The 57,671-nt window shown below is 58.1% G+C and carries 51 protein-coding genes (1 of these 51 running past the window's edge); 28 read left to right on the top strand and 23 right to left on the bottom strand.

Annotated elements, in window-relative coordinates; genetic code table 11:
- Positions 1-863, bottom strand: the 5' portion of a protein-coding gene (gene lptG / locus ALQ04_RS16165) for an LPS export ABC transporter permease LptG (protein ID WP_122316758.1). 199 nt of this gene lie to the left of the window's left edge; the window shows 863 of its 1,062 coding nt (coding positions 1-863); it begins with the start codon at positions 861-863; its stop codon lies beyond the left edge, outside the window.
- Entirely contained in the window at positions 856-1,977 is a 1,122-nt protein-coding gene (lptF, locus tag ALQ04_RS16160; protein ID WP_122316757.1) for an LPS export ABC transporter permease LptF, read from the bottom strand. The genes lptG and lptF overlap by 8 nt, the downstream gene beginning before the upstream one ends.
- Positions 1,978-2,329: 352 nt before the next feature.
- Here lptF and ALQ04_RS16155 point away from each other — a divergent pair, with 352 nt between their 5' ends.
- From ALQ04_RS16155 to rlmF, 5 genes are all read left to right on the top strand, one after another.
- Positions 2,330-3,820, top strand: coding sequence for a leucyl aminopeptidase (locus ALQ04_RS16155; protein WP_122316756.1), 1,491 nt, complete (start codon positions 2,330-2,332; stop codon positions 3,818-3,820).
- 56 nt (positions 3,821-3,876) lie between these two features.
- A complete protein-coding gene (locus tag ALQ04_RS16150) occupies positions 3,877-4,305 on the top strand; it encodes a DNA polymerase III subunit chi (protein ID WP_122316755.1) in 429 nt (142 codons plus the stop codon).
- Positions 4,306-4,312: 7 nt separating this feature from the next.
- Entirely contained in the window at positions 4,313-4,759 is a 447-nt protein-coding gene (locus ALQ04_RS16145) for a DNA polymerase III subunit chi (protein WP_122316754.1), read from the top strand.
- A gap of 108 nt (positions 4,760-4,867) precedes the next feature.
- Complete coding sequence (locus tag ALQ04_RS16140; RefSeq protein ID WP_122316753.1) at positions 4,868-7,714, top strand: valine--tRNA ligase; 2,847 nt, start codon at positions 4,868-4,870, stop codon at positions 7,712-7,714.
- A gap of 136 nt (positions 7,715-7,850) precedes the next feature.
- Complete coding sequence (gene rlmF / locus ALQ04_RS16135) at positions 7,851-8,816, top strand: 23S rRNA (adenine(1618)-N(6))-methyltransferase RlmF (protein WP_122316752.1); 966 nt, start codon at positions 7,851-7,853, stop codon at positions 8,814-8,816.
- Positions 8,817-8,978: 162 nt separating this feature from the next.
- On the opposite strand, the gene ALQ04_RS16130 is transcribed toward rlmF, so the two are convergent.
- On the bottom strand, positions 8,979-9,260 hold the full coding sequence (locus ALQ04_RS16130) for an HU family DNA-binding protein (RefSeq protein WP_020304671.1): 282 nt from the start codon (positions 9,258-9,260) through the stop codon (positions 8,979-8,981).
- 391 nt (positions 9,261-9,651) lie between these two features.
- On the opposite strand from ALQ04_RS16130, the gene yejK reads away from it, so the two are divergent.
- Both yejK and ALQ04_RS16120 read left to right on the top strand, forming a co-directional pair.
- Positions 9,652-10,653 (top strand): nucleoid-associated protein YejK, encoded by a 1,002-nt coding sequence (gene yejK / locus ALQ04_RS16125; RefSeq protein ID WP_122316751.1) that lies wholly within the window; start codon positions 9,652-9,654, stop codon positions 10,651-10,653.
- Positions 10,654-10,658: 5 nt separating this feature from the next.
- Complete coding sequence (locus ALQ04_RS16120) at positions 10,659-11,009, top strand: glutaredoxin family protein (RefSeq protein WP_122316750.1); 351 nt, start codon at positions 10,659-10,661, stop codon at positions 11,007-11,009.
- An 84-nt stretch (positions 11,010-11,093) separates the two neighbouring features.
- On the opposite strand, the gene ALQ04_RS16115 is transcribed toward ALQ04_RS16120, so the two are convergent.
- The 8 genes from ALQ04_RS16115 to ALQ04_RS16080 form a co-directional block, all read right to left on the bottom strand.
- Positions 11,094-12,032 carry a glutathione S-transferase family protein gene (locus ALQ04_RS16115; protein WP_122316749.1) on the bottom strand — a complete coding sequence of 313 codons (939 nt, stop codon included), beginning with the start codon at positions 12,030-12,032 and terminating at the stop codon, positions 11,094-11,096.
- A 66-nt stretch (positions 12,033-12,098) separates the two neighbouring features.
- Positions 12,099-12,443 carry a GIY-YIG nuclease family protein gene (locus ALQ04_RS16110; protein ID WP_122316748.1) on the bottom strand — a complete coding sequence of 115 codons (345 nt, stop codon included), beginning with the start codon at positions 12,441-12,443 and terminating at the stop codon, positions 12,099-12,101.
- On the bottom strand, positions 12,436-12,909 hold the full coding sequence (locus ALQ04_RS16105) for a nuclear transport factor 2 family protein (RefSeq protein WP_409077266.1): 474 nt from the start codon (positions 12,907-12,909) through the stop codon (positions 12,436-12,438). The genes ALQ04_RS16110 and ALQ04_RS16105 overlap by 8 nt, the downstream gene beginning before the upstream one ends.
- A 171-nt stretch (positions 12,910-13,080) precedes the next feature.
- Positions 13,081-14,307, bottom strand: a complete 1,227-nt coding sequence (locus tag ALQ04_RS16100) for a CynX/NimT family MFS transporter (RefSeq protein WP_122316746.1) — start codon at positions 14,305-14,307, stop codon at positions 13,081-13,083.
- A gap of 148 nt (positions 14,308-14,455) precedes the next feature.
- Complete coding sequence (locus ALQ04_RS16095; RefSeq protein ID WP_122316745.1) at positions 14,456-15,220, bottom strand: amino acid ABC transporter ATP-binding protein; 765 nt, start codon at positions 15,218-15,220, stop codon at positions 14,456-14,458.
- 10 nt (positions 15,221-15,230) lie between these two features.
- The gene (locus ALQ04_RS16090) at positions 15,231-16,328 is read right to left on the bottom strand and encodes an amino acid ABC transporter permease (protein WP_122316744.1); all 1,098 of its coding nucleotides are present in this window, start codon (positions 16,326-16,328) and stop codon (positions 15,231-15,233) included.
- 10 nt (positions 16,329-16,338) lie between these two features.
- Complete coding sequence (locus ALQ04_RS16085) at positions 16,339-17,520, bottom strand: amino acid ABC transporter permease (RefSeq protein ID WP_122316743.1); 1,182 nt, start codon at positions 17,518-17,520, stop codon at positions 16,339-16,341.
- 70 nt (positions 17,521-17,590) lie between these two features.
- Positions 17,591-18,619, bottom strand: coding sequence for an amino acid ABC transporter substrate-binding protein (locus ALQ04_RS16080; protein WP_122316742.1), 1,029 nt, complete (start codon positions 18,617-18,619; stop codon positions 17,591-17,593).
- A gap of 480 nt (positions 18,620-19,099) precedes the next feature.
- Here ALQ04_RS16080 and ALQ04_RS16075 point away from each other — a divergent pair, with 480 nt between their 5' ends.
- Together ALQ04_RS16075 and rhlB are read left to right on the top strand one after the other, a co-directional pair.
- Positions 19,100-19,759, top strand: a complete 660-nt coding sequence (locus tag ALQ04_RS16075) for an alpha/beta hydrolase (protein ID WP_122316741.1) — start codon at positions 19,100-19,102, stop codon at positions 19,757-19,759.
- A gap of 125 nt (positions 19,760-19,884) precedes the next feature.
- Positions 19,885-21,342: an ATP-dependent RNA helicase RhlB gene (gene rhlB / locus ALQ04_RS16070; RefSeq protein ID WP_183142197.1), complete on the top strand. Its 1,458-nt coding sequence runs from the start codon at positions 19,885-19,887 to the stop codon at positions 21,340-21,342.
- A 72-nt stretch (positions 21,343-21,414) separates the two neighbouring features.
- On the opposite strand, the gene ALQ04_RS16065 is transcribed toward rhlB, so the two are convergent.
- The 8 genes from ALQ04_RS16065 to ALQ04_RS16030 form a co-directional block, all read right to left on the bottom strand.
- Positions 21,415-22,074 carry a DUF799 domain-containing protein gene (locus ALQ04_RS16065; RefSeq protein ID WP_122316740.1) on the bottom strand — a complete coding sequence of 220 codons (660 nt, stop codon included), beginning with the start codon at positions 22,072-22,074 and terminating at the stop codon, positions 21,415-21,417.
- Entirely contained in the window at positions 22,071-22,439 is a 369-nt protein-coding gene (locus ALQ04_RS16060; RefSeq protein WP_183142196.1) for a DUF4810 domain-containing protein, read from the bottom strand. The genes ALQ04_RS16065 and ALQ04_RS16060 overlap by 4 nt, the downstream gene beginning before the upstream one ends.
- A 20-nt stretch (positions 22,440-22,459) precedes the next feature.
- Positions 22,460-23,143 (bottom strand): CsgG/HfaB family protein, encoded by a 684-nt coding sequence (locus ALQ04_RS16055; protein WP_122316738.1) that lies wholly within the window; start codon positions 23,141-23,143, stop codon positions 22,460-22,462.
- Between the two features lie 174 nt (positions 23,144-23,317).
- Positions 23,318-23,767 carry a molybdopterin synthase catalytic subunit MoaE gene (moaE, locus tag ALQ04_RS16050; protein ID WP_122316737.1) on the bottom strand — a complete coding sequence of 150 codons (450 nt, stop codon included), beginning with the start codon at positions 23,765-23,767 and terminating at the stop codon, positions 23,318-23,320.
- 2 nt (positions 23,768-23,769) lie between these two features.
- A complete protein-coding gene (locus tag ALQ04_RS16045; protein WP_122316736.1) occupies positions 23,770-24,015 on the bottom strand; it encodes a MoaD/ThiS family protein in 246 nt (81 codons plus the stop codon).
- Positions 24,012-24,497: a cyclic pyranopterin monophosphate synthase MoaC gene (gene moaC / locus ALQ04_RS16040; RefSeq protein WP_122316735.1), complete on the bottom strand. Its 486-nt coding sequence runs from the start codon at positions 24,495-24,497 to the stop codon at positions 24,012-24,014. The genes ALQ04_RS16045 and moaC overlap by 4 nt, the downstream gene beginning before the upstream one ends.
- Positions 24,498-24,608: 111 nt before the next feature.
- On the bottom strand, positions 24,609-26,003 hold the full coding sequence (locus ALQ04_RS16035; protein WP_122316734.1) for a PhoH family protein: 1,395 nt from the start codon (positions 26,001-26,003) through the stop codon (positions 24,609-24,611).
- 334 nt (positions 26,004-26,337) lie between these two features.
- Positions 26,338-27,474 (bottom strand): polysaccharide deacetylase family protein, encoded by a 1,137-nt coding sequence (locus tag ALQ04_RS16030; protein ID WP_122316817.1) that lies wholly within the window; start codon positions 27,472-27,474, stop codon positions 26,338-26,340.
- Between the two features lie 184 nt (positions 27,475-27,658).
- Here ALQ04_RS16030 and yaaA point away from each other — a divergent pair, with 184 nt between their 5' ends.
- The 13 genes from yaaA (at position 27,659) to ALQ04_RS15965 (ending at position 45,718) form a co-directional block, all read left to right on the top strand.
- On the top strand, positions 27,659-28,438 hold the full coding sequence (yaaA, locus tag ALQ04_RS16025) for a peroxide stress protein YaaA (protein WP_122316733.1): 780 nt from the start codon (positions 27,659-27,661) through the stop codon (positions 28,436-28,438).
- A gap of 809 nt (positions 28,439-29,247) precedes the next feature.
- A complete protein-coding gene (locus tag ALQ04_RS16020) occupies positions 29,248-30,564 on the top strand; it encodes a nucleotide sugar dehydrogenase (RefSeq protein ID WP_122316732.1) in 1,317 nt (438 codons plus the stop codon).
- 130 nt (positions 30,565-30,694) lie between these two features.
- On the top strand, positions 30,695-32,176 hold the full coding sequence (gene alg8, locus ALQ04_RS16015; protein ID WP_122316731.1) for a mannuronan synthase: 1,482 nt from the start codon (positions 30,695-30,697) through the stop codon (positions 32,174-32,176).
- A 42-nt stretch (positions 32,177-32,218) separates the two neighbouring features.
- The gene (locus ALQ04_RS16010) at positions 32,219-33,391 is read left to right on the top strand and encodes an alginate biosynthesis protein Alg44 (protein ID WP_122316730.1); all 1,173 of its coding nucleotides are present in this window, start codon (positions 32,219-32,221) and stop codon (positions 33,389-33,391) included.
- A gap of 2 nt (positions 33,392-33,393) precedes the next feature.
- On the top strand, positions 33,394-34,803 hold the full coding sequence (gene algK / locus ALQ04_RS16005) for an alginate biosynthesis TPR repeat lipoprotein AlgK (RefSeq protein ID WP_122316729.1): 1,410 nt from the start codon (positions 33,394-33,396) through the stop codon (positions 34,801-34,803).
- Complete coding sequence (locus ALQ04_RS16000) at positions 34,800-36,308, top strand: alginate export family protein (RefSeq protein WP_122316728.1); 1,509 nt, start codon at positions 34,800-34,802, stop codon at positions 36,306-36,308. The genes algK and ALQ04_RS16000 overlap by 4 nt, the downstream gene beginning before the upstream one ends.
- Positions 36,309-36,334: 26 nt before the next feature.
- Positions 36,335-37,942 carry a mannuronan 5-epimerase AlgG gene (gene algG, locus ALQ04_RS15995; protein ID WP_122316727.1) on the top strand — a complete coding sequence of 536 codons (1,608 nt, stop codon included), beginning with the start codon at positions 36,335-36,337 and terminating at the stop codon, positions 37,940-37,942.
- A 14-nt stretch (positions 37,943-37,956) separates the two neighbouring features.
- Positions 37,957-39,396 (top strand): alginate O-acetyltransferase AlgX-related protein, encoded by a 1,440-nt coding sequence (locus ALQ04_RS15990; protein WP_122316726.1) that lies wholly within the window; start codon positions 37,957-37,959, stop codon positions 39,394-39,396.
- An 8-nt stretch (positions 39,397-39,404) separates the two neighbouring features.
- The gene (locus tag ALQ04_RS15985) at positions 39,405-40,538 is read left to right on the top strand and encodes a mannuronate-specific alginate lyase (protein ID WP_122316725.1); all 1,134 of its coding nucleotides are present in this window, start codon (positions 39,405-39,407) and stop codon (positions 40,536-40,538) included.
- A 185-nt stretch (positions 40,539-40,723) separates the two neighbouring features.
- Complete coding sequence (locus ALQ04_RS15980; RefSeq protein ID WP_122316724.1) at positions 40,724-42,274, top strand: MBOAT family protein; 1,551 nt, start codon at positions 40,724-40,726, stop codon at positions 42,272-42,274.
- Positions 42,275-42,284: 10 nt separating this feature from the next.
- Complete coding sequence (locus ALQ04_RS15975; protein ID WP_122316723.1) at positions 42,285-43,460, top strand: alginate O-acetyltransferase; 1,176 nt, start codon at positions 42,285-42,287, stop codon at positions 43,458-43,460.
- A 13-nt stretch (positions 43,461-43,473) separates the two neighbouring features.
- The gene (locus ALQ04_RS15970) at positions 43,474-44,142 is read left to right on the top strand and encodes an alginate O-acetyltransferase AlgF (protein ID WP_122316722.1); all 669 of its coding nucleotides are present in this window, start codon (positions 43,474-43,476) and stop codon (positions 44,140-44,142) included.
- Between the two features lie 124 nt (positions 44,143-44,266).
- Positions 44,267-45,718, top strand: coding sequence for a mannose-1-phosphate guanylyltransferase/mannose-6-phosphate isomerase (locus ALQ04_RS15965; RefSeq protein ID WP_122316721.1), 1,452 nt, complete (start codon positions 44,267-44,269; stop codon positions 45,716-45,718).
- A gap of 152 nt (positions 45,719-45,870) precedes the next feature.
- Here the strand turns inward: ALQ04_RS15965 and ALQ04_RS15960 are convergent, their stop codons facing one another.
- The gene (locus tag ALQ04_RS15960) at positions 45,871-48,681 is read right to left on the bottom strand and encodes an RHS repeat domain-containing protein (RefSeq protein ID WP_122316720.1); all 2,811 of its coding nucleotides are present in this window, start codon (positions 48,679-48,681) and stop codon (positions 45,871-45,873) included.
- 384 nt (positions 48,682-49,065) lie between these two features.
- On the opposite strand from ALQ04_RS15960, the gene ALQ04_RS15955 reads away from it, so the two are divergent.
- From ALQ04_RS15955 to ALQ04_RS15945, 3 genes are all read left to right on the top strand, one after another.
- On the top strand, positions 49,066-49,512 hold the full coding sequence (locus ALQ04_RS15955; protein ID WP_147466605.1) for a hypothetical protein: 447 nt from the start codon (positions 49,066-49,068) through the stop codon (positions 49,510-49,512).
- Positions 49,513-49,634: 122 nt separating this feature from the next.
- Positions 49,635-50,099, top strand: coding sequence for a multidrug transporter (locus ALQ04_RS15950; protein WP_122316816.1), 465 nt, complete (start codon positions 49,635-49,637; stop codon positions 50,097-50,099).
- Between the two features lie 10 nt (positions 50,100-50,109).
- Complete coding sequence (locus ALQ04_RS15945; protein WP_122316718.1) at positions 50,110-50,934, top strand: SDR family oxidoreductase; 825 nt, start codon at positions 50,110-50,112, stop codon at positions 50,932-50,934.
- A 19-nt stretch (positions 50,935-50,953) separates the two neighbouring features.
- Here the strand turns inward: ALQ04_RS15945 and ALQ04_RS15940 are convergent, their stop codons facing one another.
- Positions 50,954-51,397, bottom strand: coding sequence for a hypothetical protein (locus tag ALQ04_RS15940; RefSeq protein WP_122316717.1), 444 nt, complete (start codon positions 51,395-51,397; stop codon positions 50,954-50,956).
- The gene (locus ALQ04_RS15935; RefSeq protein WP_183142195.1) at positions 51,384-52,691 is read right to left on the bottom strand and encodes an ATP/GTP-binding protein; all 1,308 of its coding nucleotides are present in this window, start codon (positions 52,689-52,691) and stop codon (positions 51,384-51,386) included. The genes ALQ04_RS15940 and ALQ04_RS15935 overlap by 14 nt, the downstream gene beginning before the upstream one ends.
- Positions 52,692-53,084: 393 nt before the next feature.
- On the opposite strand from ALQ04_RS15935, the gene ALQ04_RS15930 reads away from it, so the two are divergent.
- From ALQ04_RS15930 to ALQ04_RS15920, 3 genes are all read left to right on the top strand, one after another.
- Entirely contained in the window at positions 53,085-55,046 is a 1,962-nt protein-coding gene (locus tag ALQ04_RS15930; protein ID WP_122316715.1) for a methyl-accepting chemotaxis protein, read from the top strand.
- A gap of 253 nt (positions 55,047-55,299) precedes the next feature.
- Positions 55,300-55,665, top strand: coding sequence for a hypothetical protein (locus ALQ04_RS15925; RefSeq protein WP_122316714.1), 366 nt, complete (start codon positions 55,300-55,302; stop codon positions 55,663-55,665).
- A 2-nt stretch (positions 55,666-55,667) separates the two neighbouring features.
- A complete protein-coding gene (locus ALQ04_RS15920; protein ID WP_259645021.1) occupies positions 55,668-56,774 on the top strand; it encodes a hypothetical protein in 1,107 nt (368 codons plus the stop codon).
- Between the two features lie 67 nt (positions 56,775-56,841).
- On the opposite strand, the gene ALQ04_RS15915 is transcribed toward ALQ04_RS15920, so the two are convergent.
- On the bottom strand, positions 56,842-57,054 hold the full coding sequence (locus tag ALQ04_RS15915; protein ID WP_122316713.1) for a DUF6124 family protein: 213 nt from the start codon (positions 57,052-57,054) through the stop codon (positions 56,842-56,844).
- Between the last annotated feature and the right edge of the window lie 617 nt (positions 57,055-57,671).

The raw sequence follows: 57,671 nt of genomic DNA, 5'->3' as shown, positions 1-57,671 counted from the left end.
AACGAAATCGCCATCAGCACCAATGCCACGGTAACCAGCGGCTGCAGGACCTTGGTCCAGAAAGCCAGCCAGTAACGGCCGTTGCTCAGGCCCTGATCTGCCAGATAGTGGGCATAGCTCCACAGGCCGGAAATCGACAGCGACTCGGGCGGCATGATGACCGTGCTCAGCAGTTGCGGGCTGAGGGAAACATCCCAACGCTCGACCGGGGTCTTGATGACTTCAGTGCTGCCATCGCGGAAATGCGTGGTGCTGACGTCCTTGAGCTCCCAGTAGTCGGTCATGTAATTGGCCTGTCTGGCGAAGCTCGAAGTCAGGATGCGGCGCTGGTCATCGAAACGATAACGGGTCACGCCATACATCAGCCCGTTGGGCTGGACCGTGTTGATGTGGATGAACTCATCACCCTGACGGTGCCACAGACCGTGCTTGGCACTCTGCGAGTCGCCACTGCCCTGAGCCAGCGAGCGACTGGCCTGAGCCTGGTTTTCAGCGTAGGGCGCAACATACTCACCCACCAGCACACCGGCGGCCATCAGGAACAGCATGGGTTTCATGACCGCCCAGACGATGCGCGCAATCGATACGCCAGCAGCGCGCATGATGGTCAGTTCACTGCTGCTGGCCAGCGTGCCGAGGCCGATCAGGCAGCCGATCAGCGCCGCCATCGGCAGCATGTCGTAGACCCGCCGCGGCGCGGTCATCAACACGAAGCTGCCGGCATCCATCAGCGTGTAGCTGTCACTGATATCGCCCATTTCGTCGATGAAGGCGAACAGCGAAGCCAGGCCCAGGATGATCCCCAGAACCGCGAGGATCGCCATGAATACGCTTTTACCAATGTATCGATCGAGCTTAACCACGAGCCACCTCCGCTACGCTACGGCGACTCGCCATTTTCAACCGCATGGGCTCCCAGTACATCAGTGCCAGACCTATCAACAGGAACAATCCGTGAACCCACCACATGCCAAGACCGATCGGCAGCTTGCCTTTCTCCAGCGCGCCGCGCACGGCAATCAGGATGGTCAGGTAGGACATGTAAAGCAGGATCGCCGGTAGCAGCTTCAGGTAACGGCCCTGGCGAGGATTGACCCGCGCCAGCGGCACCGCCATCAGGGTCACGATGAAGACCAGGATCGGCAGCGAGATACGCCACTGCAGTTCGGCCCTGTAGCGCGGCGTGTCATTGCCCAGCAGTTCGCTGGTCGGGATCGCCTCGCGGTCGGTGACGTCTTCGCTGATTTCCGGCTTGGGCAGCATCGCGCCATAGGTGTCGTACTTGATCGCACGATAATCGGCTTCGCCCGGGTTACCGTCGTAGCGATAGCCGTTCTCCAGGATCAGGAAGCGGCTGCCGTCGGGCCTGACTTCCTGATGGCCCTTTTCGGCCACCAGCACGGTAATGCCGCGATCCTTGCTCTTGTCGGTGGACATGCGCCGTTCGGAGATGAAGACGCCGGTCAGATCGGTGCGGTTTTCGGACAGCTCCTGGGTGTAGGTAACCCGGGTGCCATCACGTAACGCCTGGAAACGCCCCGGCACCAGCGTGTCGAACTCGGTCAGCGCATCCTGCTTGTTGATCAGCAGCGAGAACTGCGTGGCGCCCTGCGGAGCCAGGCTGAAACTCAGCCAGGCAACCAGCAGCCCCACGACAGTGGCCGGCGCCATGGTGTAGGCAAGCAGACGCTGCTGGCTCATGCCGGTGGCAGCCAGCACGGTCATTTCACTTTCCAGATACAAGCGTCCGTATGCCAGCAGAATACCGAGGAACAGACCCAGCGGCAGGATCAGTTGCAGGAAGCCCGGCAGGCGGAAGCCCATGATCATGAACAGCACGCCCGGATCAAGTGCGCCCGAAGCAGCCTGGGCCAGATACTTGATGAAGCGCCCGCTCATGATGATCACCAGCAATACGGCACTTACCGCACTCAGGGTGACCAGCACTTCTCGGGACAGATAACGAAAGACAATCAAACCAGACACTCCAGAGTTGTCAGGCACAGGCAGCCAAACAGGAAAAAAATGAGCCATGGCAGCAGACACTCACACCCGGCAAAGGTGCGAGCCGCCAAAAAATATGCGGCATTATCCTGTGATTGGGTGTTCCTGTCACTGCGCGGTCGGGGGGATAGATCTCACAACAACTTCCTACACGGACTGTAAGAGGGGTTGTTCGGGGTTGTCAGCGGCTGCACAGCGGGGTCAAACTGCAAGACCTCGCGCTGGCATCGTCCTTTAAAAGGTTTTCAAAAGCCTCTAAAAGACCCTGACCTGCCGCACACGTCATTCATTTTGCGAAAGCTCGCAATCTATTCGGGGACCCGACATGGAATTGGTTGTTAAAAGCGTAAGCCCAGAAACCTTGAAGACCGCCACTCTGGTGGTTGCCGTAGGCGAAAACCGTGTTCTGGGCAGCGCTGCCCAAACCCTGGATACGCTCAGTGGCGGCGCCATTACCGCCGTTCTCAAGCGCGGCGACCTGGCTGGCAAGGTTGGTCAGAGCCTGCTGCTGCACAACCTGCCCAACCTCAAGGCCGAGCGCGTCCTGCTGGTAGGCACCGGCAAGGAAGCCGAGCTGTCGGACCGTCAATTCAAGAAACTCGTCGCCGGTGCCCTGGCGACGCTCAAGGGCCTGGGTGGCAGCGATGCAGCCATCGCCCTGGATCAGGTGGTCGTGAAAAATCGCGACACCTACGGCAAGGCTCGTCTGCTGGTCGAAACCCTGGCTGACGGCGAATACGTGTTCGACCGCTTCAAGACCCAGAAAGCCGAACCTCGCGCCCTGAAGAAAATCACCCTGCTGACCGCCAAGGCCAGTGTGGCAGATGTCGAGCGCGCCGCCACTCACGCCCAGGCCATCGCCAAAGGCATGGCGTTTACCCGCGACCTGGGCAACCTGCCGCCGAACATCTGCCACCCGACTTACCTGGGCGAAGAAGCCAAGGCACTGGGCAAGGCGCACAAGAACCTGAAAGTCGAAGTGCATGACGAGAAGAAACTTGCCGAACTGGGCATGGGTTCTTTCCTCGCCGTGGCCCAGGGCAGTGCTCAGCCACCGCGCCTGATCGTGATGAACTATCAGGGCGGCAAGAAAAGCGAAAAACCTTTCGTGCTGGTCGGCAAGGGCATCACTTTCGATACCGGCGGCATCAGCATCAAGCCAGCGGCCGGCATGGACGAGATGAAATTCGACATGTGCGGTGCTGCCAGCGTATTCGGCACCCTGCGCTCGGTCCTGGAACTGCAGTTGCCGATCAACCTGGTCTGCATCCTGGCCTGCGCCGAAAACATGCCGAGCGGCACTGCGACCCGTCCGGGCGATATCGTCAAGACCATGAGCGGCCAGACCGTCGAAATCCTCAACACCGACGCCGAAGGCCGTCTGGTGCTGTGTGATGCCCTGACCTACGCCGAGCGTTTCAAGCCACAGGCTGTGATCGATATCGCAACCCTGACCGGCGCCTGTGTCGTCGCGCTGGGCGGCCATACCACCGGTCTGCTGGGCAACAACGATGTGCTGATCAATCAACTGCTCGACGCGGGCAAGCAGGCTGACGACCGTGCCTGGCAACTGCCGCTGTTCGACGAGTACCAGGAGCAACTGGACAGCCCGTTCGCCGACATCGCCAACATCGGCGGCCCGAAAGGCGGCACCATCACCGCCGCCTGCTTCCTGTCGCGCTTCACCAAGGCTTATGACTGGGCGCACCTGGACATCGCCGGTACGGCCTGGCTGAGCGGCGGCAAGGACAAGGGCGCCACCGGTCGTCCGGTTCCGCTGCTGACCCAGTACCTGCTCGATCGCGCTGGCGCATAAGATGCCTCGCGGCGTATCGGCCTGCCGGTCGATACGCCGCTGGTACTGGAACAGACATGACTCAAGTCGACTTTTACATTCTTCCCAGCGCCGATCCCGCGGCACGCCTGGATTTCGCCTGCAAGCTGACCGAAAAGGCCTGGCGCCTGGGCCACAAGGTCTATCTGCATTGCAGCGACGAAACCCAGCGCGCGGACCTCGACGCCCGGCTCTGGCAATTCAAGGGCGAAGTATTCCTGCCCCATGGCGAAGCCGAGAACGATCACGATGCTCCGGTAGTGCTGGGCATTGGCGACGATCCTGGCCAACACCAGGACCTGCTGGTCAATCTGGACCTGCGCATCCCGGGCTTCTTCAAGCGTTTCGCCCGCGTGGCGGAAGTGGTTGTGGAAGAACCGGCAATACGTCTGGCGGCACGAGAGAGTTTCCGCTCGTACCGCGAACAGGGTTATCCTCCGCAAGATCACCGACTACAGCGTCTTTGAGTACACAATGGATACTTCAAAAAAAGCTGAACCCGCGCATCTGCTGGACGACCTGGAGTCGATCCGCCAGTTGCTCGGCGATGACAACCTGCAGCCGCCGCTGCTGACCGACACGGTACACCGCGAAGGCCAGATCCCGCTGCTGTTCGATGTGGTCGGCAACAAGCCCGACCTGACTCTGGACACGGATTACGAAAATCCGGACATTCCTACGCTGACGCCCGACACTCCGGTGCCGGCGGCAGCAGCGCCTCAGGCGCCTGCGCAACCCGCCCCTGCTGCAAACCCCGACACCCTGCTGCATCTGGACACGGAACTGCGGGCAGCGGCGCAACTGATCATGCAGGACGTGATCGACGACTTCGCACCGCACATCGAGACCGAGATCAAACGGCGGCTCGAAGCGAGGATGGAGCGCCTGCTGGCAGGCGCAGCCCCAAGCGGCAAGCTTTAAGTGGCAAGTAGAAGCAGCGCTTGAAGCTTGCCGCTTCTAGCTTGCAGCTACACCCCCGGTCTATACTTGTCGGCTTTTACGAATTAATGCCACAGGGTCCCGCCGCGCATGGACAAGACTTACCAGCCGCACGCCATCGAAACTTCCTGGTACCAGACCTGGGAGTCCGAAAACTATTTCGCTCCGCAGGGCGCGGGTGACTCCTACACCATCATGATTCCGCCGCCGAACGTGACCGGCAGCCTGCACATGGGTCATGGCTTCAACAACGCGATCATGGACGCCCTGATCCGTTTCCGTCGCATGCAGGGTCGCAATACCCTGTGGCAGCCGGGCACCGACCATGCGGGTATCGCCACGCAGATGCTGGTGGAACGCAAGATCGAAGCCCAGGGCCTGAACCGTCACGAGCTGGGCCGCGACAAGTTCCTGGAGAAAATCTGGGAATGGAAAGCCGAGTCCGGCGGCAACATCAGCCGTCAGATCCGCCGCCTGGGTTCGTCCGTCGATTGGAGCCGCGAGCGCTTCACCATGGACGACGGCCTGTCGGATGCGGTCAAGGAAGCCTTCGTACGTCTGCACGAAGATGGCCTGATCTACCGTGGCAAGCGTCTGGTCAACTGGGACACCAAGCTGCACACCGCGATCTCCGACCTCGAAGTGGAAAACCACGACGAGAAAGGCCATCTGTGGAATCTGCGCTACCCGCTGGCCGACGGTGCGAAAACCGCTGAAGGCCTGGATTACCTGATCGTTGCCACCACTCGCCCGGAAACCATGCTCGGTGATGCTGCCGTTGCGGTTAACCCGGAAGACGAGCGTTACAAGGCGCTGATCGGCAAGTTCGTCGAGCTGCCACTGGTCGGCCGTCGCATCCCGATCATCGCCGACGATTACTGCGATCCCGAATTCGGCACCGGTTGCGTGAAGATCACCCCGGCCCACGATTTCAACGACTATGAAGTCGGCAAGCGTCACAACCTGCCGCTGCTGAACATCTTCGACAAGAACGCTTCGGTTCTGCCCGCCGCTCAGGTGTTCAACCTCGACGGCACGCTCAACGAATCCATCGACGGCAGCCTGCCGGCAGAATACGCCGGCCTGGACCGCTTCGAGGCGCGCAAGCAGATCGTCGCCGCCTTCGAGGCCGCCGGCCTGCTGGTCAGCGTCGATGATCATGCCCTGAAAGTCCCGAAAGGCGACCGTTCCGGCACCATCATCGAACCGTGGCTGACCGACCAGTGGTACGTTTCCACCAAGCCACTGGCCGAACCGGCCATCGCTGCCGTGGAAGATGGCCGCATCGCCTTCGTGCCCAAGCAGTACGAGAACATGTACTTCTCGTGGATGCGCGACATCCAGGACTGGTGCATCAGCCGTCAGCTGTGGTGGGGCCACCGTATTCCGGCCTGGTACGACGAGTCCGGCAAGGTTTACGTCGGTCGCGACGAAGCCGAAGTCCGCGCCAGGCACAATCTGGGGCCGGACGTTGCACTGCAACAGGACAACGACGTACTCGACACCTGGTTCAGTTCGGGCCTGTGGACGTTCTCCACTCTCGGCTGGCCGGAAAAGACCAAGGCGCTGGAAACCTTCCACTCCACCGACGTACTGGTCACCGGTTTCGACATCATTTTCTTCTGGGTCGCCCGGATGATCATGCTCACCATGCACCTGGTGAAGAACGAGGACGGCACGCCGCAAGTCCCGTTCAAGACCGTCTACGTGCATGGCCTGGTCCGCGATGGCCAGGGCCAGAAGATGTCCAAGTCCAAGGGCAACGTCCTTGACCCGCTGGATATCGTCGACGGTATCGACCTGGAAACCCTGGTACAGAAACGCACCAGCGGGCTGATGCAGCCTCAACTGGCCAAGAAGATCGAGAAGCAGACCCGTCAGGAATTCGCCGACGGCATTGCCAGCTACGGCACCGACGCCCTGCGCTTCACCTTCTGCTCGCTGGCTTCCACCGGTCGCGACATCAAGTTCGACATGGGCCGCGTCGAAGGCTATCGCAACTTCTGCAACAAGATCTGGAACGCAGCGCGCTACGTGCTGGACAAGGGCGAAGACTGCGGCCAGAACGGCGAAGCGGTGGAACTGTCGCTGGCTGATCGCTGGATCATCTCGCAACTGCAACGCACTGAAGCCGAAGTCACCCGCCAACTGGAACAGTTCCGCTTCGACCTCGCGGCCCAGGCCTTGTACGAGTTCATCTGGAACCAGTATTGCGACTGGTATCTGGAGCTGTCCAAGCCGGTTCTGTGGGACGAAAACGCACCGATCGAACGCCAGCGTGGCACCCGTCGCACGCTGGTTCGCGTGCTGGAAGTCGCGTTGCGTCTGGCGCATCCGTTCATGCCGTTCATCACCGAAGAAATCTGGCAGCGCCTGGCACCACTGGCCGGCATCAACGGCAAGACCATCATGCTGCAGGAATGGCCGGTGGCCAATGAAACGCGCATCGACGCAGCGGCCGAAGACGATATCGAATGGCTCAAGGGCCTGATGCTGGCGGTACGCAACATCCGTGGCGAAATGAACATCGGCCCGGGCAAACCGCTGCAACTGTTCCTCAAGAACGTTACTGCCGAAGACCAGCGTCGCCTGAGCGAAAACGATTACCTGCTCAAGAAACTGGCCAAGCTCGAATCCATCACCGTACTGGCCGAGGGCGCCGAAGCACCGCTGTCCGCGACTGCACTGGTCGGCGAGATGGAAGTCCTGGTGCCGATGGCCGGGCTGATCGACAAGGGTGCCGAACTGGCGCGTCTGGACAAGGAAATCCAGCGTCTGCAAGGCGAAGTCCAGCGCGTGGGCGGCAAGCTGTCCAACGCGGCATTCGTCGACAAGGCTCCGCCGGAAGTCATCGCCAAGGAGCGCGCCAAACTGACCGAAGCCGAACAGGCTCTGGGCAAGCTGGCCGAGCAACACGCACGTATCGCCAGTTTGTAGCCCTGTGTACTGGTAGGAGCGGATTTATCCGCGAGAGGTGATCTGAAGGCGATACATGCTCTTCGGGTGAACAGGCCTCTCGCGAATGAATTCGCTCCTGCGGGTTGCAGCATTCGCATCTTCAGAACAACTCCCCATGACTACGTCACACAAGCCCCCACGCAAGAAACCCCAGCGTCCGGCCCGGCCCGCAGAGCCTCGCGAAAAAGCCACGCTGCACCCGCGCAACCGCCATCAGGGCCGCTACGACTTTCCCAGGCTGATCAAAAGCAGCCCGGAACTGGCCGAGTTCGTGATTCTTAACCCTTACGGCAAGGAAAGCATCGACTTCGCCAACCCGCTGGCCGTGCGCGTGTTCAATCGCGCACTGCTCAAGTCGCTGTATGGCATCGCCCATTGGGATATCCCGGCCGATTACCTGTGCCCGCCGATTCCGGGGCGTGCAGACTATCTGCACTTCCTCGCCGACCTGTTGGCCAGCGAGAATGGCGGCGTCATCCCGCGCGGAGCCTCGATCAAGGCGCTGGACATCGGCACCGGTGCCAACTGCATCTATCCGTTGCTGGGTCACAGCGACTATGGCTGGCACTTCGTGGGTTCGGATATCGACAGCACCGCGCTTGCCGCCGCCGGTACCATCATCAAGGCCAATGGCCTGGGCAAGGCGATCAGCGTGCGCCAGCAAGCCAATCGCAAGCACATCCTGCTGGGCCTGCTCGACAGCAGCGAACGCTTCGAGGTGAGCCTGTGCAACCCGCCCTTCCATGCCTCGCTGGAAGAAGCGCAGCGCGGCAGTCAGCGCAAATGGCGCGCACTGGGCAAGGCTGACCCCAAGCGCAAGCTGCCGGTACTCAATTTCGGTGGGCAATCACAGGAGTTGTGGTGCACAGGTGGGGAAATCGGTTTCGTGACCCAGTTGATTCACGAAAGCGCCCAGATACCGCAACAGGTGCGCTGGTTCAGCACACTGGTTTCCAAGGCCTCGAACCTGCCCGCCATCCAGGCCGCCCTGCAAAGAGCGGGAGCCGTCGAAAGCAGGGTCGTGGAGATGGGCCAGGGACAGAAACAGAGCCGCTTCGTGGCCTGGACCTTTAACCCGTAGGAGCGAATCGGGCGGCGTTCCGCTCATCCGCGAAAAGGCCGGTGCATCCGAAACAAATGTATCGCCGCTGAAGCCGCCTTCGCGGATAAATCCGCTCCCACACAGGCAATAAAAAAGCCGTGCCCGGTTATCCATGGCACGGCTTTTACAGCAAGCGTGAGCTTACTTGTTGATCGAGTCGTTCAGCACTTTGGCCGGTACGAACTTGATAACTTTCTTGGCAGCGATTTCGATGGCAGCGCCAGTCGAAGGGTTGCGGCCGGTGCGAGCTGGACGCTCAGCAACTTTCAGCTTGCCGATGCCTGGCAGAGTGATTTCAACGCCGTTTTCCAATTGGTCGGCAACAATTTGGCCCAATTGCTCAAGAGCATTACGCGCGGTGGTTTTTGGCGCGTCGATAGCTTCTGCGATATCGGCGATCAATTGGTCTTTAGTCAGAGCCATGGTGGTGTTCCTTCCCTATCAAATTCATTTGGATTGCAGAACGCAACGTCGGCCAGAGGCCAGGCAATGAACCTGGCTCCTGCTGGCAGCCACGATTAATCGCGAAATGTAGATACTGAAACCGGATTTTGGTTCGGCCTTTATCCACACAATCTGCATGCTTGGCGCGCTAGAGTGCGCAAGACCGCGCAAAACTAGCACAGAGCCGGGCAAATATCCGCCCTTACCTATCCTTTTGGTCAGCTTTAAACACTAATAGTGCAAAAATTGATCACAAAACACTCTATCGAGTGGAAAACAGGGGCCTGCAAGCCATTTATAGCAGGCGTGCGTTACACTGACCGCCTTGCAACGAGCTGTCTGCTCTTCATCACCATCAGCCGAGATATCCATGCCGATCCGTCATTGCATCGTCCACCTGATCGACAAGAAACCCGACGGTACGCCCGCTGTGCTCCATGCTCGCGACTCCGAACTCGCCGAGTCCCAGGCCATCGAGAACATGCTGGCGGACCTCAACGAGAGCTATAACGCCAAACAGGGCAAGGCCTGGGGTCTGTTCCATGCCGAATCCGGTGCGCACCCTTTCAGCGGCTGGCTGAAAGAGTATCTGGACGGCGGCAACGATTTCACGGCGTTCTCCCGGATCGCGGTCGAGCACCTGCAGAAGCTGATGGAAGAGTCCAACCTGTCGGTGGGCGGCCATGTGCTGTTCGCGCACTACCAGCAAGGCATGACCGACTACCTGGCCATTGCCCTGCTGCACCACAGCGAAGGCGTGGCAGTGAATGACGAACTGGACGTGACGCCTTCACGCCACCTGGATCTGGGCCAGTTGCATCTGGCAGCGCGGATCAACATCTCGGAATGGCAGAACAACAAGCAGTCCAAGCAGTACATTTCCTTCATCAAGGGCAAGAACGGCAAGAAAGTCTCGGAATACTTCCGCGACTTCATCGGCTGTCAGGAAGGCGTCGACGGCCCTGGCGAAACCCGCACCCTGCTCAAGGCCTTCAGCGACTTCGTGGAGAGTGAAGACCTGCCGGAAGAGTCGGCCCGGGAAAAGACCAAGACCCTGGTGGATTACGCCAGCAGCCAGACCAAGCTGGGCGAACCCATGGGCCTGGAAGAACTGTCCGAGCTGATCGACGAAGACCGTCCACGAGCGTTCTACGATCACATCCGCAACAAGGATTACGGCCTGTCGCCGGAGATCCCGGCAGACAAGCGCACCCTGAACCAGTTCCGCCGCTTCACGGGCCGCGCTGAAGGCCTGTCGATCAGCTTCGAGGCGCACCTGCTGGGCGACAAGATCGAGTACGACGAACAAGCGGGCACCCTGATCATCAAGGGCCTGCCGACCCAGCTCACCGATCAGTTGAAACGGCGGTAAGCACAATGCTGCTGCGCACCCTGAAGAAGTTCGCGCTGATCATGCTGGTGGTCGTGGTCTATCAGAACTGGGGCAAGATCGAGAACCTGTTCAACCCGCCTGCGGCGAGCGTTGCGCAGAGCTATAGCCAGGCGAAGGTGGTGATGTACGCCACCGAGTGGTGCGGCTACTGCAAACAGACGCGGCGCTTTCTCGACAGCAAGGGCATAGCGTTCCAGGAATTCGACATCGAGAAGTCGGTGGAAGGCCGCAAGGCATACGAAGCCCTCGGCGGACGCGGCATCCCGTTGCTGGACGTCAACGGGACACTGATTCGCGGCTTCTCGCCGGATGAGATTCTGGCGGCCTTGAAGTAGGAGCGGATTTATCCGCGAAGACGGTACATTCAACAAAAATGTATCTGCCTTGTTCGCGAATGAATTCGCTCCTGCGACGGTGGCTCAGGACGGGATCGATGAGATCCGGAATCCGAGCCGCGGAAAGTGCACATGCACCACGCCGGCACGTTCGTCCTCGCGGCGCAGGATCAGTTCTTCACGACCATTGAACACCAGTTCGCCCACTACAGCTTCCACGCCGTAGTCATGGGCCGAGATCGACACCTGATCGCCGGCCTTGAAGCCATTGGGATCAACGAACACCTCATCCGGCAAGGCCGCCGGTGTCGCTGCGGCGGCGATTTGTATCGCTTCGCCAGCCGTCAGCTCGTTATGCGCGCCATGGCCAAAGCCCAGGACCCGTGCCAGCCAGGCAGCGACTGCCGGGTAATCATCCACCAGCGGTGCGGTTACCGGGGTCTGCTTGATGAACCACAGCGTGTGCGCCACAGAGAAATCGGCAATCGACGGTTCGCCAAACAGGAAGTCGCCATTGCGCTCCAATTGCAGCTCAAGGCGCGACATCAGGGTGGGCCATTGATGCTTCGCCTGCTCCAGCGGCAAGCGCGAAGCACTGCCACCGTCGAACAAGGTCGCCCGGTCCGCAACGAACGCCTTGACCACTTCCGGCGGCACCTTGGCGAAGCGCACAGCCAGCGAGGCCGGCTGGAACACCAGGCTGACCGCATGCATGAACAACACTGAGTCGCCCCAGGCAGCAAGGCCGGCAACCGTGAACTCATGGCCTTCGGGGTAAAAGGTCGGGGAAGTCTTTTCCTGCTCCAGACGCCGGGCGATCAATGCGGTGTCGCAATAGATATCCGCGCCGACCTGCAACACTGGCGTCTTGCGGTAACCACCCGTGAGTGCCGTCAGATCAGGCTTGGGCATGATCGGCGGGACGATGACCGAACGCCAGGACAAGCCCTTGAAACCGAGCATCAGACGGGCTTTTTCGGCGAACAGCGATGCAGGGTAGTGATGAAGGATCAGCTCTGACATGCTTTGGCCTCTTCGGCACAGGGAAAGCCGACAGCTTAACTCCCTCTGAGCGAGCGGCCTACAGAGTCAAGCCGATGCTGCCACATCACGGATATTGATGGGCGTGCCCGCATAGCTTGCTGCCAAGCGCTCCTTGGCACTCTTGCGCAGCTTCTTGATCAGGCGCTCCTGACGCAGCGCCTCGCCCTTGCTGCACCACTCTTCCACGTAGACCAGCGCCAGCGCCGGGCTGGAATGAAAGAAGCGCGCGCCCTTGCCACTCTGATGAGCGGCAAAGCGCCGCTGCGGATCGTCACTGATGCCGCAATACAGAGAACCGTTGGCCGCACGCACCAGATAGACAAACCAGGGTTTGTCGGCAGGTGCTGCGGCAGGCTCTGTATCGATGACGATGTTCACGGCTTCAGGCATGGCGTTTTTCTGTAAACGCCTTGAGGCCTTTCTGCGCCTGGGCGCGAATCGCGTTCTGCACCAGCGGCGTCCAGCCCAGCAGCAGGCCTTTGGTACCCAGGGCCTGACGCGACCAGCGCCACAGGTCGAAGTGGTCATGGTGCTCGCAGATCTTGCCGTCGCGGAAGACGAAGCGGGCCTGGATATTATTGACCACGGTACGACCGGTCTGACTGAACAGGTAAGTGGCGACCCAATGCGCGCCACCACTGCGCTCATCGGCGCGGACATTATCGAAGACCACCGAGAAATCCTGGGCCCGCGAGGTCAGCATGCGCCACATGTCGCCAGCCTGCTGGCCACGCAGTTCACCGAACACCGGGTCGCTGAAAAGCACGTCATCGCTGTAGCAGGCCGCCATGCCTTCGGCATCCAGGCGGGCAAAGGCCTCGTAGAAGCGGATAATCAATGCGTTATTGATTTGCATTTTTTGTTCGTTGCTCATGCATTCAGGTCCCTTGGGAGCAAAAGATGATGAACGATAAGCGGCAAATCGACACTTTGCCATCATCATTTGCAGGATAAATAGTGCGTTTCACAACCCGAGGGAGCGGATTCATCCGCGAAGCTGCCTTCGCGAGTACATTGGCTCCTGCTCTCAAATCTTTTCGCTCGAAACCTGCACATACAAGGTACGGCCCGCGCCGATCCCGGCGATGGTCGCGCCCAGGCCCAGCGCAGCGAAAATCCAGCCGATCGAATCCCAGTTGCCGGTCACATCATGGACCACGCCGACTGCCAGCGGACCAATCGAGGCAATGGTATAACCAATGCCCTGGGCCATGCCGGACAGATTGGAAGCCACATGGGCGTCACGCGAGCGCAGCACGATCAACGCCAGCGCCAGGCTGAACGCACCGCCCTGCCCCAGTCCCAGCACAATCGCCCAGCCCCACAGCCCTTCCAGCGGTGCATACAGGCAGCCGAACAGTCCGCCCAGGGTCAGCAGCATGACCAGCACAATCGCCAGCCGCTGATCCTTGCAGCGGGTTGCCAGCCATGGCGCGCTCAGGGCGCTGACCAGTTGCACGATAATCGAGCCGGACAACAGCAGGCCGGCCTGGGTCGGTGTCAGGCCACGGCCGATCAACACCGATGGCAACCAGCCAAAGACGATATACGCCAGCGATGATTGCAGGCCCATGTACAGCGTGACCTGCCAGGCCAGCGGGTCGCGCAAAAGGCCACGAACCCGGTAGGCAACCTGATGCGTGGCATGCAGTTCACGCGCCTGCGGAAACCAGAACAGCGCGGCCAGCACTGCCGGAATCATCCAGAACCCCAGGCCAATCGCCCAACTGTCGTCAAAGTAGTGCGTCAGAGGCACCGTCGAGCCTGCGGCAATCGCCGCTCCCAGGCACAGCGCCATGGTATACACACCGGTCATGGCACCGGCCTGCCGGGGAAAGTCGCGTTTGACGATACCCGGTAACAGCACACCAATGATGCCGATGCTCGCCCCGGCCAGCAGGCTGCCAGCAAACAGCCCGACTTCACCGAACGAACTGCGCAACAGAATGCCTGCAGCCAGCACCAGCAGAATGCCCAGCACCACTCGCTCGCTGCCGAAACGTCTGGCAAGTCGCGGCGCCAATGGCGCGAACAACCCCAGGCACAACACCGGCAAGGTCGTCAAAAGTCCGGCCCTGGCCGCTGACAACCCAAGGCTCTGGGAAACGTCATTCAGCAAGGGCGCAACACTGGACAACGCGGGCCGCAGGTTCAGGGCCACCAGTACCAGGCCCAGCAGTAACAGCCAGGAGCGTTTGAGAAAGGAAGGGTCTTGGGTCGGGGTCGTGCTCGCCTGAGGCGCCTTGGTCGTCATGAGTCTCTCGTAGGGGCAGGATGTGTAACAGCGCATTGCGCAAAGGGTGTGCATCCTGTTGGAGAACCCTGCCGAATACAAGTTCGCCGCGTGTTATCCATAAAAAACCCGGACACAAGGTCCGGGTTCTTCATGCAGCGTCTGTAACTCAGTGAATGATCTGGCTGAGGAACAGTTTGGTACGGTCGCTTTGCGGATTGTCGAAGAAGTCGTTCGGCGAGGCCTGCTCGACGATCTCACCCTTGTCCATGAAGATCACGCGGTTGGCCACGGTGCGGGCAAAGCCCATTTCGTGGGTTACGCAGAGCATGGTCATGCCTTCTTCGGCCAGACCCACCATGGTGTCGAGTACTTCCTTGACCATTTCCGGGTCGAGTGCCGAGGTCGGCTCGTCGAACAGCATGATTTTCGGCTTCATGCACAGCGCACGGGCAATCGCCACACGCTGTTGCTGACCACCGGAAAGCTGCCCCGGATATTTGTTGGCCTGCTCTGGAATGCGTACGCGCTCCAGGTAGTGCATGGCGATTTCTTCAGCCTTTTTCTTCGGCATGTTGCGTACCCACATCGGCGCCAGCGTGCAGTTCTGCAGGATGGTCAGGTGCGGGAACAGGTTGAAGTGCTGGAACACCATGCCGACTTCGCGGCGAATGGTTTCGATCTGCTTCAGGTCGGAAGTCAGTTCGGTGCCATCAACGATGATCCGGCCTTGCTGGTGTTCTTCCAGACGGTTCAGGCAACGGATAGTCGTGGACTTGCCCGAGCCCGACGGGCCGCACAGTACGATACGCTCGCCCTGACGCACGTTCAGGTTGATGTCCTTGAGCACATGGAACTGGCCGTACCACTTGTGTACGCCTTCCATCCGGATCATGCCTTCAGCGCCCAGAGGCTTACTGATAACTTCACTCATCACAAAACTCCTAACGCTTGTGGCCTGTGTCCAGCTTGTGTTCCAAATGCATGGAATAGCGGGACATACCGAAACAGAAGATCCAGAACACCAGGGCCGCGAAGACATAGCCTTCAGTGGCCATACCCAGCCATGCCGGGTCGGCGGTGGCTTGCTTGACGCTGTTGAGCAGGTCAAACAGACCGATGATGATCACCAGGCTTGTATCCTTGAACAGGGCAATGAAGGTGTTGACGATGCCGGGAATGACCATCTTCAACGCCTGCGGCAGGATCACCAGCCCCATTGCACGCCAGTAACCCAGGCCCATCGCCGAAGCGGCCTCGTACTGACCCTTGGGGATTGCCTGCATGCCACCGCGCACCACTTCGGCGATGTACGCCGACTGGAACAGGATGACGCCGATCAACGCCCGCAGCAGCTTGTCGAAGTTCATCCCTTCGGGCATGAACAGCGGCAGCATGACCGAAGACATGAACAGTACCGTGATCAACGGCACGCCGCGCCAGAACTCGATGAAGGTCACGCACACCACGCGCACTGCCGGCATGTTGGAGCGACGCCCCAGTGCCAGCAGGATACCCAACGGCAACGCACCGGCGATACCGACGGTCGCGATCACCAGGGTCAGCATCAGGCCGCCCCACTGGCTGGTTGCCACGGTGCTCAGACCGAACGCGCCGCCGTGCAGCAGGTAGAACGCGATGACCGGGTACAGCACCAGGAAGCCAATGGCGTAGAAGGCCTTGCGCGGAAACTTCGAGATGAAGAGTGGCGCAGCGCCGACAATCGCCAGAATCGCCGTCAGATCGACCCTCCAGCGCAGCTCGGTAGGGAAGTAGCCATACATGAACTGGCCAAAACGCTGCTGGACGAATACCCAGCATGCACCTGCCTTGGTGCAGTCTTCCTTGGTGGTGCCGAACCAGTTGGCGTCCAGCAGCGACCAGCTGAGCATCGGCGGGACGATCAGGTAGATCAGGTAGAACGAGAGCAGGGTCAGCAGCGTGTTGATCCAGCTGGAGAACAGGTTCTGCCGCATCCACGCCACCGGACCGAACACTTTGCCCGGTGGTGGCATATCAGGTTTGAAAATATGAGTAGTCATGCGCGTTTCCTCACCGCTCGATCAGCGCAATGCGCTTGTTGTACCAGTTCATCAGCATGGAAATGCTGATACTGATCGCCAGGTACACGCTCATGGTGATGGCAATGACTTCAATCGCCTGTCCGGTCTGGTTGAGTACCGTACCCGCGAACAGGGAAACCATTTCCGGATAACCGATGGCAGCTGCCAGCGACGAGTTTTTCGCCAGGTTCAGGAACTGGCTGGTCAACGGCGGGATGATCACTCGCAGGGCTTGCGGAATGATGACCTTGCGCAACGTCGGGCCAGGGCGCAGGCCCAGGGAACGGGCAGCTTCGGTCTGGCCATGGCTGACCGACTTGATGCCCGAACGCACGATTTCGGCGATGAACGCCGCGGTGTAGATCGTCAACGCCAGGGTCAGGGAGATCAGTTCAGGGATCAGTACCCAGCCACCGGTGAAGTTGAAGCCCTTGAGCTGAGGCAGTTCCCAGTGTACCGGGCTACCGAAGACCAGCATGCTCAGGCCGGGAATGACCAGCAGCAGTGCCAGAGCGACCCAGAACTTGTGGAACGGCTCGCCGGTAGCCTCGAAACGCTTGTTGGCCCAGCGCACCATTGCGACCACTGCCAGGATGGCAATGACAATGCTGATCAGGAACGGCCAGGCGCCTTCGGAAGGCAGTGCCTTGGGCATGTTCAACCCGCGGCTGCTGACATAGAACATGTCCAGGTAGCCATGTGCCTGACGTGGTCCGGGCAGGGTCAGGAAGACGGCGGTGTACCAGAACAGGATCTGCAGCAAAGGCGGAATGTTACGAAAGACTTCGACATACACGGTCGCCAGCTTGTTGATCATCCAGTTCTGCGACAGGCGAGCGACACCGATGATGAAGCCCAGTATGGTCGCCAGGACGATACCGATGACCGACACCAGCAAGGTGTTGAGCAGGCCGACGACAAATACGCGGGCATAGCTGTCCGATTCGGTGTAGTCGATCAGATGTTGAGCAATACCGAAACCGGCACTACGCTCAAGAAACCCGAAACCCGATGTAATACCACGATGCTGCAGGTTGGTCTGGGTGTTGTCGAACATGAACCAGCCCAACGAAACCACCACCACGACGGTGATGATCTGAAACAACCACGCGCGCACTTTTGGATCGCTCAAAGAGAGCTTTTGCTTGGGTGCGACGATTTGCTTTTCCATGAAATGCCCCAGGAAAAATGGAACAGAACAACGCCCGACAGGCTTGAAAGCCTGTCGGGCGCCGGGTCAATCAGCGAATTGGTGGAGCGTACTGAATGCCACCTTTGTTCCACAGAGCGTTCTGGCCGCGCTTGATTTTCAGCGGGGTCGATTCGCCCAGGTTACGTTCGAACATTTCACCGTAGTTACCCACTTGCTTGACGATCTGGACAACCCAGTCCTTCGGCAGCTTCAGGTCTTTGCCGTACTCGCCGTCAGCACCGAGCATACGGCCAACGTCCGGGTTCTTGGTCGACTTGGCTTCTGCTTCGACGTTCTTGGAAGTGATGCCGGCTTCTTCCGCGTTCAGCATGGCGAACAGGGTCCAGCGAACGATCGAGAACCACTCTTCGTCGCCTTTACGTACGACCGGGCCCAGCGGCTCCTTGGAGATCACTTCAGGCAGAACGATGTAGTCGTCAGGCTTGGCCAGCTTGCTGCGCTGTGCGTAGAGTTGCGACTGGTCGGAGGTCAGTACGTCGCAACGGCCGCCTTCCAGCGACTTGGCGCTTTCGTCGGAGGTGTCGAAAGTGATCGGGGTGTATTTCAGGCCGTTCGAGCGGAAGTAATCGGAGACGTTCAGCTCGGTGGTGGTACCAGCCTGGATACAGACGGTTGCACCGTCCAGTTCCTTGGCGCTCTTGACGCCCAGCTTGTTGTTTACCAGGAAGCCGATACCGTCGTAGTAAGTCACGCCGGTGAATACCAGGCCCATGCCGGAGTCACGCGAGCTGGTCCAGGTGGTGTTACGCGACAGGATGTCGATCTCGCCCGATTGCAGTGCAGTGAAACGCTCCTTGGCGTTCAACTGGCTGAACTTGACCTTGGTTGCGTCACCGAAAACGGCAGCCGCTACAGCACGGCACATGTCAGCGTCGATACCGGTGATCTTGCCGGTAGCATCTGGAACGGAGAACCCTGGCAGGCCATCGCTGACACCGCACTGAACAAAACCTTTCTTCTGGATAGCGTCAAGTGTGGCACCGGCGTTAGCTGCACCGGCCATGCCGAGTGCTGCTACAGCTGTCACGACCGCCAGTGTGGATTTCAACATCTTCATTCAAACCTCCAGTGTGCTCTTTATTGTGTGGAACTTCAGTCACGCCGCACCCTTGTGAGGCATTAATGACCCGTGCTGGCTTTTTTTTGGGTCATGCGGCGCCGGACCTGGATCATGAGTCGGGTGGAGGATCGCCTGCTCACCCACACTCATCATTCATTTATAGCCCCTGAACCAAAGCTCCGTGCTTTCCCCGGACCAGAGCGGTACAGGGTCAATCATGCCAAGAGTCCTGACGCATCGACTCCGGTGCTGCCTTCGATCGCTACAAGTAGTAGCCTAATAGTGTTACCGATCGAGGTGAGCGCTTTGACTCCACACGTTTCATAGCAAAGCCCGTACCAGCATGGTGGCGATGTCGAATTAGCGACAGGTCAAGTCGAATACTTGTAACCTTGCGACATCTTCTTTCACTTTTAAACTGAGCGCGCACCTATTTAATGCGCCAAAAAAATCACAACGCACAGTATTGGAGCATTCATGAGCGAGCCCCTGATCCTTCAACCCACCGCCGAAGCCGATGCCTGCATCATCTGGCTGCACGGCCTGGGAGCCGACCGCTATGATTTCCTGCCCGTCGCCGAAGCCCTGCAGGAGTCGCTGCCGACCGCTCGTTTCATCCTGCCTCAGGCACCGACCCGCGCCGTTACCGTCAATGGCGGCTATGAAATGCCGAGCTGGTACGACATCAAAAGCATGACTTCCGAAGCCCGCGCCATCGATCACGATCAGATGGAGGCCTCGGCCCAGCAGGTTCTTGGCCTGATCGAGCAGCAACGCGACAGCGGCATCGATCCGGCAAGAATCTTTCTGGCCGGCTTTTCCCAGGGTGGCGCAGTGATTCTGCACACCGCCTACAAGCGCTGGCAGGGTCCGCTGGGTGGCGTGCTGGCACTCTCCACTTACGCCCCAACCTTCAATGACCAGATGACGCTGTCGGCCAGCCAGCAGCGTATCCCGGCGCTGTGCCTGCATGGCTTTCACGACGAAGTGGTCCACAATGCCATGGGCCGTAGCGCTTATGAGTACCTCAAGAGCCTGGGTGTAACCGCACAATGGCAAGAGTACCCAATGGGCCATCAAGTGTTACCCCAGGAAATTTCCGACATCCAGAACTGGCTTGCCGAGAAGCTTCGGTAACGTCTTTCCCGGTCAGCCTCTGGAAGGCTGACCGCTGCTGTTTGTAGCGAACCACGGATGACACTACGCCGCGCCCGATTCTTGCATTACACTGCTCGGCGTACATTCCTTAACCAATTGACGAGATGACCGTGCTCAAAGCACTTAAAAAGATGTTCGGTAAAAGCGAGGCTGAGCAGCTCGCGCCCAACCACGCAACATCCACCCCCACTCCAGGGGCTGTCGCCGAAGGCGCAGCGCAGAAACCGGCAGCCCAGGTTCCGGCAAGAGCCCCGGCCAAGGAGCCAGCAGCGCCCCGCCCGGCCGGCAACGACAAGCCCAAGGCCGAACGTCCACGCCGCGAGCGCGCACCCAAGCCGCCGGTCGTTACCTGGAAACTCGAAGATTTCGTCGTCGAACCGCAGGAAGGCAAGAGCCGCTTCCATGATTTCGACCTGGCTCCAGAACTGATGCACGCGATCCATGACCTGGGCTTCCCGTACTGCACGCCGATCCAGGCTGGCGTATTGGGCTATACCCTCAAAGGCAAGGACACCATCGGCCGCGCCCAGACCGGTACCGGCAAGACCGCCGCGTTCCTGGTTTCGATCATCACCCAACTAACCCAGACCCCGCCGCCCAAAGAGCGCTACATGGGTGAGCCGCGTGCCCTGATCATCGCCCCGACCCGCGAACTGGTAGTGCAGATCGCCAAGGACGCCGAAGCGCTGACCAAATACACCAACCTGAACGTCATGACCTTCGTCGGCGGCATGGACTTCGACAAACAGCTCAAGCAGCTCGAAGCCCGCCATTGCGACATTCTGGTCGCAACGCCAGGACGCCTGCTGGATTTCAACCAGCGCGGCGAAGTGCATCTGGACATGGTCGAAGTGATGGTCCTCGACGAAGCCGACCGCATGCTCGACATGGGCTTTATCCCGCAGGTACGCCAGATCATTCGCCAGACCCCGCACAAGGGCGAGCGTCAGACCCTGCTGTTCTCCGCGACCTTCACCGAAGACGTGATGAACCTGGCCAAGCAATGGACCACCGACCCGGCCATTGTCGAAATCGAAGCCGAGAACGTCGCCAACAGCAATGTCGAACAGCACATCTATGCCGTCGCGTCGGCCGACAAGTACAAACTGCTGTACAACCTGGTCACTGACAATGGTTGGGAACGGGTGATGGTCTTTGCCAACCGCAAGGACGAAGTGAGGCGTATCGAAGAGCGCCTGGTACGTGACGGCGTGAACGCTGCGCAGTTGTCAGGCGATGTGCCACAGCACAAGCGGATCAAGACCCTGGAAGGTTTCCGCGAAGGCAAGATCCGGGTGCTGGTGGCAACCGATGTCGCTGGCCGCGGCATTCACATCGACGGCATCAGCCACGTCATCAACTTCACCCTGCCGGAAGTCCCGGACGACTACGTGCATCGCATCGGTCGTACCGGCCGTGCAGGCGCAGACGGTGTCTCGATCAGCTTTGCCGGTGAAGACGACTCTTACCAGCTCCCGGCCATCGAAGAGAAACTGGGACGCAAGATCAGCTGTGAAATGCCACCGACCGAATTGCTCCGGGCGGTAGTGCGCAAGGCCTGATCCAACCCGCTCCCACACAGTGTGCAGGAGCGGATCGGACGGCGCTGCGCTTATCCGCGAACAGCAACTCGGTCAATCAGTACCATACTTCGGCGAGCGCGGCCCATACAGCAACCCCGCAGGCTTGCCTGCCGACAACAGACGATTGCTGGCGATGCCGGCAATCGGATGACCTGCATCGGTCGCACTGTTGATGATCTGCTTGACCGCAGCCGTGATCAGCATGCCGACCAGCCCGCCCCCACTGTTGTTACCACCTTCATCACTGGAAGCCGACGCCGTTCCGGTCCACAGCGCCGTGCCGGTGCGTAGGTCGACCAGCTTGGCCGTCACAGTCACGATGGTCTGGCTGCTGATGACTATATAAGTGGTGCCGTACTGTTTCACGGTGATGTACATCGCAGCGTCAGCGCCGAAGATCTCGCGCAGTTTGGCAGGCGATGTTTCCTGGATGTCGTTGGCATTGGTCAGACCGTTATTGCGGAACGTCTCATCGACGAGCGCAACCGGCAAGACGTAGTAGCCCGACTCGGCCAGCGGGTAGGTCACCTGGGAAAACATGCTGTAAGTCGCTTTGACATCTGGCGACTCGTTGACGGGTGGCAGCACCAGGATCGAACGCGGCTTGCTGGCCTTGAACGCCGAATAATCGACAGTCGTGGGCGTTGCACAACCGGACAACAGGGCCACGGCGAACAGGCTCGCGGCAATCTTCAGCAAACGGGCGTTCATTTGACGACTCCTGTCTGGGCGTTCTTGAGCAGGAAGTCCATATACGTGGCCGACTCCGGAAACAGCGCCTTCTCGGTGTTCAACTGCTGAACCATCTGATCATCCTTGCCCAGGTTGCCATAGAGCATGCCAAGCTGAGCGTGATAACCCGGCGGCGGTGTGCCGTTGGTGGAGCGAATCTTCTGCAGATCCTCTTCCAGTTTGGCCACCTGTTCTTCCTTCGCTTCACCCTTGAAGTATTCGTACACTTCAGGCTGATAACTTCCCCACTGGTACAGGGTTTTAGGTTGGGCACAACCCGCAACACCAGCACTTGCCACCAGCATCATTGCGATCATGCGCAACGAACGATTACTCGAAAACATCACAATTCCCTTTTGAACAATCAGTTGGCAGTCGGCTTCCAGGCACCGCTGTCGAGCGCGCGCACCATGTTGTTGACCGCTTCGCGCATGGCCAGATCGAGAACCTTGCCGTTGAGTGTCGAGTCGTAGCTGGCGGTCCCGCCGAAGCCAATGATTTCCCGGTTCGACAGTTCGTATTCGCCCGCGCCCTGGGTGGAGTACACCACTTCGGAAGTGCTGATATTGACGATATTCAAGGCCACTTTCGCGTAAGCGATCTGCGTCTTGCCACGGCCCAGCAAGCCGAACAGTTGACGGTCGCCAACTTCCTTGCGACCGAACTCGGTCACATCGCCAGTGACCACGAAGTCAGCCCCTTTCAGGCGTTGGGTGGTGGACTTGATTGCGGCTTCCTGCTTGATTTCCGCCATGTTGTCGCGGTCCAGCACATTGAAGCGATTGGTTTGCTGCATATGCGTGATGAGGATGGTCTTGGCCTGGCCGCCAAGGCGATCGACGCCATCGGAAAAGATACCGCGCATATAACTTGAGCGGTTATCGAACTTGCCCACCGCAACGGGGTAGCGCACGCCCGAATAGACGGAGCCTGCACTTTCAACCTTTGCCACTGGCAGAGCCCGTGAGCTCTCTGTTGCGCAGCCACCGATCAGCACGAGTGCTGCTGTCGTTATCCCTGTTACTAAAACCTGCTGCAGTCTTTTCACTCTTATACTCCGGCGTTTCAAGAGAAAACCCTTCAAACGCGCATAGCCATATAGCGCACACGTTTGAATGGCGAACAGATATATCTGCTGAAAGGGCCAGAACTGTAGTTTTTTATGCGCACAACTTCACCGCTATCAAGAGGCGAAGTTGTTATCCACAAGAGAACGCAAGAGTTACTTCCAGCGGTCGGCAGCCGCCTGATCGCTGTGTCGTCCTTCGACCCAGCGCGGGCCTTCAGTGGTGTTTTCGCGCTTCCAGAACGGTGCGCGGGTCTTGAGGTAGTCCATGACGAAATCACAGGCCTCGAAAGCGGCCTGGCGATGGGCGCTGGCGACACCGACGAACACGATCGGCTCTCCCGGTTCCAGTGCGCCAACCCGATGCAGCACCTCAAGCCTGAGCAGCGGCCAGCGCTGCTCTGCCTCTACAACGATCTTCGCCAGCGCCTTTTCGGTCATCCCCGGATAGTGCTCCAGAAACATGCCTGAAACTTCGCGCCCTTCGTTGAAGTCGCGCACATAGCCGACAAAACTCACCACCGCACCGATACCGACATTGGCCGCATGCAGTGTATTGACTTCGGCACCGGGATCGAACGCAGCCGCCTGCACGCGAATCGCCATTCTCAGCCTCCGGTCACGGTAGGAAAGAACGCCACTTCATCGCCATCCGCCAACGGTTCATCCAGCTGGCACAACTCCTGGTTACGGGCGCACATCAGGTTCTGCTCGGCCAGCACTTGCCAGGCCTCGCCACGCTGCAACAGGTGCTGGCGCAGTTCGTCGAGAGTCGCAAACACGCCCTCGACACGTTCGGCGTCCAGCCCCAGCGCCTCGCGATAACGGGCAAAATATTGCACCTGGACACTCATGTCGATGCCCCTGGCTCTTCAGCCACGAAGTGACCGCTCTTGCCGCCGAGCTTTTCCAGCAGGCGGACCGACTCGATGACCATGCCGCGATCAACGGCCTTGCACATGTCGTAGATGGTCAGCGCAGCCACGCTGGCGGCGGTCAGGGCTTCCATTTCCACACCCGTCTGCCCGGCCAGCTTGCAGCGGGCGACGATCGACACGGCGTCCTCGCCTTCGGCACTCAGCTCGACCTTGACGCTGGTCAGCATCAGTGGATGACAGAGCGGGATCAGATCACTGGTTTTCTTCGCCGCCTGAATGCCTGCAATGCGCGCCACGGCGAATACATCCCCTTTGGGATGACCACCGCTGACAATCATTTGCAGGGTTTGCGGCAACATGCGCACACGCGCCTGGGCCACGGCCTCACGGGACGTCACAGCCTTGTCGGTGACGTCGACCATATTGGCGCGACCTTGGGAATCGAGATGAGTCAGCACAGCCTTACTCCTGAACAGGAGAGGCGATTGTAAACCGAAAAGCAACAGGAGCGGATTCATCCGCGAAAAGACCAGAAAGGCCTTTGCGAATGAATCCGCTCCCGTCAGCCCTTACAAATGACTTTCCGCATACTCGGCCAGTACCGAGCGTGGAACCCCTTGCAGGGTGATGTGCACGCCGTTGGGGAAATCCTTGAAACGTTCCGTCAGGTAAGTCAGGCCCGAACTGGTGGCTGACAGGTAAGGGGTGTCGATCTGCGCCAGGTTACCCAGGCAGACCACCTTGGAACCGGCACCGGCACGGGTGATGATGGTTTTCATCTGGTGCGGTGTGAGGTTCTGGCACTCGTCGATCAGGATCAGACTCTGCTGGAAGCTGCGGCCCCTGATGTAGTTGAGGGATTTGAACTGCAGTGGCACCTTGCTGAGGATGTAATCGACGCTGCCATGGGTGTTTTCGTCATCCATGTGCAAGGCTTCGAGGTTGTCGGTGATCGCCCCCAGCCAGGGCTCCATTTTTTCCGCTTCGGTGCCGGGCAGGAAACCGATTTCCTGATCCAGGCCTTGCACGCTGCGGGTCGCGATGATCCGGCGGTAGCGCTTGCTGACCATGGTCTGCTCAATCGCTGCTGCCAGCGCCAGGATGGTCTTGCCGGAGCCGGCGGCACCGGAGAGGTTGACCAGATGGATATCCGGGTCGAGCAACGCGAACAGCGCCAGCCCCTGATAGATATCCCGCGGTTTCAGGCCCCAGGCCTCCTGATGCAGCAGCGGTTCCTGATGCATGTCCAGAATCAGCAGCTCATCGCTCCTGACGCCCTTGATCCAGCCGACGAAGCCCTGCTCGTCGATGATGAACTCGTTGATGTGAACCGCGGGCAAGGCCTCGCTCATCTGCACGCGATGCCAGGTGCGGCCATGATCCTGCCGGGTTTCGACCTTGCTGACCCGGTCCCAGAACGAACCGGCAATATCGTGGTAGCCACGCGACAGCAGCGAGACGTCATCGACCAACTGGTCGGTGCTGTAGTCCTCGGCGGCAATCCCGCAGGCCCGCGCCTTGAGGCGCATATTGATGTCTTTGGTCACCAGCACCAGGCGCAAGTCCTTGTTACGCGCGTGCAGGTCGACCAACTGGTTGATGATGATGTTGTCGTTCAAATGCTCGGGAAGGAGGCTGTTGGGCTCCTCGCGCCTGCTCATCAGAATCGACAGGAAGCCTTTGAATACACCCGTGCCGCGATCAATCGGCACACCCTTCTCGACTTCATCCGGTGACGCTTCACCCAGAGTCTTGTCGATCAGGCGAATCGCCTGGCGGCACTCGGCAGCGACCGAATGCTTGCCGTCCTTGAGCTTGTCCAGTTCCTCCAGAACCGTCATCGGGATGGCTACGTGGTGTTCTTCAAAATTCAGCAGTGCGTTTGGATCATGGATCAATACGTTGGTATCGAGCACGTAAAGGATAGGCTGGTTAGTGGAAGGGTTGCGTCCGTGATCATCCATACTCGCTCACCTTTATAGAAGCCAGGCGGCGCAGAACCACTACAAAGCTGCGCCACGAAAAGGCCGCCGGTTCCTTCCCTTGAGGCAGGGAAGAATGTTGCTCAAGATGGGTCTTTGGGACGCCACCTGTGTTGCAGGTTTCGGCGGTCTGTTCTCGTAATACAGCAAAACCGATGACAGAAAAAAGCTCTTTGACAGTTTTTTGAAGTTTATTTCACAGTATGACGAATAGCGCTTGGCGAGCGCCCCGGGCACGTTTACAGTCGGAAGTCAGCTACGCCCGAATCACCCCGAAAAACTCGCCCCACGCCCCTCCCCTTATGCCCTGAAACCCTTATTCTTCCTGGGCCTGCGAAAGATTTCGGCAGTCATCCCAGATCAGTTCGCTCTGTGCGGTATTGGCCAGCAGCAGAGGCAGCGCCGACTGCGCCTTGTTGCCCATGTCATGGAATACCACCGTACCCCGACGCCAGAGCAGCATGAGGGTAAGCACCCGGTCTCCCACCTGCTGCGCCGAGAGACGCCCCATGGCGTCCTGCGAGTCGATGTTCCACAGCGACACCCGCAAGTGCTGGGAACGGAAATACTCGCCGCTGTCGGCGCGACGATGGCCATACGGCGGCCGGAACAGCGGTACGTAGTTGTCGGGGAGAATCTGCTGCACCAAAGCGGCACTGCGCTGCACCGAATCCTGCCAATCTATCCAGTTGCTGTGCGAACGATATTCCCAGCCCTGCACACCCACGCACTGCTGTCTGTAGAGTGCTTGCAGACTGGCTGGCGAACTGCTCTCCAGACGCGCCTGCAGACTTTTGCCCAGCACGAAGAAAGTCGCGGTCATTTTCTGCTGGCGCATGAAATCCGCCAGCCAGTCGGTATTGCCATCTGCCGGGCTCGGGCCACTGTCGAAATTGAGCATGAAGGTGCGATCAGGCATTTCATCGCCGCTCATCTCATCGGAGTTGTAGCGTTCGATTTCGCTACTGGTCTGCGGGAACAAGGCTGCCATGTACAGCAACTCGTTCAGGTAACGCTCATGAAAGACGGCACTGGGCGTGGCCCAGGCGGCGTAGAACGAATCAGGGGAAACCTGATATTCCTCGGCGCGCTGGCGCAACTGCTCCATGTCTTCGACCAGCACACAGAAGTTGGCGTCTTCCTCGCAGCTTTTCTGCGCGGCCTGATAATTCTCCAGCAGGCGCAGCCACAAGCGATGGCGCACCACATTCAGCGACGCCACGTTGACATAGCGAAGACCCAGGCGCTGCTTGAGCCCTTCTTCGCCCAGCGTCTCGCTGACTGCCAGGGCATGGGCGAAAGCCAGGATTTCGGCGCGCGAGGCCACATCGAACAGAGCCGGCGTCTCGAAACGCTCAGGCCACACACTGCGATCAATCGTTGCGACCTCAGGCACCGCTGCCTGAGCTTCAAACCAGAACAGACACGCGCAAACTGCTAAAACGATACGCAAAACCAATGCCCTCTCGATCCAATATCAACGCCATCACCCGCGCGGCACTATAGCCGATCTGCGGCGACGTCTTGTGTCCGGGCCGTTACAAGGCCACTTGCGTGAACACGTCTATCGCCACCATAGCTGGAGTCATCCGCCATCACCCCCTAGAATCGCCCGACGATTACAGGAGACGACTTCCATGCTGATGGTGATTTCCCCAGCGAAAACCCTCGATTTCGAGACCCCGCCGACGACCGAGCGCTACACCCAGCCGCAATACCTGGACCACTCCCAGGAATTGATTACCCAGCTTCGCGAGCTGACACCGGCACAGATCGGCGAGTTGATGCATCTGTCCGACAAGCTTTCCGGACTGAACGCCGCACGCTTCGGCAGCTGGACACCGGACTTCACCCCCGACAACGCCAAACAGGCCCTGCTGGCCTTTAAAGGTGATGTGTATACCGGCCTGCAGGCCGAGACCCTGAACGACGCCCAGTTATCCTACGCCCAGGATCACTTGCGCATGTTGTCGGGCCTTTATGGCCTGCTGCGCCCGCTGGACCTGATGCAGCCCTATCGCCTGGAAATGGGCACCAGACTGGCCAACGCCCGCGGCAAGGATCTGTACGCCTTCTGGGGCACGCGCATCAGTGAATGGTTGAATCAGGCGCTGGCCGACCAGGGCGACGACCTGCTGCTGAACCTGGCCTCCACCGAGTACTTTTCTGCAGTCAAACGCTCGGCCCTCAAGGCCCGCATCATCGATACCGAGTTCAAGGATCTGAAAAACGGCCAGTACAAGATCATCAGTTTCTATGCCAAGAAAGCCCGGGGCATGATGAGCCGTTTCGTGATCACCGAGCAGATCGACACACCTGAAGCCCTCAAGCAGTTCGATGTCCAGGGTTACCGCTACAGCGCCGAACAATCGTCCCCGGACAAGCTGGTTTTTCTGCGCGATAGCCCCGAACAGTGATGGCGTCAAGGTTGCGTAGCCGTTCGGGCGCTACGCAACCCGGATCATGTATTTCAATCCTTTAACGCCATTTTTATGGCGCCAGTTAAACATCAGAAAACGCCGCGTTCATTTTTCGAGCAAATTTTCTCGAAAAAATAACAACTTTTTTGTGTGATGGCATTCTGTCATTTTTTTGTAATGGCAAAAAACCACCCCCTTCCTGAAAGCCCTTTATAAATAGGGCCTTCAAGATAGTTGCCATCATTTTGAAAGCACCCCCTTCAAAAGATCAATCTCGAAAATTCTCGAAAACAGGACGAGCGGCCCGGAACTAATCGCGACGGCCCATGCTCCTACATCCCGTAACAATTCTCGACAAGCCTGTAAGAGATCACTTACAACGCTGAGAGAACAAAAGGAAGTTGCCAGGGAGCAAGTTTGATTTTGCGAAATCAATACTTCAGGCGCTGAACTTAAACTCACATCACTAAATGAAGTAGGTAGACAAGCGAACACCGTGAAGGTGTAAAGAGCAGGGCTCCGGATCAGACAAGCCAAGGCTTGAAGTTCACGACCTGCCGAGGATCGCTATACAGGGAGTGGTTTGCCACATCCAAGAGAGCCTGGCACTTATATCCGCAAGGACCGGTGACCGGCCACTTGAACTTAGTGTCATTGAGTTCGCCTCGTTTATTTGGGCACTCATTCATTAAATATGCCTGCGTTAGTTAAGTGGCTTTGACGAGCCCTACTGACTTGCGTGTGACATCTGCTGGCCAAAATTAATATCCAGCCAACTTATGGCGTGAAAAATCGAGGAGAGTACGATGCGTATCAGCATCTTTGGTTTGGGTTACGTCGGTGCAGTATGTGCCGGTTGCCTTTCTGCACGGGGTCATGATGTTGTTGGTGTGGATATCTCCAGTACCAAGATCGATCTGATCAACAGCGGCAAATCACCTATCGTTGAGCCTGGCCTGGAAGACCTCCTGGCGCAGGGCATTCGCAACGGTAAACTGCGTGGCACCACGGACTTCTCCGAAGCCATCCGCGCCACCGACCTGTCGATGATCTGCGTCGGCACGCCGAGCAAGAAAAACGGCGACCTGGAACTCGACTACATCGAATCGGTATGCCGCGAAATCGGTTATGTCCTGCGTGACAAGACCTCCCGCCACACCATCGTGATCCGCAGTACCGTACTGCCGGGCACCGTCGCCAACGTAGTGGTTCCGATCCTGGAAGACTGCTCGGGCAAGAAAGCCGGTGTCGACTTCGGCGTTGCAGTGAACCCTGAGTTCCTGCGTGAAAGCACCGCGATCAAAGACTACGATCACCCGCCAATGACCGTTATCGGCGAGTTCGACAAGGCTTCCGGTGACGTTCTGCAATCGCTGTACGAAGAACTCGACGCACCGATCATCCGCAAGGACATCGCCGTTGCCGAGATGATCAAGTACACCTGCAACGTGTGGCACGCCACCAAGGTCACCTTCGCCAACGAAATCGGCAACATCGCCAAGGCTTGCGGCGTCGATGGTCGTGAAGTGATGGAAGTGGTCTGCCAGGACAAGCAACTGAACCTGTCCCAGTACTACATGCGTCCAGGCTTCGCTTTCGGCGGCTCCTGCCTGCCGAAGGACGTTCGTGCCCTGACCTACCGCGCTGGCAGCCTGGACGTTGAAGCCCCGCTGCTCAACTCCCTGATGCGCAGTAACGTTTCCCAGGTGCAGAACGCTTTCGACATCGTCGCCGCCCACGACACCCGCAAGGTTGCCCTGCTGGGTCTGAGCTTCAAGGCCGGCACCGACGATCTGCGTGAAAGCCCGCTGGTAGAGCTGGCCGAAATGCTGATCGGTAAAGGCTTCGAGCTGAGCATCTACGACAGCAACGTCGAATACGCTCGCGTACACGGTGCCAACAAGGACTACATCGAGTCGAAGATCCCTCACGTGTCGTCCCTGCTCAACTCGGACTTCGATCAGGTCATCAACGATTCCGACGTAATCATCCTGGGCAACCGCGACGAGCGCTTCCGCGCTCTGGCCGACCAGACACCACACGGCAAGCACGTTGTCGACCTGGTGGGCTTCATGTCCAAGTCCTCTGGTGAAAGTGGCCAGGCTGAAGGTATCTGCTGGTAACAGCATTTGCTGATGCCCCGATATAGAGGGCGTTTGCAGGAGCGGATTCATTCGCGAGCTTTTCGCAGATGAATCCGCTTCTGCACCGGTATGACAGAAGGCTCGCCCTATAACGAGACGGAAGCAAATTATGGACAGGCTAAAGCACGGCCTATTGGAAGCCGCCGGTTGGCTGTTTTACCTAAGTTTATTAATGGGCATCGCTACGGCATTGCCCACCAGTATCTTCGACTCACAGTCGAGGAACTTTATTTTCCTGATTGGCGCCGTGGGTATCTGGCGCTACTCCATGGGGATCACTCATTTCATTCGTGGAATGATTTTTCTGTATGTGGTCTACCCGCACTTGCGCCGCAAGCTCAAGAAGATGGGTAAGGCAGCAGATCCTTCCCATGTCTTTCTGATGGTCACCAGCTTTCGCATCGAGGCCCTGACCACCGCTCAGGTGTACAGCTCGGTAATTCGCGAAGCGATCAACTGCGGTCTGCCAACCACCATCGTCTGCTCGCTGGTGGAAATGTCGGATGAACTGCTGGTCAAGAGCCTGTGGGCCAAAATGAACCCGCCCGAGCGCGTGACGCTGGACTTCGTGCGTATTCCTGGCACCGGCAAGCGTGACGGCCTGGCTTACGGCTTTCGTGCCATCTCGCGTCACCTGCCCGATGAGCGCGCTGTAGTAGCTGTGATCGACGGCGACACCGTGCTCAACGAAGGCGTAGTCAGCAAGACCGTTCCGTGGTTCCACATGTTCGATAACGTCGGTGGCCTGACCACCAACGAGTTCTGTGAAGTTCGCGGCGGCTACATCATGAGCGAATGGCACAAGCTGCGTTTCGCCCAGCGCCACATCAACATGTGCTCGATGGCCCTGTCCAAGCGCGTACTGACCATGACCGGACGCATGTCGGTATTCCGCGCAAGCGTGGTCACCGACCCCGAGTTCATCGCCGACGTGGAAAGCGACTCGCTCAACCACTGGCGTCTGGGTACGTTCAAGTTTCTGACCGGTGATGACAAGTCGAGCTGGTTCAGCCTGATGCGTCTGGGCTACGACACGTTCTACGTGCCCGATGCCGCCATCAATACCGTGGAACACCCACCTGAAAAGAGCTTCCTCAAGGCCAGTCGCAAGTTGATGTACCGCTGGTACGGCAACAACCTGCGTCAGAACTCCCGCGCACTGGGTCTGGGCGTTCGTCGCCTGGGACTGTTCACCAGCGTGGTGCTGTTCGACCAGCGCGTGTCGATGTGGACATCGATCCTGGGCCTGACCGTCGCCATCATTGCCAGCTACAAATACGGCGGCGCATTCATCCTGATGTACCTGCTGTGGATCGGCATGACCCGCCTGATCCTGACACTGCTGTTGTCCTGCTCGGGACACAGGATAGGGCCTGCCTACCCCATCATTCTCTATTACAACCAGATCGTCGGCGCCCTGATGAAAATCTACGTGTTCTTCCGCCTGGACCGACAGTCCTGGACTCGCCAGGACACCAAACTCAGCCGCGACATGGCCAGCTTTCAAGGCTGGTTCAACACCTGGTCGTCCCGAACCATGACTTTTTCAGCTGGCACCATCTTCGTCGCAGTACTGCTGACGATGGTTTGACCGGGCCAACGAATCAATCGATTTAAGTTAGGAAAAATAGCCATGAATACAGCCGTGAATGCGAACGTCGTACATGAATCCGAAGCCCAGCGCCAACACGCACGGGTCAAGATTCCAGCCAAGCTGCGCCTGCTCACTGGTGAGCAGAATGCTCCTCTGGTTCGGGTCGAAGACCTTTCCGCCGGTGGCCTGAGCTTCATTGCTCCCAGCCAGGTCAAGCTGACCGATGGCGAGGTTATCAAGGGCCGTCTGCAATTCCTCATCGACAACCTTGGCCTGGCCATGGATGTGGAAATGCAGGTGCGCACCATCAACAACGCCACCGGGCGTGTCGGCTGCCAGTTCCAGAACCTGGAAGCACAGGACATCGCGACCCTGCGCCACATCATCACCTCGCACCTGAGCGGCGAGATCGTCAGCATGGGTGAAGTACTGGCCACCCTGCAGCGCGATAACTTCACCAAGGCCCGCAAGAGCAAGAGCGAAGGCGGCGGCATGAGCGCACTGGGTCGCCTGCGCGCAGTGACCTTCAGCCTGGGTATCTTCATCGTCGGTCTGGCAGCCTTCGGCTTCATCTTCAAGACTGTCTACGGCCTGTACTTCGTCAGCCACGCTTCGGCCGGCCTGGTATCGGTGCCAAGCCTGGAAGTGACCATGCCGCGCGAAGGCACTGTGCAAAGCCTGGTGCAGGCCAATGGTGAAGCCGTCAAGGGCGCGCCACTGGCTACCTTCAACACCAGCATGCTGGAAATGCTCAAGGGCGGCCTGACCGGTGAAGACCTGCAGCCAGCCAAGATCGAAGAGCTGTACGGCAAGCAATTGAGCGGCACCATGACCAGCCCGTGTGATTGCGTCGTGGTTCGCCAACTGGTAGCCGACGGTCAGTTCGCGTCCAAAGGCCAGGTGATCTTCCAGCTGGCGCCGCGCAACACGCCTGCTCTGGTCGAAGCCCGCTTTACCTATCGCCAGTTCAACGACGTCAAGCCAGGCACCCGCGTGAGCTTCCAGATCGCTGGCGAAGATCAACTGCGTACCGGCAAGATCATCAGCAGCAGCAACCTGAGCAACACCGACCTGTCCACCGACATTCGCGTGCAGATCCAGCCTGACGAAAGCCTGAGCAGCACCCTGGCTGGCCGTCCTGTAGAAGTCGTCAGCGACCGCGGCCCGTCCGTGAACTGGCTGATCGATAAAGCCATGGCTGCGGGTCTGTAATCATGAACAGCCCACTACGACGCCTGTCGACCCCCACGCTATTGAGCCTCGCCGTCGCGATCGGCCTGAGCGGCTGTGCCGGCCTGCCCGATCAACGCCTCGCCAATGAAGCCCTTAAAAACGGCGACACTGCATTGGCGCAGCAGAACTATCGGCAATTGGCGGACCTGGGCTACAGCGATGCACAAGTCGGCCTGGCCGACATCCAGGTCAGCACCGGCGACCCTGCCCAGCTCAAGGAAGCGGAGGCGACCTATCGCGCCGCCGCCGAAACCTCACCCCGGGCGCAGTCGCGTCTGGGGCGCCTGCTGGCAGTCAAGCCAGATGCCACCGCAGCCGAGCACCATGAAGCGGAAGCCTTGCTCACCAAGGCATTCGCCAATGGCGAGTCCGGCACCCTGCTGCCGCTGGCCATGCTCTACCTGCAATACCCGCAAGACTTCCCGAATGTCGATGCCCAGCAGAAGATCAACCAGTGGCGCGCCACCGGTTATCCGGAAGCCGGTCTGGCCCAGGTTCTGCTGTATCGCACCCAGGGCACTTATGACCAGCATCTGGCGGAAGTCGAAAGCATCTGCAAACAGGCACTGAGCAGCACCGATATCTGTTACGTCGAACTGGCCACGGTCTATCAGAAACGTGGCCAGGCCGAGCAGCAGGCAGCGCTGATCGAACAGCTCAAGAGCGCCCACTCCGCCGGTCGCGTCAGCGCCCAGCGGGTCGATGGCGTAGCGCGCGTACTGGGTGACAGCCAGATCGGTACTCCGGACCCGAAGACCGCCCAGCAACTGCTGGAAGATATCGCGCCCGGCTACCCGGTTTCCTGGGTCACCCTGGCCAAGCTGCTCTACGACTTCCCGGAACTGGGTGACGTCGACAAGATGATGGAGTACCTGGACAACGGTCGTGCTGCGGACCAACCGCGCGCCGAACTGCTGCTGGGCCGCCTCTACTACGAAGGCAAATGGGTGCCAGCCGATGCCCAGAAAGCCGAAGAGCATCTGAAAAAAGCCGCACCGACCGAAATCTCCGCCCATTACTACCTGGGTCAGATCTACCGCCGTGGCTATCTGGGCCAGGTTTACCCTCAGAAAGCCCTCGACGAATTGTTGACCGCCGCCCGTGGCGGCCAGAACAGCGCCGATTTTGCCATCGCGCAACTGTTCTCCCAAGGCAAGGGCACCAAGCCCGATCCGGTCAACGCCTGGGTCTTCGGCCAGTTGTCACTGGCCCAGGGCACACCGCAAGCCACCGAGCTTGCGCAACTACTCGACTCCCAATTGCCGCCTGAAAAACTCGCCGCCGCCAAAGAGCTGCTGCAACGCGAGCAAAAGGTCCGGGGTGTTACGGCCAGACAGAACGTGCTGGTGCAGACCCTGACAGAAGAAAAAGACGGTGAGGAAGCGCTATGAAGTTGAATCCTTTGATGGCCGCTGGCATGGGCCTTGGTTTTACCCTGCTGTGGGCCTGCCCGACATTGGCAGCGCTGACCGAAGAACAGAATTTCGGCATTGAAGTGAAAATCACCGCACAGTCCGAAGACGACCGCGACCTGGGCACCCGCTCCGGCGGCGACGTCAAGGGCCTGGGTCTTGACCTGCGTCCATGGGTCTACGGCGAGCGCGGCAACTGGAGCGCGTACGCCATGGGCCAGGTGGTAACCGCCACCGATACCATCCAGACCGACCCGCTGGAACAGACCACGACCACCACCGACGGTGAAGTCGGCACCCAGCGTTCCCGCGGCAACGCCAGCGAACGCGAAGTCGACAAGAGCTACGCGGCACTGCGCGAATTCTGGATCGGCTACAGCGGCTTCACGCCCTACCCCGGCGAAATCCTCAAGGTCGGTCGCCAGCGTCTGCGCAACGACGACGGCCAATGGCACGACACCAACATCGAAGCCATCAACTGGACCTTCGACACCACCTTGCTGCGTGCCGAGCTGGGCGCCGCACAACGCTTCAGTGAATACCGTACCGACCTGACCGAACTGGCAGCGGACGACGAAGACCGCCTGCACGTGTTCGGCTCGGCCAGCTATCAATGGACGCCCGGCCACTGGGCTGGCATTCGCGCCCATCACAGCCATGACGACGGCAAGCTGAAGAACCAGAACGAAGTCCTCGACGACCTGGACAAGACCGCCAATGGCGACCTGACCTGGCTGGGTCTGCAGGCTGACAGCGACGCCTACAACCATCGCAACACCAACCCGATCAATTACTGGGGCAGCCTGACCTGGATGACCGGCGACCGCGATGAAATCGGCGCGAACTACAACAGTGCCACCGACCAGTACCTGGCCGGCGAGAAGAACAGCCGCGATCTGAACGGCTGGGCCACCGATCTGGGTGTGCGTTTCCGTCTCGATCCGCAATGGCAGGTCGGCGCCGCCTACTCGCGCGCCAGCAAGGACTATGTGCAGAACGGCCTGGAGAGTAACCGCTCCAACTGGACCGGCACACGCTCGCGCATCCATCGTTTCGGTGAAGCCTTCCAGGGCGAAATGGCCAACGTGGAAACCGGCTCGCTGTTCGCGTCATGGCGCATGAACGACGAATACGACGCCTCGCTGATCTACCACAAGTTCCGTCGCGTGGACGGCAACTCGGGTATCGGCGGTGCAGGCATCAACCCTAACCGGGAAATCACCGATGCCAACGGCGTACCGACCAACACCTTCAGCTCCCTGCCACTGGAAGACGGTCGCAAGGATCTGGGTCAGGAAATGGATCTGGTCGTCACCAAGTACTTCAAACAGGGTCTGCTGCCTGCCGCAGTGAGCCAGTCGATCGACGAACCTTCGGCACTGGTGCGCTTGCGTGCAGGTGTCTTCAAGCCCGGCGACGCTTACCACAACGGCGTGGATGAATACATGCACCGCGCCATTGTCGACGTCATCTGGCGCTTCTGATGCGACCGCCAAAGGAGTGCGATGAGATGAACAGTCAAGCAAGCAATGTGCGTAACCGCACCTGGCCTCACGCCCTGCTCGAAAGCGCAGTGCTGAGCAGCGCGCTGTTGCTGGCCAGCAATGCAGCGCTGGCCAGCACTGCGCCAGTCGCTCCTGCCACGGCAAGCGTCAAGGAACTGCAACAGGCCAAGAGCTACACCGTGAGCAGCGCGCCAATCGAGCCGCTGGCCATGGAAAAACCTGTGCTGCCAGACCTCAGCGGCTACACCGCCGAGGCGGCGCTGAAAAAGATCGACCGCAGCAAGCCGGGCAAAGTCACCGTGGCGCGGATGATGGACGAAACCGGCCTGAAGGAATTCATTGGCGGCGATAACAAGATGGCCGAATGGGTTGCCCGCCAGCGCGGCATCCCGCAGGCCATCATGATTTCCGACGGCTATGTGACCCTGCAGGACCTGGCGAAAAAAGTACCCAAGCAGTTCCTCAACGAAGTATCGCCGGGCGTCTACGTGGCGCGCCTGCCGATCCTGGTCAAGGAAAACGCCAGCTTCGAGATCGACAAGCGCACCAAAGAGCTGCGTCTGTCTCAGGAAAAGGGTTCGTTTCTGGTCAGCGAAGGCAAGCTGCTGATCACTCACACCCAGGTCAACGCCTGGAGTGAGAGCCGCAACAGCCTGGCGCTGTATCGCAAGCCCGACGAGTTCCGCCCGTTCGTACTGACCTGGGGTGGCTCCGAAACCTGGATCGCCAACACCAAGATGTCGAGCATGGGCTATGACCAGAGCAAGTCCTACGGTGTCAGCGTTTCGCAATACACGCCCAACACCGCGAAAATCCTCAATCGTCCCGAGCCGACCGGCTGGATCATCGATTCGGAATTCGCGGACATGTGGTACGGCTTCTACTGCTACGAAACCCGTGACTTCGTGATCAAGGGCAATACCTACAAGGACAACATCGTCTACGGCATTGACCCGCACGACCGTTCGCACAATCTGATCATTGCCGAGAACGTCGTCTACGGAACCCGCAAAAAGCACGGGATCATCATTTCCCGGGAAGTGGACAACAGCTTCATCTTCCGCAACAAAAGCTACGACAACAAACTGTCCGGCCTGGTACTGGACCGTAACAGCATCAACAACATCGTTGCCTACAACGAGATCTACCAGAACCACACCGACGGCATCACCCTGTACGAAAGCGGCAACAACCTGCTGTGGGGCAACCGCGTCATCGCCAACCGCCGCCACGGTATTCGCGTGCGTAACAGCGTGAACATCAAGCTCTACGAAAACGTCGCCATGGGCAACGGCCTGATGGGCGTCTACGGCCACATCAAGGACCTGACCAATACCGACCGCGACATCGCCCTGGACCCCTTCGACGCCGAAGTGTCGCTGATCCTGGTGGGCGGTGAACTGGTCAGCAACGGCTCCGGCCCGCTGTCCATCGACTCGCCGCTGAGCGTGGAGCTTTATCGCGTCTCGATGCTGGCGCCGACCAAGCAGGTCGGTATCAGCCTCAACGGCATATTGGGTGAGCGTCAGGATGAAATCCTCGACCTGCTGATACGCCAGAAGAAAGCCGTATTGATCGACCCCGTCGAAAGCCAGAGCGAGCTGCGGGAATGAGGAAAGGTATTTTTATGCGCACACAACTGATCAAACTACTGAGCCTCTCCAGCCTGACCGCAGCCCTTATGGCCGCCGCTGGCGCGGCTCGCGCAGACGACTCGCAAGCGCCGAATTTCACCGCCGAGCCTTGCTGCAACCTGTGCCCTGCTGCCCATGACGCGAAGAACTACACCACGCGCTATCAGCAGAACTTCACCACCCTGGTACAGGCCGAAGGCGACTGGCTGTTCCGGACCCAGGAAGACTTGCGCACCGAGTTCGACACCACACCGGCCGGCTATCGTCGCATGCAGGAACTGCGCGATGCCTTCAAGAGCAAGGGCGTCGAGCTGGTGGTGGTCTATCAGCCAACCCGTGGCCTGGTAGATCGCAACAAACTGTTTCCGGCAGAGCGCGATAAATACGACTACGACAAGGCCCTGAAAAACTATCAGGCCATGCTCGGTCGCTTCAGCAAGATGGGCTATTGGGTACCGGACCTTTCGCCGTTGACCAACGAGCAACAGGCCCATGATTTCTACTTCCGCGGCGATCAGCACTGGACTCCGTACGGCGCTCAGCGCACCGCGAAAATCGTTGCCGAAACCGTGAAGAAAGTCCCTGGCTACGCCGACATTCCCAAGCGCGAATTCGAGAGTCACAAGTCAGGACGCATGGGCAAGACCGGAACCCTTCACAACATGGCGGGTCAATTGTGCGGCACCAGCTACGCGATCCAGTACATGGATCAATTCACCACCGAGCCCAAGGGCGAGGCTGGTGATGGCGATCTGTTCGGTGATTCCGGCAACCCGGAAATCACTCTGGTCGGCACCAGTCACAGCGGCAAGAACTACAACTTCGGTGGCTTCCTTCAGGAATACATCGGTGCCGATGTGCTGAACGTGGCTTTCCCGGGTGGCGGTCTGGAAGGCGCAATGCTGCAGTACCTGGGCAGCGAAGACTTCCAGCAGCGTCCACCGAAGATCCTGATCTGGGAATTCTCGCCGCTGTATCGCCTGGACCAGGAAACCATCTACCGCCAGATGATGGCGCTGCTGGATAACGGTTGCGAAGGCAAGCCTGCGGTCATGAATGCCAGTACCACTCTCAAGCCGGGTAACAACGAAGTGTTGGTCAACGGCAAGAACGGTATCAAGGACATCCGCAACAGCAAGAACCAGATCGATATCAAGTTTGACGATACCTCGGTGAAAGTTCTTCAGGCCAGGCTCTGGTACATGAACGGTCGCCACGAGGATCTGAAAATCGAGAAGCCGGACACCGCCGATACCGACGGACGTTTCGCCTTTGAGTTGCGCGAGGACGAAGACTGGGCAAACCAACAATTGCTCGCTCTTGAAATTCAGGGCCCGGAAGCCGGAACAGAACCACTGAAAGTCGAAGCAAAAGTATGCAAGCGCAATGTGTTCCCAAGCACTGCGCAACACACCGCTCAAGCCGGACTATGAGGTGACTTATGCAGACTCCGAAACTGATACGCCCTACCCTGCTGTCGATGGCAATCCTGTCATCGCTGGCATGGGCCTCGGGCGCATCCGCCACCACATCGCTGGTACCCCCGCAGGGGTACTCGGCGCCTATCGAGAAAATGAAAACCGGCAGCCACGACTTCAGTTGTGACGCCGTGCCGAAACCGTACACCGGCAAACTGGTATTTCGCAGCAAGTACGAAGGTTCGGACAAGGCACGGGCAACGCTCAATGAAGAGTCCGAAGAAGCCTTTCGCGAAGCCACCAAGGACATCACCACCCTGGAGCGCGGCATCAGCAAAGTCGTGATGCAGTACATGCGCGACGGTCGTCCTGAACAGCTCGATTGCGCGCTGAACATGCTGACCACCTGGGCTCAGGCCGATGCGCTGGAATCCCGCGATTTCAACCACACCGGCAAGTCCATGCGCAAATGGGCGCTGGGCAGCATGGCCTCGTCCTACCTGCGCCTGAAATTCTCCGAGTCCAACCCGCTGGCCAACCGTCAGCAGCAGACTCAAGTCATCGAAGCCTGGTTCAGCAAGCTGGCCGACCAGGTGATCAGTGACTGGAGCAACCTGCCGATGGAGAAGATCAACAACCACTCCTACTGGGCCGCCTGGTCGGTAATGGCAACCGCCGTCGCCACCAACCGTCGCGACCTGTTCGACTGGTCGATCAAGGAATACAAGATCGCGGCCTATCAGGTCGACAAGGACGGTTTCCTGCCCAACGAAATCAAGCGTCGTCAGCGGGCACTGGCTTACCACAACTACGCCCTGCCGCCGCTGGCCATGATTGCCAGTTTCGCGCAAGCCAACGGCATCGACCTGCGTGGCGAAAACAATGGCGCGCTCAAACGCCTGGGTGACCGCGTACTCGCCGGGATCAAGGACCCGGACGATTTCGCTTCGCGCGGTGGTGAGAAGCAGGACATGAGCGAGCTGAAGAAAGATCCGAAGTTCGCCTGGCTCGAACCGTTCTGCGCGCTCTACACCTGCAGCCCGGATGTGATCGAACACAAGCATGAGATGCAACCGTTCAAGACGTTCCGTCTGGGCGGCGACCTGACCAAAGTCTACGACCCGTCCCATGAAAAAGGCGATAAGGGCGGTTCGTGACTTGACCCCGTAGGAGCGAATTCATTCGCGAAGACGAAATTGCAGACACAGCAAATGCACTGACTTCTTCGCGGATAAATCCGCTCCTACAGGATGGGTAGCGTGAGTGTTTTACCCCCCGATTTTTCATGGGGGGTTTGGGGGGGCTTTGAGCCCTTGAATGTTGGACAAACGGAGAGATCAGGATGGTTTTCTCATCCAACGTGTTCCTGTTTCTGTTCTTGCCGATCTTCTTCGGCTTGTACTACATAAGCGGGCAACGCTATCGCAATTTGCTGTTGCTGATTGCCAGTTACATCTTCTATGCCTGGTGGCGCATCGACTTCCTGACGCTGTTCATCGCCGTCACGGTCTGGAACTACTGGATCGGCCTCAAAGTCGGGGCCGCCGGAGTCAGGACCAAACCGGCACAGCGCTGGCTGCTGCTCGGCGTGGTTGTAGACCTGTGTATTCTCGGCTATTTCAAGTACGCCAACTTCGGCGTAGACAGCATCAATGCGGCCATGACCTCGATGGGCCTGGAGCCCTTCATCCTGACCCACGTGCTGTTGCCGATCGGTATCTCGTTCTACATCTTCGAGTCCATCAGCTACATCATCGACGTTTACCGCGGCGATACACCGGCAACGCGCAACCTGATCGACTTCGCTGCATTCGTTGCGATCTTCCCGCACTTGATTGCCGGCCCCGTGCTGCGTTTCCGTGATCTGGCCGACCAGTTCAACAACCGCACCCACACGCTGGACAAGTTCTCCGAAGGCTGCACCCGCTTCATGCAGGGCTTCATCAAGAAAGTGTTCATCGCCGACACCCTGGCCGTGGTCGCCGACCACTGCTTCGCCCTGGAAAACCCGACCACGGGCGATGCCTGGCTGGGTGCCCTGGCGTACACCGCGCAACTGTACTTCGACTTCTCCGGTTACAGCGACATGGCCATCGGCCTGGGCCTGATGATGGGTTTCCGCTTCATGGAAAACTTCAAACAGCCTTACATCAGTCAGTCGATCACCGAGTTCTGGCGTCGCTGGCACATCAGCCTCTCCACCTGGCTGCGTGATTACCTGTACATCACCCTGGGCGGCAACCGTGGCGGCAAGTTCGCGACCTACCGCAACCTGTTCCTGACCATGCTGCTGGGCGGTCTGTGGCACGGTGCGAACATCACGTACGTCATCTGGGGTGCGTGGCACGGCATGTGGCTGGCAATCGAAAAAGCCATGGGCCTCAACACCAAGCCATACCACTTCAATCCGATCCGCTGGGCACTGACCTTCCTGCTGGTAGTCACCGGCTGGGTAATCTTCCGTGCCGAAAACCTGCACGTTGCGTCCCGCATGTACAGCGCCATGTTCAGCTTCGGCGACTGGAACCTGTCGGAACTCAACCGCGCCAGCCTGACCGGCCTGCAAGTGGCAACCATGATCCTGGCCTACGCAACACTGGCGTTCTTCGGTCTGCGCGACTTCTACCAGAACCGCTCCGAAAGCGACAAACCCAAGGCCGACGGTCCGGCGACTGCAGAGCCCGGCACCATCAAGGCGGTACCTGGCGATGCACCCGGCAGCATCAACCTGCCTGGCTACACCGTTGGCAGCAATGCTCAGGTGCAACCGGCCTACTGGACAACCGACTGGTCTCGCTACGCCATGCGTGCCCTGATCCTGTTGCTGTTCATCGCTTCGATTCTCAAACTTTCGGCGCAGAGCTTCTCGCCGTTCCTTTACTTCCAATTCTGAGGAGCCTGACATGACCCGTTCATTACGAATCCTCTACGTCACGTTGTTCATGACCCTGCTGCTGGTGCTGGGGGCCTGGTCGCTGCGCAGTTTCGTCGGTTTCTCGACGTCCGCAGAAACCACTGTGCTCGACGGCAAGTGGACCAAGGCGGTGGAGACTCATTACGACGATGAGTTTCCGATCAAGCGCCTGGGTACCAACCTGTGGGCGGCTCTGGACTACAAGCTGTTCAATGAAGGCCGTCCGGGCGTAGTGCTCGGCAAGGACCAGTGGCTGTATACCGACGAAGAGTTCGACGCCGTTCCCAATGGCGAGAAGAACGAAGCGGACAACCTGGCGTTGATCCAGGGCGTGCGCGATGCGTTGCAGAAACAAGGCACGCAACTGGTTCTGGCGATTGTTCCGGCCAAGACCCGTCTGTACCCGGAGCACATCGGCGATAACCAGCCGGCCAGCCTGCACACCGACCTGTACCAGCAGTTCCATGCCCAGGTCGCACAGGCCGGCATCTTTGCCCCGGATCTGCTGGCACCGTTGCAGGCCGCCAAGCAGCAAGGCCAGGTGTTCCTGCGCACCGACACGCACTGGACTCCGCTGGGTGCAGAGATTGCTGCGCAGCAACTGGGCGTAGCGATTGCCGGGAAAACCCTGTTGAACGGCGAACCTGAGCAATTCGTTACCCAGGCCAAGGAAGTCACGCCTTACAAAGGCGACCTGACCAACTTCCTGCCACTGGATCCGCTGTTCAGCAATTTGCTTCCAAAGCCGGATGATTTGCAACAACGCAGCACAAATCCGGTCGAAGGAACTGCCGCTGGTGATGACGCCCTGTTTGCAGACAGCGAAATTCCGGTCGGCCTGGTTGGCACCAGTTACAGCGCCAACCCTAACTGGAACTTCGTCGGCGCCCTGAAGCAGGCACTGCGCAGCGACGTCGTCAACTATGCGGAAGACGGTCACGGGCCGATTCTGCCGATGCTCAAGTATCTGCAAACCGATGCGTTCAAGACCACCCCACCACAAGTGGTCATCTGGGAATTCCCGGAGCGTTATCTGCCCGCTCACAACGACCTTGGCGAGTTCGATCCACAGTGGATCGCCGAGCTGAAGAAATCACGTGATAGCCAAGAGAACCTGGCTCTAAACACCAAACAATCCGAGTCGCCTGACCAGGCGCAAAACTGAGAGGACTGACATTATGACCTTACAGCACACTCCAAATCGTTCGGCCAAGAAAAGCCTGTTCAAAACCTGCGCATTGGCCGCAACCCTGGGCCTGATGTCCCTGCAAGCCCTTGCCGGTGACTCTGCCCTGTATGGCCCGACCGCACCGAAAGGCTCGACCTTCGTGCGTGTCTACAACGCCAGCAACGCCGAAATCAGCGCCAGCGTCGGCAACACCAACCTCAACGAAGTCGCGCCACTGGGCAGCACTGCGTTCAGCTTCATGCCCCAAGGCGACTATACCGCCAAGCTGGGCAGCCAGAGCGTACCGGTAAAACTGGCGAGTGACCGTTATTACACCCTGGTCAACAACGCCAGCGGCAAGCCGCAACTGGTCGAAGAAGCTCCGTTCAAGAACAAGCAGAAATCCCTGGTTCGCGTACAGAACCTCAGCGACAAGTCGCTGACCCTGAAAACCGCAGACGGCAAGACCGACGTGGTCAAGGCCGTAGCTGCCAAGGGTACCGGCGAGCGTGAAATCAACCCGGTGAAAGTCAGCCTGGCGCTGTACGAAGGTGACAAGAAAGTCACCGACGTCAAGCCAGTGGCCCTGGAGCGTGGCGAAGCCGCCGTGCTGTACATCACCGGCAGCGGCAGCAACCTCTCGCCAGTGTGGGTCAAGCCTCCGGTAGCGACTCGCTAAGACAGATCAAGTTGGCGGGTTCATGGCCTCTGTCAGCCACGGACCCGCTAGCGCAGTACAAGAACAAGACAGAAACGACAGAAAACCACGAACAGCCCTTATTGAATGCTATTGGAGAAACAAAATGATTCCAGTGATCTTGTCAGGCGGTAGCGGTTCACGACTCTGGCCGCTTTCGCGTAAACAATTCCCTAAACAATTCCTGGCACTGACAGGCGAGCACACCCTGTTCCAGCAAACCCTGGAGCGTCTGGTGTTCGAGGGTATGCAAGAGCCCATCGTGGTCTGCAACAAGGAGCATCGTTTCATCGTAAACGAGCAGTTGGCAGCACTGGACCTCAACACCCAGGCCATCCTGATGGAGCCGTTCGGACGCAACACTGCGCCGGCCGTGGCTCTGACAGCGATGATGCTGGTCAATGAAGGCAATGACGAGCTGATGCTGGTCATGCCCGCCGATCACGTGATCGACGACCAGAAAGCCCTGCAACGCGCCCTGGCCCTGGCCACTGTTGCCGCAGAGCGTGGCGAAATGGTTCTGTTCGGTGTACCGGCCAACAAGCCGGAAACCGGTTACGGCTACATCAAATCCACTGCCGATGCGCTGCTGCCAGAAGGCGTGAGCCGCGTGTCGCACTTCGTTGAGAAGCCCGACGAAAAACGCGCTGCCGAGTTCGTCGAAGCCGGCGGTTACTACTGGAACAGCGGCATGTTCCTGTTCCGCGCCAGCCGCTTCCTCGAAGAGCTGAAAAAGCACGATCCGGACATCTACGACACTTGCCTGCTGACCCTTGAGCGCAGCGAGCAGGATGGCGGCGCTGTCGATATCGACTCCGCGACCTTCGCCTGCTGCCCGGACAACTCCATCGACTACGCCGTCATGGAAAAAACCCAACGCGCCTGCGTCGTGCCGCTGTCGGCCGGCTGGAGCGATGTCGGCTGCTGGTCGTCGCTGTGGGAAGTGCATGAAAAAGACACCAACGGCAACGTCACCAAAGGCGACGTGGTCATCCAGGACAGCCGCAACTGCATGATCCATGGCAACGGCAAACTGGTCTCGGTCATTGGCCTGGACAACATCGTGGTCGTCGAAACCAAGGACGCGATGATGATTGCCCACAAGGACAAGGTCCAGGGCGTCAAGCAGATGGTCAACACCCTCAACGAACAGGGCCGCAGCGAAACCCAGAACCATCTGGAAGTCTATCGTCCGTGGGGCTCCTACGACTCGGTGGACATGGGCGGCCGCTTCCAGGTCAAGCGCATCTCGGTCAAGCCGGGCGCCAGCCTCTCGCTGCAGATGCACCACCATCGTGCCGAACACTGGATCGTGGTATCCGGCACCGCTCAGGTGACCTGTGACGAGAACGTGTTCCTGCTCACCGAGAACCAGTCGACCTACATCCCGATCGCTTCGGTCCACCGCCTGAAAAACCCGGGCAAGATCCCGCTGGAAATCATCGAAGTCCAGTCCGGCAGCTACCTGGGTGAAGACGATATCGAGCGCTACGAAGACGTTTACGGACGTTCCGGCGCGCTGGAAGCAGGCGTGAAAACCCAGACCATTGCAAGGTAAAAAAGAGCGGCAAGCCTCAAGCTACAAGCTTCAAGCCCTTGAGACTTCAAGCTTGTAGCTTGCCGCTTGCAACTCAAAGAGCAACAGGCCCCCAACAACTCTCTGCGTATCCCCATCCGCAGAGGGTTGTTGGGTTTTTTTTGGGCTCATCCTCAGAAAACTTCCTTGGCGGGATCGTAAGCGCCGCGTCGAACTGCGCGAGCATTCTGTTTTGCCATGACCCGCGACGGCAATTTCGTGCCCATGACAAAGGACGAGTATGTATCGGCATTAAGCAGAAAGATCGGCAGGCGTACAGTCTGTTTCTGAAACTCCTGAGCTGCGCTTTCAGGTGTTAATTGACGCCCGGCTATAGAATTCATGGTCTCCCAATAACGACTTGTGACGATTGAGGGATCGGGACCATGCTTGCCGATGTCGTCAAAAACGGCGCGATGATGAGCTGACCACTGCTCGATGTCTTCATGCGCAATCCAAGAGGGCAGGTCCTCAATCTGTAAATAGTAATAGTCCACGGCCCTGTCGACAGCATGACTTGTTTCATGAATGAGTGTCCTGGCAATTTCCAGCGGGTGGCGGTCCAGAAAGTTGGCGTTCAGTGAAATCGTCTTCAGCGGCGCAGACTCGGTAAAATGTGAGGTATTGCCAGCGATTGTGGAATCCGAGACAAAAAGACTGACTTTCCATTGTGCGTCGGTTGTCAACGACCGTATAAACGCTCTCTGCTGGGTAAATGAATTTATCAATGCCTCGATAAGTTGCTTCTTGAAGTCGGCATCCATATCGCCAAATGCACTTATCATCCTGGCAACTCCCTTCCTCGGCTTAGCCTTGGGCAGCTCATCCAGAACGCCTGTTAACAACTTTTCGGAAAGCATGGCCGCTGATTTGAAAGCACTCGCCTGCTCCGCATTGAATTCCTGCAGCCCTCTTGCAGTAATTTTCAACTTATGCTGCTCCAGCATAACCATTTCCTGTTTATCCAGTACGTCATAGGGCGCAGCCCCCCTCGGGTCGCTAAACCGCAGGGGTGAATTGCGTACAAAACGATACAGATTCACCCCGTCCTCTTCTTGCGCCGGGTCCGGATTGATCCAGCGCTGCAACCACGGCGCGTAATAACGCAAGCCGTAGTAATACAGCCCTGTCGCATCGCGTTCCTTGCCGGAATAACGCACGGTCTTGTAGCTGGCCTCGATAAGGTTTCTGCCTGCCCACCATGAGCTGCCGCCGAACGGGTAGTAGTTTTCCTGGCTGATGATGGCCGCGTCTTTATCCAGCTCCAGGCTGCTGGAACCGAGGTGATCGGTCAGGCTGTAGCGGTATGGATCGTTGGCCAGTTCGTCGGGTTTCCCGACCTGCCAGTGCAGGACGCGCACCTCGCCTCGACCGGCCTGGGCAGTGATCACCTGCAATGCTTCACCGCTCGCCGTGTTGCTGCGGATTTCCAGCCCCGGCAGGTAACGCACTTCGGCGCTGTACGTCACAGCTCGGGACTGGGTCGTGCGTACCTTGCGCAGACGCTGGCCACTGGCATCGTAGAAATAGCGCTCGCTATCGTCTTCGCCGGACTCGCGCACCACCGGCCTGACCTCCTGCAACTGATTGCGCCGGTCCCAGCTCAGGACTTGCCCGGCATGCAGTTGCAGCAGATTGCCATTGGGATCGAAAGCCCCTGCAACGGCATCTTCGTCAGGTGGTTGGTTATTGATCACCGGCAAACTGCGATTGCTGTCGCGGGCAGTCACCAGCGTCCGGGAATGGTTTTGCGACCCGACATGGGTCAGTTGCCGGAGATTGCCGCCAGCATCGTAATTGTAGGTTTGTGTGTAGTTGGCCAGTTGCGCAGGATCGGCCGGGCTCTGGAAATCGGCAAATACCGGCCCGTGATTGACCGCTGCCAACTCGCGCCCCGTGGCTTCCGTCAACTGGTAGAGCGTGTCGTATTGATAGGTCGACACTGGCTCGATGCGTTGATTGGCGAAGTGTCGGGTGGGTTGGGCACGATCCTCGACGCGAATGACGTTGCCTGCCGGATCGTAGCCGTAAATCAGGTCCTGCAATGATTCGCCGCCATTGCGGGCTGCTTTCAATTCCAGCAGGCGACCATCTTCCTCACCATAACGTGCGATGCTGAGCACACCATTGCCCGCTGTTTCCGATGAGACACGGCCCTGAGCGTCGTAGTTGATATCGCTGACCAGCGTCTGTTCCGCCTGCCCCTTGAGTTGCAGGAAACACCCTTGCAACTCGCCCGATATGGTCTGGGCAAAGCGCTGGACATTGCCCAGGGCATCGGTTTGCTCAAGGGGGCCGCCCAAAGGGCTGAAACGCCAGTGAGAAACCGCGCCTTCCCCCGGCTCCAGCAGCGCATCGCGTTCGGCTTCTGGTTCGGGCCAATCGGGGTTGGCAAGGTCCCTGGAAAAACGTTGCGCCTGCTCAATCACGGAGCCGGTCAGACTGAACTCCGCATTCAAGCGCGAGCCAGCAGGGTCATCATGACGAACCAACTGCCCGCACTGGTTATGGAGTGCAGAACTCACATCGCCATAGGTCAGCCGCTCGGCGCATTGATCACCTTCAAATACAGCGGTGGGCCTGAGCAGTTCGTCGTATTCCGTGCGTCGAACAGTGCCTCGTCCATCCCAACTGTGCAGCGATTCCTGGCTTTCACCCGGCAATGAAACACGCCAACCACTATCCACGCTGTCGCGGCCCAGAACCTGGGCGCTGAGGGAGTAGATATTGGCAAGATTGGCTGGCGCGCCGCTCTCGCCGAGCCTGGGGTCCCAACACTCAGTCAAACGGCCCGCAGAATCGAATAACGAGCGATGGACACGCGCAACAGGTTCCTCTGCAACCTGCCTGCGATACCAGGTGACCAGCCGAACGGCCAGGCCACGAGGATCTACCACTGCAAGGGTTGGTGTATGACGATGCAAATCTGCAGTCTGCCTATCCATGGCATTGTTCTCTGCGAGTCCCTGCTTGAAGCCTAGTCCAACAGCGATTGCATCAATCCATGAGCAGCGTTGCGTATCGAACTTCAGATAGGCGGTAGATGGGCTGTCACCTGTATCTTTTTGATATTCAGAAACATAATTATCCAGTTACTTATCAATAAAAAACCCTATAGATAGTGCTCCCCATATAAGCGGGCCTGAATAAGGAAGAGCCATTTGCCACCCGTTAGAAATAGCAGTAGACATGCTTGACAAACCGCTCCTAACCTTGATTAAAAGCTATGCCATGAAAGCAAGAAAAAATATTCAGCGTCAATAACTGGATAGCACTCAACGCATTGCTTTTATAAAGCCCTTTAAATAATATTCAGGATGATCCCTAAAATGAGTAACAAAAAAACTTCAAACATGTCTGGGAATACAACAGATAACCACAACGCCACCGCCACGAAGACCGTTACATTACAGATTCGAGTGGATAGCAAGGCGCCCCCAGAACCCGTCACCCAGCCTTATGTACGCGAAGCAAACAACACCGCACAGCTTAATGCTGCTGTGGCCAATCGTGGCTTCACGCTGGTATTGCCCGGTTTTTCGGAAATTATCTACGATGAACTTCTGCTGACCTTTTCCAACTCGGATTACAGTGCCGGAATCAACTCGACCCTGATCCCGTTCGTATCGGGAAAAGACTCGATAGACACTGTGGCCAGAGAAGAAATCAGCGGGACCTTCAAGCGTGGAGACAAGGCAATCATCAAGACCTTCCTCAGGGTTACCCATGACATCTGGGTCGCCGGCAAGGACTCCATCGAGTACGAGATTGTCTGATCCGGTCAACGCCTGAACACCCCAAAGCCAGGCAGGATCACTCGTCAGCTCATCCCGGCGATTGGTAAACCTCACCTGCCTTTCGGTACGATGCCAGCTCCCATGCTGACGAGATGCACATCATGCTGATCGGTATCGTGCTTATCCTGACCTGGCTCATCCTGCTGCTGCGCTATCCGGCCAAGGCCTTGCCGGTGTCACTGGCGGCCGCCGCAGGCCTTGGGGTCGTCGCCGCCGTGGTGATCTGGCAGGACAACCGCGAGGCGCGGCAACTGGAGCGTCTGGGCTTGCGCCTGGACTACGCACCGCAACAATGCCCGGCAGGCCAGCCTTTGCTGGTGCTGATCGACAACACCAATAATGTTCCCTTGCGCGAGCTGCGCTGGCGTGTGGCGGCCTATGCGCCCGGCGACACCGTCAACCTCGCCGAGGATGCCTATACCTCGCCGCATTATCGCGGCCCCGGCGAGTTGCAGCCGGGCAGTCAGTGGCAAGACTGCCTGCCCTTGCCCCCCCTGCGGCCTGGCTATCGCCCGCAAAGCCTGGAATTTCGTCCCGAACACCTACAAGGCAGCTTCTCGGATTAAGGAAAAATACATGCCCACAGCACTTATCACCGGCTGCTCGAGCGGCATTGGCCGGGCCTTGGCGGATGCGTTCAAAAACGCGGGTTATCAGGTCTGGGCAACGGCACGCAAGGCAGAAGACGTCGCCAGCCTGAGCGCTGCCGGGTTCAGCGCCGTGCAACTGGATGTCAACGACAGCGCCGCGCTCCAGCGTCTGGCCACCGACCTTGAGCAGCAAGGCGTCGGGCTGGATGTCTTGATCAACAACGCAGGCTACGGCGCGATGGGGCCGCTGCTCGACGGTGGCGTCGAGGCCATGCAGCGCCAGTTCGAGACCAATGTGTTCTCGGTGGTCGGCGTCACCCGCGCCCTGTTTCCGGCATTGCGCCGCAATAAAGGATTGGTGGTGAATATCGGCAGCGTTTCCGGGGTTCTGGTCACGCCATTCGCCGGAGCCTACTGCGCGTCCAAGGCTGCCGTGCATGCCCTGAGCGATGCCATGCGCCTGGAACTGGCGCCCTTCTCGATCCAGGTCATGGAAGTGCAGCCCGGCGCCATCGCCTCAAGCTTCGCGAAAAACGCCACCCATGAAGCCGAACAACTGATCAGCGAGCAGTCGCCGTGGTGGCCGATCCGCGAAGGCATTCGTGCCCGGGCCAAGGCTTCCCAGGACAACCCCACTCCCGCCACCGATTTCGCCCGCGACCTGCTCAAGGCCATCCAGCAGGCCAACCCGCCACGCCTGCTGCGCCTGGGCAATGGCTCGCGAGTCCTGCCGCTGATGTCATGGCTGCTGCCCAAAGGGTTGCTGGACAGCGGTTTGCGCAAGCGTTTCGGGTTGAACAAGGTGTTGTGAGCCTTGGGCGGATCAATGGTCAGGTATTTTTCTTTTCCGTTATCCAGAATCGGTGGTCTTTATCCAGAAACACCACATAAAACGTGTTCTCGATCATATAGCCCGCCACGGTGCCTTTCTGGCCACCGATTCCTTTTATCACGCCCCAGGCCACGTTCTTGTCAATATGGTCAGGGGGCGTGAAATCCGAACGAGGTGGAAAATCACCGTAAACCTTGATGAGCTGCTGCTTGACCGCCTCATCTCTGGTCAAACGGGACAGCTCTTTCAAACGGGTCAATAGAACAGGAAACAGCTTTTCCTGTTGCCATACCTCAAGGGTTTGCGGGTCATTCCGGGGCTGAGACTCTTCGAGGTGCTTGAAACTGAACACAATGAGATCCGCCAGTACAACCGGCTTGCGCTCCTCACGGGTGTTTTCTTTACGCTCTAGCTTGCCACGCGCTGATCTATCCCTCCCCATCGCAGACCTCGTCCAACAGCTGGGAAGTGGAAAACAGAGGAATGGCGCCATATTTTCCGGCTAGATAATCCTTGCTGTAGCTATCGCCCTTGCGGGTGTAGTGCTCTTTATATTCAAGCAGTGAAAACAGCTCGCTTTCCTGCTCCGCATTTTTCTCGACAAACCATATCTGATCGCGACGGAAAATCTTTTTATCCAGCAAATTGGTGTCATGACAGGTCAACAGAAGCTGACTACCTTGGGTATTTTTCTCATGGTAGAGCTTGATGATGAATTCACTCAATAGCGTATGGAACTTGCTGTCGAATTCATCAATAAATAAAACCTCTTTATTTTTTATTGAGTTATACCAAGGGCCCAGAAGGTAAAACAATTTCTTCGTCCCTTCCGACTCCAGGTCGAAAGGAACCTCATAGTGATCACCGCCCGCGCTGGCTTTCACAATGTTTATTTTTTTTCCTTTTATCGGTGCTTCCATACCTGAAGCGGCAATAGAAACATTGGCTCCAGCCAGAAAAGGCACTGAAGTTTTAGCCTCTTCCTCTACAATTTCCACATCATGAATCTGCACGCTTTTCAGAACATCCAGAGCCCAGGTTTTAAACTCAGGATCCTTTTGAAACAACGAGGTTGTAAAGCCTTTATATCCATCATCGGAAATCCCGGAAAGGACATAAAAATTCCGAAACCACTCAACAACCTGATTGGATTTCTCCCCGTCGAACGACGACAACACAGAAATGAAAGGTACCGTCGGTTTGGTTTTTTCAACATGGAATGTATCAAGCACTTTGGAAACAAATAATCTGGCCTCCGGAAAAGAGCGTTGATTGATCTTCACTTCCTGCTTTTCTCTGTGGAAAAGCATTGTCTCTCTGGACTCACTGGTCCAGTAAAGCCACTCTTCAACGATGATACCGTCGTCAAGCGCTATGCCATATCGATAAAGTTTATCTTCCTTCAGGAAGGTCACTTCAAATTCAGTGGGAACATCATAATAATTTTCTTTAAGAATAAACGGGATGGAAAAACCAATCCTTTCGGAGGAAATCGATGTGAGCGCACCTAAGACCAAGTGTTTAAAAACGGCAAGGGAACGAAACAGATTTGACTTGCCCGAAGCATTCGCACCAAAAATAGCGACACTTTTTACCAGAGAGCCTATTCCCAATGCATTGACATCAACCACATTGCTTCGATGGTGATTTTCCTTGGTGGACGTTGACGCCAACATACTTAGAGTCTGTTCGTTGTTGAACGACAAAAAATTCTGCACCCGATATTGAACAAGCATCTGTAGCACCCCGCATTCGTATCCCGCGACGCTATCACTTAGCCTAAACATTCGCAATTTTTTCACAAAAACCGCACTTAATTGACGAAAAACCCTACAGAAACTCGTCATTTAGGCAAAATTCGCTATTGATAGATCAGGATGCCGCGAGCCATTCACTTGCCGACCCGCTCCAACACGGGGCAAAACCATCCGCAAAGGCATTTATCGCACCAACATAAAGCACCTCAACGATAAAGATTGGCGTCAAGCGGCCGACATAGCTACACGGAAGCAAGAGCAGCTAAGGCAGGCTGATATTCGATCATCTGTGCCATTCCCTGCGAAACGGCCAGAAACGAGTAACGACAAACCGTCCGCTTTACAATCAGTCTGCAAGATATGAGGTCTGCAATGCTTAAAAATGCTCCATTGAGTATGAAATTACTGCTCATACTGATTTTCCCCCTTCTGGGCCTTCTGGCCTTCTCCGGCATCTACATTGCCGAAAAAAACCACACCCTCGATGCGATGAGCCGCACAGTGGCTGCCAGCAGCAATGCGCAGAGAATCAGTAACCTGGTGACCACCATCCAGCGCGAACGTGGTGCAAGCGGCGTGTTTATCGGCAGTGGCGGCAAGTCCATGCAGGACAAGCTGCGCAGTTTCCGTGCAGACACAGACAAGGCTGCGGCCGTGTTGCGTGCATTGCCGGCGAAGAACACCGCCGGTCTGGACAAGGTGCTGACGACGATAGACGAGCTGAGCGCCTTGCGTCTGAAGGTCGACGCCCTGAGCCTGAACAGCACCGAGTCGGGCGCCCGCTTTACGGATCTGATCAAGAACCTGATCAACTTCACCTACTCGCTGGAAGCCGATGTCGACGACCCCGCTATCCTGCGTGCCCTGAGCTCGCTCAACCAGTTCGTGGCCATGAAAGAGCGTGCCGGCCGCGAGCGCGTGTTGCTGGGCCTGGCGTTCAACCAGAACCGTTTCGATGCCGTTCTGCTATCGCGCTTCAGCCGCAACCTGGGTGAATTTACCGGTTTCTTTGAAGCCTTCCAGCGCTGGTCGCCGGAAGAATTCAAAAGCAAGATGGACAATGTGCTCAAGCAGCCAGGCTCCCTGGAAGTCGTCCGCCTGCAGAACCTGGCCTTCGACACGCCACTGGGCGATGCCCTGAATATCAAGCCTGAAGACTGGTTCAACCTTTCGACCAACCGTATCGATCAGATGGGCATTGTCGAAGAAGCACTGAGCCAGGCGGTCCTGAACCTGGCGACAGAAGCACGCGCAGATGCCGAGCGCAGTCTGTACGTGGCCATCGCCACCGTGGTGATCATGTTGATCGCCGTGCTTTGCCTGGCACAGTTGATCATCCGCAACATCAGATTCGCGGTCAGTGATGTCAACCGCACCCTGCTCGCCTTGTCGACCAAGGACCTGACTGCAAGAACCCAATACACCGGCACAGATGAGTTCGGTGAAATCTCCCGCAACCTGGACAACATGTCGCGGCAGATCAGCGAAGTGATCCTGGAAATCGGCAGCGCGACGGCCAAGGTCGCGATCAGCGCCGATGAATCGTCTGCGGTCGCGGTCCAGACCAGCCAGAACGTGGCTCAGCAACGTCAGGGCACCGATCAGGTCGCCACGGCCATCAGCGAGATGAGCGCGACGGTCAAGGATGTGGCGCGCAGCACCACCGACGCCGCCGAGATGTCGCAACGGGTCAACAACAGCACGGTGCAGGGTAAAACCGAGATCGATAACACCATCCGCCTGATTCAGGATCTGTCGGTCCAGGCGGAACAGACCTCGCAGATCATCGACAACCTCAAGGGCGAGAGCGATTCCATCTCCTCCGTGCTGGACGTGATTCGCGGTGTCGCCGAGCAGACCAACCTGCTGGCCCTGAACGCCGCTATTGAAGCAGCGCGAGCCGGTGAACAGGGTCGTGGCTTTGCGGTTGTGGCCGATGAAGTGCGCCAACTGGCCAAGAAAACCCAGGACTCCACGGTCAGCATCCAGAACATGATCGCCAACCTGCAGGCCGGCTCCGACAGCGCAGCGACCTCCATGAAGGACACCCTGAACAAGGCCCAGGAAGGCGCCAACAATGTGGTGCGCGCTGGCGAACTGCTGGAAGAGATCGCCAACGGTATTGCGAGCATCAGTGATCGCAATATCCAGGTCGCGTCGGCTGCCGAGGAACAAAGCCTGGTTGCCGAGGAAATCCACCGTAACGTCAACGACATCAATACGCTGGTGGTTCAAGTCAGCGCAGGTGCCGAACAAACGGCCCTCACCAGCCGCGAACTGGCACGCCTGGCCGATCTGCAACAAGGATTGGTAAACCGCTTCAAAGTGGTCTGATTGGTTATCGCGGATAAATCCGCTCCTGCGTACTCGCGCAGGGGCGAACTGATTGGCTCTGTCTGCATTAAGTGTTGCCTCCCACACTAGAGACACCACAACACTCAACGAGGACAGAGCCAACTCATTCGCGAAAAACCAACCTCATTAGTACACCTGTTCTATGGCAAGCCCCTGATTGTTCGCTCTACATTGGCCAGTGAATCTACTGACCCATGCCGAACGCCCGGCACTTGAATAGACAGGAAAACCTATGAAGTTGAATAAACTCGCCACTCGCTTATTCATCGCGGGTTCCGCAATCGCATTACTTCAAGGCTGCGGGATTGTCGCCTCCAAGTCCGTCAGCGACAGCAGTTTGCAGGAAAAGGCCGCCGTCACACTGAACACGACCCCTGAAAAAATCCGGGTCTTTGACAAGCGTGGCGAACTGGACTCGGTGAAGTTCAAGGCACAGAGCAATAAAGGCGTTTATAACTGCTACTACACCACCCTGATGGGCGCTCTCGACTCCGATACTCTGTGTTCCGGTCCTGTTGAAGGTTCCAGCAGCCAGGGCAAAGCTCAAACGCCACCCGCCAGTTGCAATGCCTTGTTGAAAGCCGCCGGGCGTTGCTGAAGATGAAGTGTGCACAGGGTTATTTCGGCACACTGCTCGCGATTACCGTATCGGGTCTGGTAGTAAGCGGTTGCGTCCCCATGACACCGCCCGCCAACATAAATCCCATAACCGGCCAGCCCATCCAGACATTCGATCCAGAAGCCAAACGCAAGGCCGAGGATCAACTGTTTGCCAACTTCAAGACGGCAGGCAAAGCGGTTCTGATCGTGCCCACCATCAGCCTCGACAGCCTGCGCATCAACTTCGATGACAATGATGCCAAGGCGAAGTTTGTCAGACTTCGTTCGGGCGTTACCGAGTGGACCAACACCTCGCGTCCGTCTTCCAGCATCCGGGTCGGTTACGACACCGGCAACGATGATGGGGCCATCGAAGCACGCGACTCCTACTTCCAGCTGGTTTTCGGGCGCACGCTGTACAAGATCTATCTGGTCGATCCCGGCCATTACCGCATCAGTGACGTCAGCTATAACTTGCCCAGGACGTCAGCCTTTGAAGCACCGGGCGGACGCAACATCAGTCCCTCGCCGTTGGGTTACGCCATGCTCAAGGCTCTGAGTTTCGATGAATTCGAGCACGGCAAGAAATGGGAAGATGCCAGCTATCGCAACGAAACCGTCCAGGAGGATTACTGCACCTCGGTACGTGTCGTTAACAACGAATGCACGAGCTGGGGGAAAAGTTCCTACGACGTCAAACGACAAACTTCAGAAGCGGGCTGGACCAGCAGTATCAAGCAGCAAACTGTCGAAGCCCGTAACGTCACGGTAAAACTGGCCAGGGAGTTTGCAAGCTTCGATATCGCGTCAGGTGAAGTAGTGGTGATCGATGGCTTCTATGCCGAACCGCCTGCCGCCACCCTGCGGGACAAGAGCTGCAAGCAGTTCGACCAGGAAAGCATGCGCTGCGAACTCCAGCAACTGACGCTGGTGCACATTCAAGGCGAGGTGGAGCAAGTCAAAAATTCCCAGAACCCGGCCGATTACCACTTTCCGAGCATAGGCCAGGCCCTGAAAGAGCTGACTTATCGGCCAATCAAGATCCAGGCGCGTGAAACCGATGGCAATTCGGTATGGGGGCAGTCTTATACCGTGAAGGCTAATTGAAGCGTTCGCGGTTAAAACCGCTCCCACAGTTTATGTGTCGGGGCGGTTTTAACCGCGAAAAGACACTCTACCGCGGCTCGACCCGCGCCAATGAACGTTCCAGTTCAGCCTTGGCCATGCCAATCAGATGCACCACCGAAAACGCCAGATCACGCTTCGGGCCGTTAAGGCAGTCGCCGGTTTCATAGGCGGTGGCTGCCGCGCAACGCAGCAGATCGCTGACGTGCAACAGGGATTCTTCGAGGGTTGTTTGTGGTGGATCGGGGGTTATTTTTTTCATTCAGAGGATCTTCCCTAGAGCCACCGAAGCCACGCTGCTAAACGGACAAGGGTGGCGACTTTGATACGGGTTAGCAGACCGGCGATCCTCTCCAAAACCGGCGCACCCGAAAGTGCCCCGCACAAAGCCGCCATAGACGGAACTTGCGCTGGAGAGACTCGGAACAGGCTGCTAAACCCGATCGCTGATGCTCAACGACGGACACAGCCTAGAGCCCGAAAATACCCCGCGCAAGGCCTCGGGATTTTCTAGGAAACTTCACTCAGGGGAAAGGGAAAAGGTTGTCAGAATGTGAGAAGTTCGCACACCCAGCAGGTACGAAGAGGCTGGTACATCCACCCATGATGCGGCGCCTTAAATACTGTCTTCGCGGTTGAAACCGCTCCTGCGGGCCGGGAGTCAGTAGAATCATGCTATATAGCCATTATGCGCAACTTCTTGCGCACTCTTGGCCCCTGAAATACCTGTCGTCACCGCTACAGGCCACGCAGTTCAAGGCCTCCAGCCAAGTGCGCAAGAAGTTGCGCAGTGGTGCGCAACTTCTTGCGCACATTGTCGAGGTTTCCTACAGGTGTCGGTGATAAAGCTGACGTTTTTAATTATCAAACCATTGATTT

The organism is Pseudomonas cichorii, assembly GCF_003700275.1.
Taxonomy (GTDB): Bacteria; Pseudomonadota; Gammaproteobacteria; order Pseudomonadales; family Pseudomonadaceae; genus Aquipseudomonas; species Aquipseudomonas cichorii_B.
This window is presented reverse-complemented; position numbering and strand designations above follow the sequence as displayed.

Excerpts from the sequence above, each read along its gene's own strand:
- alg8 (WP_122316731.1), top strand. The coding sequence starts at position 30,695 with ATGGACAGGCTAAAGCACGGCCTATTGGAAGCCGCCGGTTGGCTGTTT.
- yaaA (WP_122316733.1), top strand. The coding sequence starts at position 27,659 with ATGCTGATGGTGATTTCCCCAGCGAAAACCCTCGATTTCGAGACCCCG.
- ALQ04_RS15925 (WP_122316714.1), top strand. The coding sequence starts at position 55,300 with ATGAAGTTGAATAAACTCGCCACTCGCTTATTCATCGCGGGTTCCGCA.
- ALQ04_RS15970 (WP_122316722.1), top strand. The coding sequence starts at position 43,474 with ATGACCTTACAGCACACTCCAAATCGTTCGGCCAAGAAAAGCCTGTTC.
- algG (WP_122316727.1), top strand. The coding sequence starts at position 36,335 with ATGAACAGTCAAGCAAGCAATGTGCGTAACCGCACCTGGCCTCACGCC.
- ALQ04_RS16085 (WP_122316743.1), bottom strand. The coding sequence starts at position 17,520 with ATGGAAAAGCAAATCGTCGCACCCAAGCAAAAGCTCTCTTTGAGCGAT.
- ALQ04_RS16130 (WP_020304671.1), bottom strand. The coding sequence starts at position 9,260 with ATGGCTCTGACTAAAGACCAATTGATCGCCGATATCGCAGAAGCTATC.
- ALQ04_RS15960 (WP_122316720.1), bottom strand. The coding sequence starts at position 48,681 with ATGGATAGGCAGACTGCAGATTTGCATCGTCATACACCAACCCTTGCA.
- ALQ04_RS16095 (WP_122316745.1), bottom strand. The coding sequence starts at position 15,220 with ATGAGTGAAGTTATCAGTAAGCCTCTGGGCGCTGAAGGCATGATCCGG.
- ALQ04_RS16000 (WP_122316728.1), top strand. The coding sequence starts at position 34,800 with ATGAAGTTGAATCCTTTGATGGCCGCTGGCATGGGCCTTGGTTTTACC.
- ALQ04_RS16155 (WP_122316756.1), top strand. The coding sequence starts at position 2,330 with ATGGAATTGGTTGTTAAAAGCGTAAGCCCAGAAACCTTGAAGACCGCC.
- moaE (WP_122316737.1), bottom strand. The coding sequence starts at position 23,767 with ATGGCGATTCGCGTGCAGGCGGCTGCGTTCGATCCCGGTGCCGAAGTC.
- ALQ04_RS16080 (WP_122316742.1), bottom strand. The coding sequence starts at position 18,619 with ATGAAGATGTTGAAATCCACACTGGCGGTCGTGACAGCTGTAGCAGCA.
- ALQ04_RS15990 (WP_122316726.1), top strand. The coding sequence starts at position 37,957 with ATGCGCACACAACTGATCAAACTACTGAGCCTCTCCAGCCTGACCGCA.
- rhlB (WP_183142197.1), top strand. The coding sequence starts at position 19,885 with ATGACCGTGCTCAAAGCACTTAAAAAGATGTTCGGTAAAAGCGAGGCT.
- ALQ04_RS16065 (WP_122316740.1), bottom strand. The coding sequence starts at position 22,074 with ATGAACGCCCGTTTGCTGAAGATTGCCGCGAGCCTGTTCGCCGTGGCC.
- ALQ04_RS15975 (WP_122316723.1), top strand. The coding sequence starts at position 42,285 with ATGACCCGTTCATTACGAATCCTCTACGTCACGTTGTTCATGACCCTG.
- ALQ04_RS15930 (WP_122316715.1), top strand. The coding sequence starts at position 53,085 with ATGCTTAAAAATGCTCCATTGAGTATGAAATTACTGCTCATACTGATT.
- ALQ04_RS15955 (WP_147466605.1), top strand. The coding sequence starts at position 49,066 with ATGAGTAACAAAAAAACTTCAAACATGTCTGGGAATACAACAGATAAC.
- ALQ04_RS16140 (WP_122316753.1), top strand. The coding sequence starts at position 4,868 with ATGGACAAGACTTACCAGCCGCACGCCATCGAAACTTCCTGGTACCAG.
- ALQ04_RS15945 (WP_122316718.1), top strand. The coding sequence starts at position 50,110 with ATGCCCACAGCACTTATCACCGGCTGCTCGAGCGGCATTGGCCGGGCC.
- ALQ04_RS15985 (WP_122316725.1), top strand. The coding sequence starts at position 39,405 with ATGCAGACTCCGAAACTGATACGCCCTACCCTGCTGTCGATGGCAATC.
- ALQ04_RS16150 (WP_122316755.1), top strand. The coding sequence starts at position 3,877 with ATGACTCAAGTCGACTTTTACATTCTTCCCAGCGCCGATCCCGCGGCA.
- algK (WP_122316729.1), top strand. The coding sequence starts at position 33,394 with ATGAACAGCCCACTACGACGCCTGTCGACCCCCACGCTATTGAGCCTC.
- ALQ04_RS16145 (WP_122316754.1), top strand. The coding sequence starts at position 4,313 with ATGGATACTTCAAAAAAAGCTGAACCCGCGCATCTGCTGGACGACCTG.
- ALQ04_RS16100 (WP_122316746.1), bottom strand. The coding sequence starts at position 14,307 with ATGACGACCAAGGCGCCTCAGGCGAGCACGACCCCGACCCAAGACCCT.
- ALQ04_RS16045 (WP_122316736.1), bottom strand. The coding sequence starts at position 24,015 with ATGAGTGTCCAGGTGCAATATTTTGCCCGTTATCGCGAGGCGCTGGGG.
- ALQ04_RS16105 (WP_409077266.1), bottom strand. The coding sequence starts at position 12,909 with ATGCAAATCAATAACGCATTGATTATCCGCTTCTACGAGGCCTTTGCC.
- ALQ04_RS16115 (WP_122316749.1), bottom strand. The coding sequence starts at position 12,032 with ATGTCAGAGCTGATCCTTCATCACTACCCTGCATCGCTGTTCGCCGAA.
- ALQ04_RS16020 (WP_122316732.1), top strand. The coding sequence starts at position 29,248 with ATGCGTATCAGCATCTTTGGTTTGGGTTACGTCGGTGCAGTATGTGCC.
- ALQ04_RS15915 (WP_122316713.1), bottom strand. The coding sequence starts at position 57,054 with ATGAAAAAAATAACCCCCGATCCACCACAAACAACCCTCGAAGAATCC.
- yejK (WP_122316751.1), top strand. The coding sequence starts at position 9,652 with ATGCCGATCCGTCATTGCATCGTCCACCTGATCGACAAGAAACCCGAC.
- ALQ04_RS15965 (WP_122316721.1), top strand. The coding sequence starts at position 44,267 with ATGATTCCAGTGATCTTGTCAGGCGGTAGCGGTTCACGACTCTGGCCG.
- ALQ04_RS15935 (WP_183142195.1), bottom strand. The coding sequence starts at position 52,691 with ATGCTTGTTCAATATCGGGTGCAGAATTTTTTGTCGTTCAACAACGAA.
- ALQ04_RS15920 (WP_259645021.1), top strand. The coding sequence starts at position 55,668 with ATGAAGTGTGCACAGGGTTATTTCGGCACACTGCTCGCGATTACCGTA.
- ALQ04_RS15950 (WP_122316816.1), top strand. The coding sequence starts at position 49,635 with ATGCTGATCGGTATCGTGCTTATCCTGACCTGGCTCATCCTGCTGCTG.
- ALQ04_RS16120 (WP_122316750.1), top strand. The coding sequence starts at position 10,659 with ATGCTGCTGCGCACCCTGAAGAAGTTCGCGCTGATCATGCTGGTGGTC.
- ALQ04_RS15940 (WP_122316717.1), bottom strand. The coding sequence starts at position 51,397 with ATGGGGAGGGATAGATCAGCGCGTGGCAAGCTAGAGCGTAAAGAAAAC.
- ALQ04_RS16090 (WP_122316744.1), bottom strand. The coding sequence starts at position 16,328 with ATGACTACTCATATTTTCAAACCTGATATGCCACCACCGGGCAAAGTG.
- ALQ04_RS16035 (WP_122316734.1), bottom strand. The coding sequence starts at position 26,003 with ATGGATGATCACGGACGCAACCCTTCCACTAACCAGCCTATCCTTTAC.
- ALQ04_RS16010 (WP_122316730.1), top strand. The coding sequence starts at position 32,219 with ATGAATACAGCCGTGAATGCGAACGTCGTACATGAATCCGAAGCCCAG.
- rlmF (WP_122316752.1), top strand. The coding sequence starts at position 7,851 with ATGACTACGTCACACAAGCCCCCACGCAAGAAACCCCAGCGTCCGGCC.
- ALQ04_RS16075 (WP_122316741.1), top strand. The coding sequence starts at position 19,100 with ATGAGCGAGCCCCTGATCCTTCAACCCACCGCCGAAGCCGATGCCTGC.
- ALQ04_RS15980 (WP_122316724.1), top strand. The coding sequence starts at position 40,724 with ATGGTTTTCTCATCCAACGTGTTCCTGTTTCTGTTCTTGCCGATCTTC.
- ALQ04_RS16110 (WP_122316748.1), bottom strand. The coding sequence starts at position 12,443 with ATGCCTGAAGCCGTGAACATCGTCATCGATACAGAGCCTGCCGCAGCA.
- ALQ04_RS16060 (WP_183142196.1), bottom strand. The coding sequence starts at position 22,439 with ATGTTTTCGAGTAATCGTTCGTTGCGCATGATCGCAATGATGCTGGTG.